Source organism: Methylobacterium sp. BTF04, assembly GCF_010692745.1.
GTDB lineage: Bacteria > Pseudomonadota > Alphaproteobacteria > Rhizobiales > Beijerinckiaceae > Methylobacterium.
The window spans coordinates 111,706-167,340 of the sequence record NZ_JAAHTB010000005.1 but is presented as its reverse complement, the minus strand read 5'-3'; the positions used below and the strand labels follow the sequence as shown (position 1 = coordinate 167,340).

The 55,635-nt window shown below is 65.2% G+C and carries 58 protein-coding genes; 15 read left to right on the top strand and 43 right to left on the bottom strand.

All coding sequences use genetic code 11. The features are described 5' to 3' along the window. Window positions 1–35 precede the first annotated feature (35 nt). Window positions 36–893, top strand: coding sequence for an HNH endonuclease (locus tag G3T14_RS05385; RefSeq protein WP_163640791.1), 858 nt, complete (start codon window positions 36–38; stop codon window positions 891–893). A gap of 134 nt (window positions 894–1,027) precedes the next feature. Here the strand turns inward: G3T14_RS05385 and G3T14_RS05380 are convergent, their stop codons facing one another. The 3 genes from G3T14_RS05380 to G3T14_RS05370 all read right to left on the bottom strand — a co-directional run bounded on the left by G3T14_RS05380 (window position 1,028) and on the right by G3T14_RS05370 (window position 4,659). Then, complete coding sequence (locus tag G3T14_RS05380) at window positions 1,028–1,402, bottom strand: hypothetical protein (RefSeq protein WP_163640789.1); 375 nt, start codon at window positions 1,400–1,402, stop codon at window positions 1,028–1,030. A 345-nt stretch (window positions 1,403–1,747) separates the two neighbouring features. Beyond that, window positions 1,748–4,150 carry a DEAD/DEAH box helicase family protein gene (locus tag G3T14_RS05375; protein WP_163640787.1) on the bottom strand — a complete coding sequence of 801 codons (2,403 nt, stop codon included), beginning with the start codon at window positions 4,148–4,150 and terminating at the stop codon, window positions 1,748–1,750. 119 nt (window positions 4,151–4,269) lie between these two features. Further along, window positions 4,270–4,659, bottom strand: a complete 390-nt coding sequence (locus tag G3T14_RS05370; protein ID WP_163640785.1) for a hypothetical protein — start codon at window positions 4,657–4,659, stop codon at window positions 4,270–4,272. A gap of 1,417 nt (window positions 4,660–6,076) precedes the next feature. Here G3T14_RS05370 and G3T14_RS05365 point away from each other — a divergent pair. Further along, a complete protein-coding gene (locus tag G3T14_RS05365) occupies window positions 6,077–6,466 on the top strand; it encodes a hypothetical protein (RefSeq protein ID WP_246732931.1) in 390 nt (129 codons plus the stop codon). Between the two features lie 222 nt (window positions 6,467–6,688). Here the strand turns inward: G3T14_RS05365 and G3T14_RS05360 are convergent, their stop codons facing one another. From G3T14_RS05360 to G3T14_RS05345, 4 genes are all read right to left on the bottom strand, one after another. Further along, a complete protein-coding gene (locus G3T14_RS05360) occupies window positions 6,689–6,910 on the bottom strand; it encodes a hypothetical protein (RefSeq protein WP_246732929.1) in 222 nt (73 codons plus the stop codon). A 10-nt stretch (window positions 6,911–6,920) separates the two neighbouring features. Beyond that, window positions 6,921–7,544: an acyl-homoserine-lactone synthase gene (locus G3T14_RS05355; RefSeq protein WP_163640783.1), complete on the bottom strand. Its 624-nt coding sequence runs from the start codon at window positions 7,542–7,544 to the stop codon at window positions 6,921–6,923. 98 nt (window positions 7,545–7,642) lie between these two features. After that, window positions 7,643–8,377 carry a LuxR family transcriptional regulator gene (locus G3T14_RS05350; RefSeq protein WP_163640782.1) on the bottom strand — a complete coding sequence of 245 codons (735 nt, stop codon included), beginning with the start codon at window positions 8,375–8,377 and terminating at the stop codon, window positions 7,643–7,645. Between the two features lie 205 nt (window positions 8,378–8,582). After that, on the bottom strand, window positions 8,583–9,026 hold the full coding sequence (locus G3T14_RS05345) for a DUF488 domain-containing protein (protein ID WP_163640780.1): 444 nt from the start codon (window positions 9,024–9,026) through the stop codon (window positions 8,583–8,585). Window positions 9,027–9,231: 205 nt separating this feature from the next. On the opposite strand from G3T14_RS05345, the gene G3T14_RS05340 reads away from it, so the two are divergent. Next, window positions 9,232–10,101, top strand: a complete 870-nt coding sequence (locus G3T14_RS05340; protein ID WP_163640778.1) for a GH25 family lysozyme — start codon at window positions 9,232–9,234, stop codon at window positions 10,099–10,101. A gap of 25 nt (window positions 10,102–10,126) precedes the next feature. Here the strand turns inward: G3T14_RS05340 and G3T14_RS05335 are convergent, their stop codons facing one another. The 5 genes from G3T14_RS05335 to G3T14_RS05315 form a co-directional block, all read right to left on the bottom strand. Continuing rightward, complete coding sequence (locus G3T14_RS05335) at window positions 10,127–10,807, bottom strand: hemolysin III family protein (RefSeq protein WP_163640776.1); 681 nt, start codon at window positions 10,805–10,807, stop codon at window positions 10,127–10,129. Between the two features lie 577 nt (window positions 10,808–11,384). Next, window positions 11,385–12,506: a COX15/CtaA family protein gene (locus G3T14_RS05330; protein ID WP_246732928.1), complete on the bottom strand. Its 1,122-nt coding sequence runs from the start codon at window positions 12,504–12,506 to the stop codon at window positions 11,385–11,387. Window positions 12,507–12,915: 409 nt separating this feature from the next. Next, a complete protein-coding gene (locus tag G3T14_RS05325) occupies window positions 12,916–13,185 on the bottom strand; it encodes a hypothetical protein (protein ID WP_163640772.1) in 270 nt (89 codons plus the stop codon). Between the two features lie 5 nt (window positions 13,186–13,190). After that, window positions 13,191–13,376 (bottom strand): hypothetical protein, encoded by a 186-nt coding sequence (locus G3T14_RS05320; protein ID WP_163640770.1) that lies wholly within the window; start codon window positions 13,374–13,376, stop codon window positions 13,191–13,193. 291 nt (window positions 13,377–13,667) lie between these two features. Further along, the gene (locus G3T14_RS05315; RefSeq protein ID WP_163640841.1) at window positions 13,668–15,476 is read right to left on the bottom strand and encodes an adenine deaminase C-terminal domain-containing protein; all 1,809 of its coding nucleotides are present in this window, start codon (window positions 15,474–15,476) and stop codon (window positions 13,668–13,670) included. Window positions 15,477–15,773: 297 nt separating this feature from the next. On the opposite strand from G3T14_RS05315, the gene G3T14_RS05310 reads away from it, so the two are divergent. Further along, window positions 15,774–16,031 (top strand): hypothetical protein, encoded by a 258-nt coding sequence (locus tag G3T14_RS05310; RefSeq protein ID WP_163640768.1) that lies wholly within the window; start codon window positions 15,774–15,776, stop codon window positions 16,029–16,031. On the opposite strand, the gene G3T14_RS05305 is transcribed toward G3T14_RS05310, so the two are convergent. From G3T14_RS05305 to G3T14_RS05265, 9 genes are all read right to left on the bottom strand, one after another. Then, a complete protein-coding gene (locus G3T14_RS05305; protein WP_163640766.1) occupies window positions 16,028–16,243 on the bottom strand; it encodes an alkylphosphonate utilization protein in 216 nt (71 codons plus the stop codon). The genes G3T14_RS05310 and G3T14_RS05305 overlap by 4 nt on opposite strands. Window positions 16,244–16,252: 9 nt before the next feature. Further along, on the bottom strand, window positions 16,253–16,456 hold the full coding sequence (locus tag G3T14_RS05300) for a hypothetical protein (RefSeq protein WP_163640764.1): 204 nt from the start codon (window positions 16,454–16,456) through the stop codon (window positions 16,253–16,255). A gap of 171 nt (window positions 16,457–16,627) precedes the next feature. Then, window positions 16,628–17,392, bottom strand: a complete 765-nt coding sequence (locus G3T14_RS05295; protein ID WP_163640762.1) for an SOS response-associated peptidase — start codon at window positions 17,390–17,392, stop codon at window positions 16,628–16,630. A 57-nt stretch (window positions 17,393–17,449) separates the two neighbouring features. After that, entirely contained in the window at window positions 17,450–19,138 is a 1,689-nt protein-coding gene (locus tag G3T14_RS05290) for an MCP four helix bundle domain-containing protein (RefSeq protein ID WP_163640839.1), read from the bottom strand. A 182-nt stretch (window positions 19,139–19,320) separates the two neighbouring features. After that, window positions 19,321–20,325 (bottom strand): magnesium transporter CorA family protein, encoded by a 1,005-nt coding sequence (locus tag G3T14_RS05285; protein WP_163640760.1) that lies wholly within the window; start codon window positions 20,323–20,325, stop codon window positions 19,321–19,323. Between the two features lie 10 nt (window positions 20,326–20,335). Further along, window positions 20,336–21,196 (bottom strand): NAD(P)-dependent oxidoreductase, encoded by an 861-nt coding sequence (locus G3T14_RS05280; protein ID WP_163640758.1) that lies wholly within the window; start codon window positions 21,194–21,196, stop codon window positions 20,336–20,338. 71 nt (window positions 21,197–21,267) lie between these two features. Next, a complete protein-coding gene (locus G3T14_RS05275) occupies window positions 21,268–22,116 on the bottom strand; it encodes an SDR family NAD(P)-dependent oxidoreductase (RefSeq protein WP_348645212.1) in 849 nt (282 codons plus the stop codon). Then, entirely contained in the window at window positions 22,113–22,871 is a 759-nt protein-coding gene (locus G3T14_RS05270) for an enoyl-CoA hydratase-related protein (protein WP_163640757.1), read from the bottom strand. The genes G3T14_RS05275 and G3T14_RS05270 overlap by 4 nt, the downstream gene beginning before the upstream one ends. A gap of 158 nt (window positions 22,872–23,029) precedes the next feature. Beyond that, on the bottom strand, window positions 23,030–24,793 hold the full coding sequence (locus tag G3T14_RS05265) for an acyl-CoA dehydrogenase (protein WP_163640755.1): 1,764 nt from the start codon (window positions 24,791–24,793) through the stop codon (window positions 23,030–23,032). A 160-nt stretch (window positions 24,794–24,953) separates the two neighbouring features. On the opposite strand from G3T14_RS05265, the gene G3T14_RS05260 reads away from it, so the two are divergent. Further along, window positions 24,954–25,976, top strand: a complete 1,023-nt coding sequence (locus G3T14_RS05260) for an L-threonylcarbamoyladenylate synthase (protein ID WP_163640753.1) — start codon at window positions 24,954–24,956, stop codon at window positions 25,974–25,976. Between the two features lie 151 nt (window positions 25,977–26,127). Here the strand turns inward: G3T14_RS05260 and wrbA are convergent, their stop codons facing one another. Continuing rightward, on the bottom strand, window positions 26,128–26,727 hold the full coding sequence (gene wrbA / locus G3T14_RS05255) for an NAD(P)H:quinone oxidoreductase (protein ID WP_163640751.1): 600 nt from the start codon (window positions 26,725–26,727) through the stop codon (window positions 26,128–26,130). Window positions 26,728–26,861: 134 nt separating this feature from the next. Here wrbA and G3T14_RS05250 point away from each other — a divergent pair, with 134 nt between their 5' ends. Further along, window positions 26,862–27,743, top strand: coding sequence for a LysR family transcriptional regulator (locus G3T14_RS05250; protein WP_204262644.1), 882 nt, complete (start codon window positions 26,862–26,864; stop codon window positions 27,741–27,743). Here G3T14_RS05250 and greA read toward each other — a convergent pair. From greA to G3T14_RS05210, 8 genes are all read right to left on the bottom strand, one after another. Then, window positions 27,736–28,197, bottom strand: a complete 462-nt coding sequence (gene greA, locus G3T14_RS05245; RefSeq protein WP_163640749.1) for a transcription elongation factor GreA — start codon at window positions 28,195–28,197, stop codon at window positions 27,736–27,738. The two genes, G3T14_RS05250 and greA, sit on opposite strands and share 8 nt — an antisense overlap. A gap of 39 nt (window positions 28,198–28,236) precedes the next feature. Further along, window positions 28,237–29,223 (bottom strand): MDR family oxidoreductase, encoded by a 987-nt coding sequence (locus G3T14_RS05240; protein ID WP_163640747.1) that lies wholly within the window; start codon window positions 29,221–29,223, stop codon window positions 28,237–28,239. Between the two features lie 107 nt (window positions 29,224–29,330). Continuing rightward, window positions 29,331–29,912 (bottom strand): hypothetical protein, encoded by a 582-nt coding sequence (locus tag G3T14_RS05235; protein ID WP_163640745.1) that lies wholly within the window; start codon window positions 29,910–29,912, stop codon window positions 29,331–29,333. 523 nt (window positions 29,913–30,435) lie between these two features. After that, window positions 30,436–31,590, bottom strand: a complete 1,155-nt coding sequence (locus tag G3T14_RS05230; RefSeq protein ID WP_348645211.1) for a cell wall hydrolase — start codon at window positions 31,588–31,590, stop codon at window positions 30,436–30,438. Window positions 31,591–31,718: 128 nt separating this feature from the next. After that, window positions 31,719–31,976: a hypothetical protein gene (locus G3T14_RS05225; RefSeq protein WP_163640744.1), complete on the bottom strand. Its 258-nt coding sequence runs from the start codon at window positions 31,974–31,976 to the stop codon at window positions 31,719–31,721. A 208-nt stretch (window positions 31,977–32,184) separates the two neighbouring features. Further along, a complete protein-coding gene (gene ppdK / locus G3T14_RS05220) occupies window positions 32,185–34,860 on the bottom strand; it encodes a pyruvate, phosphate dikinase (RefSeq protein WP_163640742.1) in 2,676 nt (891 codons plus the stop codon). Between the two features lie 146 nt (window positions 34,861–35,006). Further along, on the bottom strand, window positions 35,007–35,159 hold the full coding sequence (locus tag G3T14_RS05215; RefSeq protein WP_163640740.1) for a DUF3096 domain-containing protein: 153 nt from the start codon (window positions 35,157–35,159) through the stop codon (window positions 35,007–35,009). 24 nt (window positions 35,160–35,183) lie between these two features. Beyond that, entirely contained in the window at window positions 35,184–35,825 is a 642-nt protein-coding gene (locus G3T14_RS05210) for a L,D-transpeptidase (protein WP_163640739.1), read from the bottom strand. A gap of 314 nt (window positions 35,826–36,139) precedes the next feature. On the opposite strand from G3T14_RS05210, the gene G3T14_RS05205 reads away from it, so the two are divergent. Continuing rightward, on the top strand, window positions 36,140–36,592 hold the full coding sequence (locus G3T14_RS05205) for a VOC family protein (RefSeq protein ID WP_163640738.1): 453 nt from the start codon (window positions 36,140–36,142) through the stop codon (window positions 36,590–36,592). A 112-nt stretch (window positions 36,593–36,704) separates the two neighbouring features. On the opposite strand, the gene G3T14_RS05200 is transcribed toward G3T14_RS05205, so the two are convergent. Further along, window positions 36,705–37,148: a cyclic nucleotide-binding domain-containing protein gene (locus G3T14_RS05200; protein WP_163640737.1), complete on the bottom strand. Its 444-nt coding sequence runs from the start codon at window positions 37,146–37,148 to the stop codon at window positions 36,705–36,707. A 344-nt stretch (window positions 37,149–37,492) separates the two neighbouring features. On the opposite strand from G3T14_RS05200, the gene G3T14_RS05195 reads away from it, so the two are divergent. Then, on the top strand, window positions 37,493–37,687 hold the full coding sequence (locus G3T14_RS05195) for a general stress protein (RefSeq protein WP_163640736.1): 195 nt from the start codon (window positions 37,493–37,495) through the stop codon (window positions 37,685–37,687). Window positions 37,688–37,821: 134 nt separating this feature from the next. On the opposite strand, the gene G3T14_RS05190 is transcribed toward G3T14_RS05195, so the two are convergent. Then, window positions 37,822–38,193, bottom strand: coding sequence for a hypothetical protein (locus G3T14_RS05190; protein WP_163640735.1), 372 nt, complete (start codon window positions 38,191–38,193; stop codon window positions 37,822–37,824). A 442-nt stretch (window positions 38,194–38,635) separates the two neighbouring features. After that, window positions 38,636–39,439: a response regulator gene (locus tag G3T14_RS05185; RefSeq protein ID WP_163640734.1), complete on the bottom strand. Its 804-nt coding sequence runs from the start codon at window positions 39,437–39,439 to the stop codon at window positions 38,636–38,638. A gap of 111 nt (window positions 39,440–39,550) precedes the next feature. On the opposite strand from G3T14_RS05185, the gene G3T14_RS05180 reads away from it, so the two are divergent. Beyond that, the gene (locus tag G3T14_RS05180; RefSeq protein WP_246732927.1) at window positions 39,551–39,853 is read left to right on the top strand and encodes a NepR family anti-sigma factor; all 303 of its coding nucleotides are present in this window, start codon (window positions 39,551–39,553) and stop codon (window positions 39,851–39,853) included. 99 nt (window positions 39,854–39,952) lie between these two features. Here the strand turns inward: G3T14_RS05180 and G3T14_RS05175 are convergent, their stop codons facing one another. The 3 genes from G3T14_RS05175 to G3T14_RS05165 form a co-directional block, all read right to left on the bottom strand. Then, complete coding sequence (locus tag G3T14_RS05175; protein WP_003599466.1) at window positions 39,953–40,129, bottom strand: DUF1328 domain-containing protein; 177 nt, start codon at window positions 40,127–40,129, stop codon at window positions 39,953–39,955. A gap of 610 nt (window positions 40,130–40,739) precedes the next feature. After that, entirely contained in the window at window positions 40,740–42,080 is a 1,341-nt protein-coding gene (locus G3T14_RS05170; RefSeq protein ID WP_163640733.1) for an Nramp family divalent metal transporter, read from the bottom strand. Between the two features lie 247 nt (window positions 42,081–42,327). After that, window positions 42,328–43,869 (bottom strand): sensor domain-containing diguanylate cyclase, encoded by a 1,542-nt coding sequence (locus G3T14_RS05165; RefSeq protein WP_163640731.1) that lies wholly within the window; start codon window positions 43,867–43,869, stop codon window positions 42,328–42,330. 296 nt (window positions 43,870–44,165) lie between these two features. On the opposite strand from G3T14_RS05165, the gene G3T14_RS05160 reads away from it, so the two are divergent. Both G3T14_RS05160 and G3T14_RS05155 read left to right on the top strand, forming a co-directional pair. Beyond that, window positions 44,166–45,176 carry a DUF2865 domain-containing protein gene (locus tag G3T14_RS05160; RefSeq protein WP_163640730.1) on the top strand — a complete coding sequence of 337 codons (1,011 nt, stop codon included), beginning with the start codon at window positions 44,166–44,168 and terminating at the stop codon, window positions 45,174–45,176. 106 nt (window positions 45,177–45,282) lie between these two features. Further along, the gene (locus tag G3T14_RS05155; RefSeq protein ID WP_163640728.1) at window positions 45,283–46,215 is read left to right on the top strand and encodes an MBL fold metallo-hydrolase; all 933 of its coding nucleotides are present in this window, start codon (window positions 45,283–45,285) and stop codon (window positions 46,213–46,215) included. Between the two features lie 4 nt (window positions 46,216–46,219). On the opposite strand, the gene G3T14_RS05150 is transcribed toward G3T14_RS05155, so the two are convergent. Further along, window positions 46,220–46,999: a DUF1499 domain-containing protein gene (locus G3T14_RS05150; RefSeq protein ID WP_163640726.1), complete on the bottom strand. Its 780-nt coding sequence runs from the start codon at window positions 46,997–46,999 to the stop codon at window positions 46,220–46,222. Window positions 47,000–47,133: 134 nt separating this feature from the next. On the opposite strand from G3T14_RS05150, the gene G3T14_RS05145 reads away from it, so the two are divergent. Continuing rightward, window positions 47,134–47,619, top strand: a complete 486-nt coding sequence (locus G3T14_RS05145; protein WP_163640724.1) for a MarR family transcriptional regulator — start codon at window positions 47,134–47,136, stop codon at window positions 47,617–47,619. Window positions 47,620–47,747: 128 nt separating this feature from the next. Here G3T14_RS05145 and G3T14_RS05140 read toward each other — a convergent pair whose 3' ends face one another. Beyond that, the gene (locus tag G3T14_RS05140; protein WP_163640722.1) at window positions 47,748–48,470 is read right to left on the bottom strand and encodes an HAD-IA family hydrolase; all 723 of its coding nucleotides are present in this window, start codon (window positions 48,468–48,470) and stop codon (window positions 47,748–47,750) included. Continuing rightward, window positions 48,460–48,999, bottom strand: a complete 540-nt coding sequence (locus G3T14_RS05135) for a hypothetical protein (RefSeq protein WP_163640720.1) — start codon at window positions 48,997–48,999, stop codon at window positions 48,460–48,462. The genes G3T14_RS05140 and G3T14_RS05135 overlap by 11 nt, the downstream gene beginning before the upstream one ends. 105 nt (window positions 49,000–49,104) lie before the next feature. Here G3T14_RS05135 and G3T14_RS05130 point away from each other — a divergent pair, with 105 nt between their 5' ends. From G3T14_RS05130 to G3T14_RS05120, 3 genes are all read left to right on the top strand, one after another. Further along, the gene (locus G3T14_RS05130; protein WP_163640718.1) at window positions 49,105–50,496 is read left to right on the top strand and encodes an aminotransferase; all 1,392 of its coding nucleotides are present in this window, start codon (window positions 49,105–49,107) and stop codon (window positions 50,494–50,496) included. Window positions 50,497–50,783: 287 nt separating this feature from the next. Next, entirely contained in the window at window positions 50,784–51,032 is a 249-nt protein-coding gene (locus G3T14_RS05125) for a hypothetical protein (RefSeq protein ID WP_163640716.1), read from the top strand. A 128-nt stretch (window positions 51,033–51,160) separates the two neighbouring features. Beyond that, window positions 51,161–52,111, top strand: a complete 951-nt coding sequence (locus tag G3T14_RS05120; protein ID WP_163640715.1) for a metallophosphoesterase — start codon at window positions 51,161–51,163, stop codon at window positions 52,109–52,111. Window positions 52,112–52,186: 75 nt separating this feature from the next. On the opposite strand, the gene G3T14_RS25365 is transcribed toward G3T14_RS05120, so the two are convergent. The 4 genes from G3T14_RS25365 to G3T14_RS05105 all read right to left on the bottom strand — a co-directional run bounded on the left by G3T14_RS25365 (window position 52,187) and on the right by G3T14_RS05105 (window position 55,616). After that, window positions 52,187–52,315 carry a hypothetical protein gene (locus G3T14_RS25365; RefSeq protein WP_281409788.1) on the bottom strand — a complete coding sequence of 43 codons (129 nt, stop codon included), beginning with the start codon at window positions 52,313–52,315 and terminating at the stop codon, window positions 52,187–52,189. A gap of 112 nt (window positions 52,316–52,427) precedes the next feature. Continuing rightward, the gene (locus G3T14_RS05115) at window positions 52,428–53,960 is read right to left on the bottom strand and encodes an acyl-CoA carboxylase subunit beta (RefSeq protein WP_163640713.1); all 1,533 of its coding nucleotides are present in this window, start codon (window positions 53,958–53,960) and stop codon (window positions 52,428–52,430) included. 107 nt (window positions 53,961–54,067) lie between these two features. Further along, window positions 54,068–54,883: an ATP12 family protein gene (locus G3T14_RS05110; RefSeq protein WP_163640833.1), complete on the bottom strand. Its 816-nt coding sequence runs from the start codon at window positions 54,881–54,883 to the stop codon at window positions 54,068–54,070. A gap of 49 nt (window positions 54,884–54,932) precedes the next feature. After that, window positions 54,933–55,616, bottom strand: coding sequence for an HAD-IA family hydrolase (locus G3T14_RS05105; protein WP_163640711.1), 684 nt, complete (start codon window positions 55,614–55,616; stop codon window positions 54,933–54,935). Window positions 55,617–55,635 lie beyond the last annotated feature (19 nt).

Sequence of the window (55,635 nt, the reverse complement as noted above, 5' to 3'; positions counted from 1 at the left end):
CTATATGAGCTAGCATCCTAAAAAAGCGGAAAAAAATGACAATATTAGATGATATAAAGCCTCAGACGAAGCGATTGGTGATTGATCTTCTAACAGAAGCCGGCATCGACACGAGCCATTGGAGCGATTACAAAGGAAAGAACGCTTCACAGCATCCAAATTATTATAACTGGTCTTTCGAGAAGCCTGATGAACTCGTTATTGTCTCGATTTGGCATAGCGATCTAGAGTTAGAGGGAGATAAAGTTGTCCACCGCAAGAACATTCGTATTCGCGACGGCCGGAATGGAGGAAAGGGTAAGGTCCAATGGAAAGTCAGGGCAGAAGCCTTCGACGGGCACATCCAAAAGGCCTTCACGTCCGGGCTTCCCGTCCGCGCGATCCTTTGTGAGGGGAACCGGCGCGAGATTGAGGAGCTAGAACCAATCTCATCAAAAGTATCATTCCGCGAACTCGATCCCGAGCCTTGGGCGGTTTCGTATTATAATTTTGAGACTGGCGACTGTGTAATTACCCGTGGCGAGCTGCCAACCGCAGAGATCGATCATGATCAGCCAGAATTTTCAGGCTTTGAAGGGGAACTGCGGCGACGCTTTGTCCTTCATCGTCGGCGGGAAGCGCAATTACGAAGAAAGAAACTATTAGCGGCGACGTACGAGAATAACGGCCATCTAATATGCGAGGTGCCACGATGTGGTTTTGACTTTAAGGCTCGATATGGCGCTATTGGTGAGGGGTTCGCACATGTCCATCATCTGGTGCCACTCGCGAAATCTGATCCAAAGGGTAGAAATACTTCACTGAAAGACCTTGCCATAGTTTGCGCGAACTGCCACGCCATGATTCATGCTGGCGGACAGTGTAGATCGCTCGAATATTTGATTGAACAATAGATTGTAATGAGTAGCGAAAGTCGACATTGAGCCATATTGAGTCGTCCAGCGGCTATCAGCTACCATCCATTTCGCAACAGAATGAACCTGCTATCTTAAATAATTAGACATGGTCGCTATCCCCCAGATTATGATCACTGCCAATGTTGAAGCGATAGATATTCATCCAAGTGGTCATCACCGTATGAAGCGCTCCGAAATGAATCGTCAAGATGCGCGGCGTTAGCACTGTAAACATCGTAAGCAACCTTAAGACCATTTTTGATAAATCGTGCACCTCGTAACGAGACAAACAATTCTGGCTGAACCAACATTTCTTCCGCATCTCCAAAGAGCGAGATTCTTTTCTGTTGCAGCTCGCGATTTAATGAACATTCAGCTGTGATAAGTTGGCGATGACATAACTCAGCTGCTATTGATAGAAGCTGAAGCTTGACAGCCCTTAAATCGCTGTTTGTCTTAGGCTGATTTGGAGCAGAATTCTCAGTGTGGGTTTGTGCTGGTTCCATTGATCTCTGTATCTCATGTTGAATGGTTGATTAATTCCCCAATCTAGGATTACGAACTGCTTCTCACGCATAGGAAATTCCTACCCGTGAGAAGCACGTTGTCATGTTCGATGGGATTTTTGGAGGACGCCTGACTGAACGTTTGCTGGACCTATCGCACGGGTCAACAAAGTCATCGAGCGTTGTGAAGACCGCGTAGTATGCTGGACTTCGATCTTGGTGTTATACTAGCAGATAACGTCGATACAGTCAATACTTAAAGTCAGTGCTGGGTTGATTATTGGCTTCCTCGCGTATCCTCTCTGAAGGTATTGAATGGGGCCGCCAGAGCAATGTTCTTCATGCTTAGTCAAACACCTTAGACCTTCTCAGGAGACGTCTCGCTTGTGCTATCCGATCCGACGAAGATAGAGACTTCCGAGCGGCTGAGAGCAACTCGTCTTCAAGGACGAGGTATGGTAACGCAGCGCGCCGTAGTGCGAGCCATAGATCAAATAGGGCGCGATTACCATTACCACGTTGCGATGTTTGAACAGACCACTCGCTTAAAGCTGCTTGAACTGCTTCTTGCTGATCAGTAGACAGATCATCATTTTCCTTGGTAGGCGAGGGAAACGTCAAGTGCTCTGTAGAACCATCAATGTAAGATGATTGCTTCAACCAAAGCTTGACATTGAGTGGCACTCGATTGTTGTCATAATCCTTATAAAACGAATGCTGTGGTTTTTGAGCCTGACAGGGCAAACCGGAGAGATACGACGGATTAGGCCTGTAATCGAGACCGCTGTATTTCGCCGCCTTGTCTGAGCCGTTAGAATCCGTTTCTCGAGATCTTTTCTGGTAACCGTTTGAATGAATCACATACATGATCTCATGATAGATCGACTGATATTCGTGTTTCAGCATTGGGCGATCTGTCAGAATCCGCATCCTGAATCTCGGCTTCCTGCGCGTGTGGCGATAAGAGTTGTATGCCGTCATCTCCACCGTAGGAAAAATTGACGTCAATTGATCCCATGTCAAATCACCGTCTTCGAAATCAAGCCAGACATCGCGAACGAATTCAACGTTGTCGGTATGCCTTGTCGATCCATCGTTTCTATCTGCATTAAACATCGCACCACTGATCATATTGATTTCGTCTTTTGCTTGGAACGAGTTGCTATGCATATCTCTGAGTTGCCTTTTCCATTCGATCTCTTTCATGCATATCACTTGTGGTTCTGTGTCTTTCCAGTTGTTGAAGTATGAACCACGGAAGTTTCGGACGAGTTGATCTATTGATGTATAGGAAGATTCGTCCGAGTTATCCCATATCAAAGACTTACTAATGAAATCGTGAGACAAGTTATCCGCAAAGCGGGTGCGAAGCACCGTATCATTCGCCTTCTTGCTATCACTTGCTCGTTTCCTATCATTGTCTGTCGCGTGTTTCCTTTTCGGGCCGGGGCGTAACTGTGCAGATTGAGGTATATCTAACGACACGATCGCTGAACCGGGTAATCGTTGTTGAAGCGACTCAGCATCGAAACGAGACGCCACAACAATCTTCTTCGGGTCTTTAATATTGTCATTCCGAATCGAAGTTCTCATCACCGCTTGGTAGATCTGCAGATTCATCGACTCACGCTGCCTATCACGGTCGAAGCCATAAACCTTAGACAGGAAGGCAGAGTTTTCCTTCCTGTGGTTGTATGCTCCCAGAACGACAGCGTGATGGATATGCTGATAATCATTCAATCCATGGGACACTCCGGGTAGCATCTTTCCGTTGTTGCAGTTCTTCAGGATCGTGCGGTCTTTGTAATCTTGATTCTCCGACCACAAGAAGGGATCGTCTCCCATGACTTCGATGACTTTCAGGCGAAGGTGGTCATCGTTCTGCGCAATTAGTTTGTCTCTAAGTGTCTTTGAGTTAGGCTGATCATATCCATAGTAGATCGTAACCGTATCATTGGTAGGATGATTTGGTCTTAGTAACTTCCCTTCAAGCTCTTTGTCTACCGACCACTTGACGCCAAGCTCATTCCAAACATGATACAGAAGCGTCGACTCAAAACCGGCAGCAACGATTGTCACCTTTTCGAAGCCCTCAAAGATCGAAGGCTTAACGATGGTATGCACGATAAGACTTGTTCGGTCCTTTTCGTTCTTGATGAGCTTGTCGAACTCAGTGGTCTTGACCCAATTCACATTGTTGTTGTTGAGAAGGTTCTTGGCGGTGCCCTGAAGCGTTGCGAAAAACTCGTCCCCTTTCTTGTTGTCAGCGATGCTCTTGATGGCAGTCTTGTTTGCGACCTTCAAGACACCGTAGACAGACGATGATGCCTCGATAGCCAGATGATCTGTCAGCGTGTCATGACTATCCGGAAGATTAATCGTGAAAGAGTTATAGATCGAAGGTGCCTCATCCATTATGATCTGCCACCGTCCCTTGATTGGAAAGTATGGAAGACTAAACAAACATGCGTGGGTAATGAGCACAACTTCACTGCCGAAATTCGATTGGCTTAAGTGTTGGACCACTCTCGCCACAACGGACTTTGAGTCATCTTCAGTGCCATAGAACACGTTCAGTTTCACACTTGGAAATCGATCTTGAAAACTTTTCGCGAGTTGATCGATAAGCTTCCTGGTTGGTGCTGCGATAAGTGTCTTTTCGAATTCGTTATAACGGTTCGCAGTTATCGTGATGAGGGCGTGACTCTTCCCTCCACCAGCGCGAACGCCGACAAAGTTGTATTTCACATTCTTACTTTCTGTAAATTAGAGTATTATAGATTTATTTGACGGATATTTTGTTGTATCAGAAGTATCGACGGTGTTATTTCGTAGTTCATCACACCGTCGATCAATTCGTGTTATAGCTACATCACGCTAATAATCTGCGTAAGACGAGCATAAACTGCGTCTATGTCTTCCAAGTAATCATTCAGCTCCTGACGAGCATAGCACAAAGCGAGTCTATGCTCTGCACCGACAGAAAAGCATCCATCGTTGGTGTCTTGAGATTTCAGCATGACATCGAGAACTCGGCCAAACCAATCCTTCTTTCTCATAAGTAAATTCTCGTCGGCATCCCTGACATTGTAGGAGAGGCCAAACTCTACGACTCTGATAGCTTCTGATAAGATCATTAGACTATCAGTGACTGATAAGTTATTTATGGTCACGTTTGGAAACAGAGAGTCGATTTCTGGATTTCCGTTCTTGATTTCATGCGTCGAAACAATATTGTGACATTTATCTATAATCATTTACTCTTTCTCATATGTTGATGACTTAGGCTTTTATTATACACGAACTTACATCGTCGCTAGGTTCTTAGAACTGGATTCTTCCGAGCACAGAGTTTCAGACAGTGAATCAGTTGATTATGAACAATCCATAGGCTCTCCATCTGGACGACCTAAGGCCGCCAAGTGAGAAATTTTGGTATTTCAATATACTGTTACTGTCTTGGACGCTGCGGAACTAAGCCAAGCTATGATCTAAGGCTTGCTGCCTTTGATCTTCATTTTTTATACACAGGCTACACGTGCCTGTCAACAGTCATTAGGCAAAATTTATAATATCTGTTTTTTGTTTTCCAGTCAATCGGAAAGTGGTTTCTGACTTACAGCGAAATCGGACAGATAAAATAATGCTTGGCGGCCTGCTCCACCCCCATCAAGACCGAATTAGGAAGGCATCCATCTCAGCTTGCCGACAAAAAAGCTCACAACCGCTGGTCCGATTGATCATCTATTTGGTCGCGGGAAATAAGTTCTTCAGATAGCAGCTAGGTTGGACGATTAACGCGCCCAGATCGAGGTTGATGTCGGTAAAGGGACCATGGACCGGAGTGACCACGACAACGCTCTCACAAAAGCCTTTCACAGCCTTCGTGGGAGCGGCATCATCATAGAAGTGTTGTGAGGTCCGTGGGTCCGAGAGGCGTGCCGTTGCGGTCTCGTTGGGAAACCATTGTTTGATCGCAACAGGCGTTTAATGCGACAATGGTTATGCGGCTTCCTCGGCTATCCTTGCGAGCTTCTTGCTAATGTCCTCAGGCCGTGCTTCGTCCCTTGTAACGAATCGGTAGAGTAAGGAAACTTCAAAACAAGTTCCTGTATTCATTTTATAAAAATTGTTTAAGCAATAGAAACTTGTAATTAAATAAACTTAGACACTAACTTGATGATCCCACACCATTAAGTCGGGTAATTTACAAGCATTAGCATCACTTATGCCTCGTCGATCATCATACCAAGCTGTTTCGGTGTGATGCGGGAAGGTTGACTTGACGGATGCACAGAACTCTCACACAAGACGGTCAAGCGATCATCCATCATCGACGTAAGAGCTTGATGTTGTATAGTGCTTGGAGGTTCGAGTCCTCTTGGCCGCACCAACTCTTTCGTTTCGATCCGAGCGAAGAGTTGGTGCCTGTAACGGATGACGGGCTGCTCGAGGAGCGGCGCCTCTCCGTGAACGACGATTTTACGATCAGCGCGATACGGGGGCGACCGGCGGTGCGGGCCCGGGGTTTTACCGTGTCTCGGCTCCGGTCCGGGTTCCGACCCCCAAGCTGAACCGTTGCTGTCGATGGCCTTCAGCCGCGATGCAGCGCCCGGCTGCCACTCTCCTGATGCGGCCGAATATCGAGGGCCGCCCTCTTGCAGGAGATCGGCCATGAAGACGTTTGCTGTGCTGTCGGCTGCTGCGCTCATCGGCATGGGCGCCCTGACCACCTCGCCCGCCGAAGCGCGGGGCGGTGGCGCCCTCGCGGCCGGTCTCATCGGTGGCCTCGCTGCCGGGGCCCTGCTCGGTGCCGTCGTGTCGGAAGCCCATGCGGGCCCCGCCTACGGCTATGCACAGCCGGATTACGGCTACGCCCCCGCGCCGCACCGGTACGTGTACGAGGCCCCCGCCTACGAGACACGGCGGATCTCCTACGAGCGCGAACCGGTGGGCTATGGCTACGCCCCCGCGCCTCGGCGTTGGCACCGGGATTGCGATCGTCCCGACCGCGACGACCGGGGCTACCGGGAGGATCGCCACTTCGGCTACGGCGGCTGGTAATCGGGCAGGCGCCATACGGCTCCGCCGCGACAACCGCCTCACACCGTCTTCGCTTGATCGCCTCGGTCTCTCGCGAGCGCGGGTGCCTTCTCCCGCAAGGAGAACGACAGGGTGACGTGGGCGACCATTTCGGATTGCCCACTTCCCTCACCCCGACCCTCACCCGAACGGGAGGGGACCTGATCCGCCTGTGTCCGCCGGGATCATCACCCGGAGCCCGTCTCACGATGCCAAGCGCGAAAAACCGGGGTGATGCTCCGGCTGGTCGCGCTCGGCTATGGCGACGCCGATCTCGAACAGCAGCAGATCGACCAGACGCCGCATGACCGTCGTTCCGGCTTCGTCGACAAGGTCGCGCGCGACGATGCAGTGTTTGGCCAGAGCGTCCAGCGGGTCGTCGTCGGGCAGGCAGATGGCGAGCATGGTGGTGTCTTTCCGGGTCATGCGCAGGCGCTCACGCGGCAAGGTAGGAGTAGGTCGGCGCCAGGACCGATGCGCCGTCGCCCCGCACGGTGCGGAGGCGGGCCAGCGTCCGCTCGTCGAACTCGGCGGTGGCGGCGATGATGTCCTCGCCGCTGATGGTGTGCGGGAGCCCGAGCGGGCGGGCGCGGAAATGCAGCTGCACCACGTGGAGCAGGTAGAGCGTCGGCATCTGCAGCACGAGTTGGCGGACGCCGTTGCCCATGCCCCATTCGACGATGCCGCTGAGAAGCGCGAGCGAGACCGGGTTCACGGCCTTGCCACGGGCCCGGTGCGACCGCGCCACCGCCTGCCGGGTCCACTCCCAGGTGTCGTAGCCGCTCGGGCGCTCGCCTTCGCAGAGTTGGGGCATCACATCGGACAGGAGATGCGGCCGGGTGGTCGGCAGGAGCCGGCTATAGCCAACGACACGCTCCTCCTCGATTGCTAGAAAGTGGATGGCGTGCGGCGTATCGAATTGATCGATCTCGCGGCCATCCGGACGTGTCAAGTCGGTCCAGCCTTTTTCGACGACGAACACGTCATGACGCAGGCGCCAGACCTGCTCCATTTCTTCGCGATAGTTGTGTTCGTTCGCTGGAGTAACGATATGGATCATGTCGAGCTCTCCGATTGTGGAGATAGTCTTGACATGTTCGATTTTTGCGGCGTACTACGGGAATCCGTAGGGTCTCGTCCGGCCGGAAGCGCCGCGCCTCAGATGATCAGCCCGCGCCGCAACGCCACCGCCACCGCCTGGGTGCGGTTGGCGCTGCCGAGTTTCGAGCGGGCCGAGCGCAGGTGGAAATCGACGCCATGGGTCGAGATGCCCATCACCGTGCCGATCTCCCAATCGGTCTTACCCTCCGCCGCCCATTGCAGGGCTTCGCGCTCCCGCGGAGCGAGGTTGGCCGCCACGGCGCTGGCGCCCTGTCCGCGCATGAGCAGCAGGTGGCCGAAGGCGTAGGTGGCGATGAGGTGCAGCATCGCCCGGTCCGCCGGGTCGATGACCAGGCGCTCGCCCGAAACGCTGAAGCCGGCGATCTGGCCATCGAGCGTCATCAGCGGAATGGTGATGCCGTCGCGCAACTGGAAATCGGCGGCCTCGTCCATGACGCGGCGCGCCACGGGATCGTCGGGATAGGAATCGCGCACTTCGCTCCAGGCGAACGGCGTGGTGTTGGTGCACAGGCGCCGGACCGTCGGGTCCTTGAAGGCGTAGCCCCGTGCCAGATAGCGGCGCCCCCAGTCGCTGGGAAAGGTGTTGAGGAGGACGTGGCCGTTCTGCTGGCGTGACGGGGTGCCGCGTGTCGGGACGGTGCCCGCCATCACGTGCGCCACGCCGAGATCGGACAGTTCCGAGACGAGGAGCCGGGCAACGTCGTCGGCACTGGCCGTGCGGTCGAGAGAACGCAGGAAGCCGAGCGTCTGGTCGAGGGATTTGCGTGTCATCCCGAGGTCTCGATGAGAAAATTCACGTCGGGCAAGTGAACTCGGACTAACTCTAGATTGTCAATATGAGGAACGATACCAACCTCGCGGCGATTTCGTCCGTCCTGGCTCACGCCCGATGGCTTCGATCCGACCGCGCTTGTTCGCCCGCACGTTCGTGAGGCATCGGAAAGCTGAACCCACCTCGCTCCGGTCGTCGTCGCGATCAGCCGAAGAGGTCGACGGTGACGAAGCCGCGGGCTTCCAGGCGTTCGGCCAGGACCCTGCGGTGGCAGCGCGCCGGCTCGCGTTCGAAGCACAACAGGCAGGTCGGCGCCTGGGTGGCGAGCGCGCACAGGGCGTCGAGGGCAAGACCGCCATCGGCGGTGTCGAGCACCTCCTCGCAATAGATCCGGCGCATCAGCGCGGCATCATCGGCCCGCGCCGCTTCGCGCCCGGATTTCGGGGTGCCGAGAGTGCGGGCGTGTTCATAGACGATGCCGGCTTCTTCCAGCCCGGCCTTGAGCGCGCCCTTGGAAAAGCCGCGCTTGCGCGAATTCGCCACCGCCCGCACATCCGCGAGGGTCGCGACGCCGGCACCCGCGATCGCGGCCAGGAACCGCTCCGAATCGAGGCCTTCGTAGCCGATGGTGAACAAGGTCTTCGACATCGGACCTCAGGGAGAAAACGCTGAATGGCAGACGGTACTTATCGTCGCCGTCGCGGCGCTGCCAATGGGGATAGCCGGATCTATGTGTCTTGCCCGCAACGACTTCCGGAATTCCGCCGCATTGCCGTCAAAGGTCTGTTAACCGCGCACGGGCATCCCTTTAGCCATGAGCGTACGGCGTAACGTGATGATGGGTCGGGCATCGATGTCACTGAGGAATGGGACCGCCCCGACGCGTCTCCGCACGGCCACGGTCTCCCGGGCCGCCCTGCGCTGGACCCGGCGCGCCGTCGCTGCCGGATTGCTCGCGAGCCTGGCCGCCTGCGCCGGCGACCCGACCTTCTACCCGACTAACGGCGACGCCAAGCCCCATCCCGGCGTCGCGCGGGCCAAGCAGCACCCGATCCAGGGCATCGATATCTCGAAATGGCAGGGCCCGGTCGATTGGGCCTCGGTCCGCGGCGCCGGCACCCAGTTCGTGTTCATCAAGGCCACCGAGGGTGGCGACCACGTCGACGAGCGCTTCCGCGCCAATTGGGATGGCGCCGCTCAGGCCGGTGTGCCGCGCGGGGCCTACCACTTCGTGTTCTGGTGCCGCTCCGCCAAGGACCAGATGGACTGGTTCAAGAAGAACGTGCCCAACGATCCCACCGCCCTGCCCCCGGTGCTCGACGTGGAGTGGAACGGCCATTCCCAGCTTTGCCCGAAGAAGCTTCCCAAGGCGCAGGCGCTGAGCATGATCCAGTACATGCTCGACGAGATGGAGCGCTATACCGGCAAGCGGCCGATCATCTACACCGACATCACGTTCCATAAGGACGTGCTCGAGGACGAACTGCCGGATTACCCGCATTGGGTTCGCTCGACGGCGGCGGAGCCGGAGCAGCGCTATGCCAAGCGCAAGTGGATGCTGTGGCAGTTCACCTCGACCGGTCGGGTGCCGGGCGTGCGCGGCGATGTCGACCGCAACGCGTTCTACGGCACCACCGCCGAATGGGCGTCGTTCCTCTCCACCGATTGCGATCCGCGCTACCACCGCGATCTGTCCGACCGCGGTCTCTGTACCGAGAAGTAACGGGCCCCGGGTGGATCGGGGCTCTCTACGCCCCTGCGCCGAGGACGCAGATCAGCACCGTCCCGTAATGGCAGGCGGTGGCGGCGAGCACGAAGGCGTGCCAGATCGCGTTCTGGTACGGCAACGACCGCCAGACGTGGAAGACCACCCCGAAGGAATACAGCAGGCCGCCGATCGCCAGCAGCCACAACGCGTTCGACGGCAGCCGGGCGATCACCGACCCGTAGGCGATGACGCCGCTCCAGCCGAGAAGTAGGTAGAGGCCGATGGCGGCCCGATCGAACCGGCCCGGCAGGAGGAGCTTCAGCGCGATGCCGATCCCGGCCATCAGCCAGACCGCTGCGAGAAGGGCCCAGGCGGTCGTACCGTTGCCGACCAGGGCGACGAGGGGCGTGTAGGTTCCGGCGATCATCAGATAGATCAGCGCGTGGTCGGCGCGGCGGAGCAACCACTTGCGCCGTCCCACCGGCCACATGTTGTAGGTGGCGGACACGCCCAGCATCGAAACCAGGGCGGCGGCATACACCACCACCGAAGCCCGCTCGGCCAGTGCGAGGGGGGACATCGCGGCCTGCATCACGATGGCGATGGCGCCCGCCAACCCGAAGGCGACGCCGAGGAAGTGCACAACGCCATCCGCAACCATTTCGCGACGCGTGTAGTGCCAGGTCAAGCCCGCGGGGCGCCCGTCCTCTGCCAACAACATCGCTGACTCCAGCTCGTCACTCCAAGTCGTCCTGCGAAAGCTACGCTTGGACATCGCAAAGCGTTCCCGGCGAAAACTACCGAGTTACGATCGTCCACAGGAAGCTGTCAGGGGCCTCCACACAACCGTGCGCGAGACCGACTGCCGAACACACGGCGCCGGTCCCCGGAAGCACGTTTCGAACCAGCGACGCTCAACCCGGAAGAATGCCCGGGAATCGGCTTGCGATGACGAGTGCCCACACCGCCCCGAGGAGTCCGGTCAGGCCAAACACGATACGCCGGGTCCGGCGGTCGCGTCCGCGGCGCACGGGAGCCTGCTCCGCGCTGCTCGGAATTGTCTCGTCCTTGGGTTTCGCGTGCTGCATTCAGCCTTGTCCTGGTTGGAGCCCCATAACGGGCCGATCATCGTCCCATCGATGCGCGGACCATTCGTGCCGTGCGAAGACGTGAAACGCCGCTGACGGCGATCGGTTCGTTGCAGTGCAAGATAACAGCGCGCACGATCGTTGATCGGGCCGAATCGCGGCGCACCACCTGCGAGGTGCGCTGCCTCACGACACGGTGGAAGGGGCGGATTAGGCCGCGCTGCGACCCGCCAGGGCCTCGAAACCGAAGGCCGCACCGGTTGCCGGTCGCATCGGGACGGCCTTCACGCTCCGGCTCAGCCGGGCATGGACGGTGGCCATCATCAGCACCGCCATGGCGAAGACCTGATGCGCGAGGCCGGCCCAGAGCGGGACCGCCAGCAGCAGAGTCGTCACCCCGAGGGCGGCTTGCGCGAGACTCAATCCGGCGATGCCGGTGGCCCGGCGTGCGACGGCACTACCCGCCGCGACCCGGCGGGCATCGAACGCATGGATCAGCGCCACGCCGAGGAGAAGATAGGCTGTCAGACGATGGTTGAACTGCACCAAGGCATGGTTGTCGATGAAGTTCTCGATCCAGGGATTCACGAAGAACAGCTCGGACAACGGCGGAACGACATGTCCGTTCATAGTCGGCCATGTGTTGTAGACGAGACCCGCCTTGGACCCGGCCACCAGGCCACCGAGGAAGATCTGCGCCACGACGAGGCCCATCAGAACCTGGGCGGTTCGGCGCAGACGCATCGGCACGAGCGGGGGCGCTGACGGGCGCAATCCCGCCGCGAGCCAGACGAGGCCGGCGAGGATCAGGCTCGCGGTGGTCAGGTGCAGCGCCAGCTTCAGAGGCGCCACCGCCGTCATGCCCGGCTGCAGGCCCGAGGCCACCATGACCCAGCCGATGGCGCCCTGGAGGCCGCCGAGCACGCCGAGGCCGAGGAGACCGAGGCCGAGACGGCGGCTCAGCATCCCGCGCCACCAGAACCACAGCAGGGGCAGGAAGAACACGAGGCCGACGATCCGCCCGAGCAGGCGATGGCCCCATTCCCAGGCATAGATCACCTGGAAGTCGGCCAGGCCCATTCCCTGGTTGAGGATTCGATATTGCGGCGTGTCGCGATACTTCTCGAATTCGGCCGCCCAATCGGCGCCCGAGAGCGGCGGGATCGCACCGGTGACCGGTCGCCATTCGGTAATCGACAAACCCGAGCCCGTGAGCCGCGTGGCCCCCCCCACCGCCACCATCGCCACCACCAGAACGGCGAGCAGGTAGAGCCAGGCGCGCACGGCGCGACGCCCATCCTGCGGTGAGGCGATGACGGGGTCTGAACTCATGACCTTTGAACTCATGGCGTGAAAAATCGCATCCGCTCGAAGGCTCTCGGCCGGGGCGCGCCCTCGCCCGGAGAGCCGCGCTGATAGCCGAATTAGACACCCCATGGCGTCGGGGCAACGCCTGCCAGCGCCGCACCAACGAGCCCGCAATTCTCGTTGACCGTCTTTGGCGAGGCGCTCCGGGCGCTCGCGTCAGCCTGCGCTCAGGGAGCGTCCGACAACTCCCGCATCCGGTTGAGCGCCAGCAGGTCGAGCACCGCGACCACGAGCCAGGGTCCGGCTATCCCGATGAAGAAGGTCATCTATTCCGCCTCTCGCCGCGCGATGGTGCCCGAAGGTCCGAGCGGTGATGATAGGCGACCTGTCCCGGTCCGCAAGCAGGTCTGTGCGTCGGGTCGGGCGGGCCCGGTCACCAGCTCCAGACCAGCCACGCGATCACCGCCGCGCCGAGGCAGCGGCGCCAGGGGTTCACGCCGCGGGCGATTTCGTCGAGGGCCCAGACCGCGAGGGCGATCGTGCCGAGACCGCTGAGAATCTGGCCCGTCCGGCCCGTCGGCGCGAACAGCCATTCGGCTGCGGCACAGGCGCTGAACAGGATGAGCAGCGCGTTCGGCCACTGGCCGATCGTGATCGCGCCCGTGTTCCGGTTGCGGAAGAACCAGTCGACGACACCGGCCAAGGCGGTCAGATCGGCCGGGTGACTTCGGCCTGACGCATCGGTGCGCAGATCTGCGGCGAGACCTTGTCGAGATGCTCGCAGGCATTGCGGAGATACCAGCCGCGCAATTCCGGCTGGGACGGCGCGACATACATGCCCACCAGCACGAACCCGACGGCGCCGACGATGAGGAGAGTGAGAAGGTTACGCATCTGGCAACTCCGGTAGCCGGCCGTGATCCGTCGGCCATCACTGGCGACGCGGTGATGCCTGTCAACACGACTATGCATCAAAAAGAAACAGCCCGCGTGCCGTTTTCCGGCAGGCTGGCTGTAAGGGGTCGGGGGGATCGAAGAAAGCTGGAGATGGTCGGAAGGACGAGAAACTTGAAACCTTGGGACTGTCGAAGGCTGTTGAGACCTGTCTGAACAACGACGCGATACGGCCTAGGTTCCGGCCCCAGCTGTTATTTTTCCAAGGCTCGGACTGGCTCGAACGAAGGCTCAGGCTGCCTCGAACAACGGAACGATCCGCATTCCCGGCACCAGCACCAAACCCTTGTCGGTGATTCGGATTTCCGGGATGACCGAGAGCGGAATCAGGTTGAAGCCCATATAGGGGATCGTGCAGCCAGCCCGCTCCCAGGCCTGTTTCAGGATGCGGACTTCCTCGGCCACCACCGTGACGCGCTTGTCCGATAGGAGCCCCGCCACCGGCAGCGGCACCATGGCGACGACCGCGCCGTCTTCCACCACGCAGACCCCGCCATGCACGGCGCTCACCGCGTCGAGGGCGATGCGCATGTCGGCCTCGTTCAGGCCGGCGACGATGATGTTGTGGGAATCGTGGCCGACGCTGCTCGCCACCGCCCCGCGCTTCAAGCCGAAGGCGCGCAGCAGGCCGTGGGCCGCGGTCCCGGCCCGGCCATGGCGCTCGATCACCGTGACGAAGCAGAGGTCGTTCTGAGCGAGCGTCGTCGGCCAATCCGGTTGCGGGGTGAGCGCGAAACGCTCGTGGACCAGTTCGATGCCCGGCAGCGTCGTGCGGATCGCGTTGACCGTGCAGGGCGCCGCCGGCAGGTCGGGGATCAGCGCCGGCAACGGCTCGGGCAGATGCACCGTGGCGTAGGCGGCGTCCGGGTAGCGGTAGGGCCGGGACAGGGCCGCATCGAGGAGCGGCGTGATCCGGCGATCCTCGACCACGAGCTTCCCGCCATACCAGGTCGCCTGCGGCACGAGATCGTCGTTGAGCAGGACGAGGTCGGCCCGGCGCCCGCCGCCGAACCCCCCGATCTCGCCGTCGAGGCCGTAGCGCGTCGCCGGATGGAGCGAACCCATCGCCCAGGCCTGGACCGGAGGAATTCCCATGCGCACGGCCTCGCGCACCACCCAGTCGAGGCCGAAGGCGAGGAGATCCTGCGCATCGCGATCATCGGTGCAGACGCAGACCCGCTTGGCCGACGCGCCGTAGTTGAGCACGGTGCCGATGGCCTTGGGCAGGCTGTGCCAGGGCGTGGTCGGCGGGCCGCCGCGCAGGTAGATCCACACGCCCGCCTCGAGGAGGTCGTCGGCGATGTCCTGGTCGATGGCCTCATGGGTGTCGGTGACGCCGCTGGCCGCATAGGGCGCGACGAAGCCGCGCCCGTAGATGTGGCCGGAGACCGGGCGTCCGCGCTCCAGCGAGGCGGCGATGATCGCATGCGCCCGTGGATCGCCCTCGCAGACCGCGACGAAATCCATCTTCTCGCCGAGCCCGATCGCCTCGGGCCAGGCATCGAACAGGGCCGCGATCTTGGCCGCCGTGAGATCGCCGCCGGCTGTCTCTAAAGCCGGTGAGGTCGCCGGCACGGTGCTCGGCACCGTGAGGTAGATGTTGAGCGGCGCCTCGCGGGCGTCCTCGAGCATCCACGCGATGCCCTCGGCGTCGAGGACGTTGCCGATCTCATGGCTGTCGCAGACGATGGTGGTGGTGCCGTTGAGGAGCGCGGCCTCCGCATAGGCGCAGGCCGTCACCATGCTGCTCTCGATGTGCAGGTGCGGATCGACGAGCCCCGGCGCCAGCAGGCCCCCCTTCGCGTCGTAGCGCTGCGCCGCGCCCGTATAGGTGCCGGCGGAGAACACGGCGGCGATGCGGCCGCCCGCGATCCAGACCTCGCGATCGGGCAGGATGCGTTCGGAATAGGTCGACATCAGGCGTGCGCCGGTGATCACCAGGTCGGGCTCGGCGCGTCCGGATGCCACCGCCGCCAGACGCCGTGTCATCGCGCTGAGCGGTTCGACGGAAAAGCGCGTCAGCGGCAGCGTGTCGGTCATGCGGGTTTCCGAGGGTTTGGCGATCGAGGGGTCGACGTCAGGCACGACGGCGCATGCATCGTGCCAGAATTCCGGGATGTTCGGAGCCTGCAGGCCGGGATCCCACGGCACGGGTTGCCAATCTGCCGCGCTCGCACCATTTAGACCTCAGCCGGTCGCGACTTCTGTCGCTCGACTGGAGACGGCCACGATGCCAGCCCCTGGGCGACGCCGGATGTACGCGCGCCCTCGGTCTGCGTTGCGTGGCCGTTGGCTTTTGTCATTCCCGTCCGTCCAGCGTCCGAGCATCGTTGTCCCATGGCCAAGCGTACGAAGTCCAAACCGCAGGAGCGTGGTTCCGTCCTGTTCGATGTCCTCTACGAGGACGAGTCCCGCGCCTCGAACCGGCGCGTCCCGATGGAGATCCTCGGCGGTCTCGACGGTGACGAGCCGGCCCGGCAGGTGATCGAGGAGCAGGACCGCGTCATCGCCGAGAAGTCCGGCCGTCCGCTGCGGCCGATCCGCAGCCTGACGCGCTCGCCGATCCGGGTGCCCAGCGCTGTTGCGGGCGACTAGGCCTTCTTCAGGAATTCGGTCTTCAGCACCAAGCCTTTGACCTTGTCGGCGTTGCATTCGATCTCGGCAGGGTCGCCGGTGAGACGGATGTTCTTGATCAGGGTACCGCGCTTCAATGTCGTCGAGGTGCCCTTCACCTTGAGATCCTTGATCAAGGTCACCGCGTCGCCGTCGGCGAGCTTGGTGCCGTTGGTGTCCCTGGTCTCGTCCATGGCCGATCCTCAGGCCATCGGCGGGGTGTAGGGCTGACCGGCATCGGTGAGGGCCCGGTCGACGGCCTCGATGGCCAACAGAACGCGCATCAGATCCTCGGCCGCCGACGCTGCCGCCAGTTCGCTCGCACCGATGCGCTTCGACAGAGCATTGCGCTGCCGCGCCAGGCTGGCGCGCGCCCGGTTCAGGTCCGTAATTTCCTCGGGCGTCATCGTTTCATCGTCTCCCTGTCCTCGCTCGATGCGGTCCGGTCATTGCGGCCGCCACGCGAGGCGCATGAGCGATGCCGCCTTTGGCGCGCATGCGCAATGCCGGAATGACAGGACGCGGTGGTCTGCCACCGCCGCGCGAACCGGCGCCACCCGAGGCCGCACCCCAAAAAATCAGAACAGCGCGCCCTGGGCGTCCTCGTCGCTCGACCGGGGACGATCGGCGGGAGGCTGAAGGCTGTCGGTGCGGGTCCGCTGGGGCGTTTCCAGCGGCACGACGAGGTCGGGCGCGTCATTGCGCGCATCGTTCACCCGGGGGCCGACAGGATCGAGGGTGAGCCAGTCTTCGGGACAGGGCCGGCACAGGGCAGCGGCGGGGCCGGGCTCGACGCCGCGCGTATCGAGCCAGGGCTCGACCTGTTCAGCCGACAGGATCGCCGGCATGCGGTCGTGGATCGCGGCGAGCACGCCGTTGGCACCGGTGGTGACGATGGCCGCGGTATCGATCTCGGAGCCATCGGCGCCGAGCCAGTTCTCCCACAATCCGGCCAGAGCCATGGGGGCGCCATCGGCGCGGCGGATCATGAAAGGGGTCTTCGTCGCCGACTTGCCGCTGCCCTCGCGGCGCCACTCGTAGAACCCGTCGGCGAGGAACACGCAGCGGCGATGCCGCAGCGCCCCGCGAAAGCTCGGCTTCTCCTGGATCGTCTCGACGCGGGCGTTGATGACGAGGGGAAAGCCCTTCGGATCCTTCAGCCAACTCGGCCACAGGCCCCAGCGCACCAGCCGGAAATGGCGCGCGCCCCCCTCCGCGATCACCAGCGCCACCGGCTGGGTCGGGGCGATGTTGTAGCGGGGCGGAAAGTTCGGCCGCTCGGGATAGCCGTAGAGCTGTCGGAAGATTTCAGGCGCCTGGAGCGCGAAGTAGCGACCGCACATGGATGGATCATCAGCAATCCGCCGCGGCAGGGCAAGCCCCGTCGCGGCGGGGCAGACTCAGGCGGCGCGGACCGTCGCCAGGAAGCGGTTCACTTCTGCGCTGAGGTGTTCCGATTGGCGCGACAACTCGGAGGCCGAGGCGAGGACCTGGGTCGCGGCGGTACCGGTCTCCTCGGCGGCGCTGGCCACCCCTGCGATGTTCGCCGTCACTTCACCGGTTCCCATGGCGGCCTGGGCGACGTTGCGGACGATCTCCTGCGTCGCCGCGCCCTGCTCCTCCACCGCGGCGGCGATCGAGCCGGACACGGTGTTGATCTCGCCGATGCGGGCGGTGATCGCGGCGATGGCCTTGACGCTCTGCCCGGTCGCGCCCTGGATCCGGCCGATCTGGGCGCCGATCTCCTCGGTGGCCCGTGCAGTCTGGCTCGCGAGTTCCTTCACCTCGGATGCGACGACGGCAAAGCCCCGTCCCGCCTCGCCGGCCCGCGCCGCCTCGATCGTCGCGTTCAGCGCGAGCAGGTTCGTCTGGCTGGCGATGTCGGAGATCAGCTTCACGACGTCGCCGATCCGGGTGGTGGCCGCGCTCAGTTCCTGGACGAGGGCTGCGGTCTCCTCGGATTCGCGCACCGCGATTTCGGCGAGGTTCGCCGACCCCTGAACCTGACGCCCGATCTCCTGGACCGACGAGCCGAGTTCCTCGGCTGCCGCGGCGACGGTGCCGACATTCGACGCCGCCTCTTCGGCCGCTGCGGCGACGGTGGTGGACTGGCTCGCGGTCTCGGTCGCCGTCGCCGTCAAGGTCCGCGCCGTGGCCTGTAATTCGGTGGCCGACGACCCGACCATGCCGATGATGTCACCCACCGCCGCCTGGAAGCTGTCGGCCATGTCGCGCATGGCCTGCTTGCGCTGGGCCTCGGCTCCGGCGCGGGCCTGCGCGGTCTCCTCCTCAAGGTGCTTCATGCGGATAAGGCCGGTCTTGAACACCTGGACTGCGTCCGCGATGCCGCCGATCTCCGTCTTCCGGCCCTGATGCGGGATCGTCACCCCGAGGTCGCCCGCCGCGAGGGCGGTCATCGGCGTCACCACCGAGACGATGTCGCCCGAGACGCCCCGGATGATGATTGTGGCGAGGATCGCGGCCGCCAGTGTGCCACCGAGCGCCGATGCCCACGCGATGGTCCGGGTTTGATCATAGGCCGACGTGGCGGAGGCGACCGCCACGTCCGCACCCCGTCCGTCCAGGGCGACCAGATCTTCGAGCGTCTTCACCAGGGCGAGCCGGGTCGGAAGCGCCGTCTTCTCCATGAGAGCCCGCGCGGCCTCGCCCTCGTTGCGCCGTGACAGCACGAGCACCGGCTCGACTTCCTGGAGATAAGACTGCCACTGCGTCACGAAGCGGTCGAACAAGTGGCCTTCCTCGGGGGAGCTAATCAGCCCGCGATAGGTGCCGATCAACTCCTTGATCTTGGTCGTACGCTGGCCGATGTCCTGATCGATCAGGGCCATCTCGGCCTCGTCTTGCGAAGCGATATGACGGTAGATGTTGAGGCCGTGACGCGACGTCCAGGTGTTCAACCCTTCGGCCGTCCGGACGCTCGGCAGCCAGTTCTGGCCGAGGTCGACGACGCTACGGTTGACCGTCGCCAGACCCATCACGGAAACGCCACCGAGGGCGGTGATGATGAGGGCGAGAAGCGTGAAAGCCCCGATGAGCTTGGTGCGGATGGAGAGATTTCGCATGCGAATTCCAGGCCTCCTGAAAGGCCGGATCAGATTGTCTACTCCATCCGGCGTCGGGATAAGCTCGTATCCCAACTCAGTTAGTTTTCTCTAAATTAGAATTTTTTGGTGATTGATAAAACGGCCTCGGCCATCGCTAGTTGTATTGAGTAATACGGTTCTATGCTGATGACTGAGTCGGTCGGCAGTTAGAGCCACTTTTTCCATCTGAAGAATACGTAAGGCAGCACCGCTGCAACCACCATCATCACGACTGCCATCGGATAGCCGAAACTCCAATCGAGTTCGGGCATCGCCTTGAAGTTCATGCCGTAGATCGAGGCGATTAGCGTCGGTGGCATGAAGACGACTGCCATGACCGAAAACAGCTTGATGATGTTGTTCTGCTCGAGGTTGACCAGCCCGAGCGTCGCGTCGAGCAGGAACTGAATTTTCGAGGACAGGAAGGTGGCGTGCTCTTCCAGCGATTGCAGATCGCGCAGGGTCGAGCGCACGTCCTCGCGCAACTCGCGCGGCGCCTTGGCGGTGCGGTAGGTCGCCGACAGCGCGAGCAGGATGCGCTCCATCGAGACGAGGCTCTCGCGCTGCTTCGAGATCAGGTCGCCGTGGCGGCCGAGTGCCCGGAGGGTATCCTGCAACGCGGTGTTGCGGGCCGACGGATCGGCCTTCTCCTCGAAGATCTTGCCCGACAGCCGGTCGATGCGCTCGCCCTGGAGCTGGAGCACGTCGGCCGCCCGGTCGATCACCGTCTCGATCAGGCCGGCGAGGATCGTCTCGCCCGACGGCACCGCCGAGGGACCGTTGCCGGTGGAGCGGCCGGCGCGTTGGGTATACATCCGGAACGCCTGCGGCTCCTCGTACCGCACCGTGACCAGGCGGTTGCCGCGCAGGATGAAGGTGATGCCGGCGAGACCCGGCTCGTCGCCGTCGCTGACCTTGCTCAGCACCCGGCCGGTCATGTAGCGCGCCCCGTCCTCGACATAGAGGAGTTCGGAGGGCTCGATGTCCTTCATCTCCTCGCGGGTCGGCACCGAAATGCCCATGAAGGCCTCGACCTTGAGGTCCTCCTCCCGGCTCGGGCGGATCATGTCGAGCCACACGGTGTCGTCGGGGATCGGGTCCTGCAATTCGAGGGAACGGCGCTCGAGCAGGGTTTGCCCGGCGCCGGCGACCGGCTGGTGAATGAAGATCACGGGTTACGTCTCAGGCGAAGGCCCCGGGAGGCGGTGTGCTCGCATCCGGCACGAAGAAGTCCGGCGCAAGGGGAACGTCGGGTGTGACGCGGTATTTTGAAAAGTCCGTGACACCCTGCTCCGCCAGGAATGTGTCGTCGATCAGAAAGCGACCGGTGATGTCCCGAGACGGCATCAGGAACAGGGCGTGGGCGGCGTCGGCGATGATGTCGGGGGTGCGGCTGGCCTGCATCAGCGCGTCGCCGCCGAGCAGATTGCGCACCGCCGCCGTCGCGATGGTGGTGCGCGGCCACAGGGCGTTGACCGCGATGCCCTGACGCCGCAGCTCGCCCGCGAGCCCGAGCACGCAGAGCGACATGCCGAACTTCGCCATGGTGTAGGCCAGATGCGGCGCGAACCATTTCTCCGCCATGTCGAGGGGCGGCGACAGCATCAGCATATGGGGGTTGTCCGCCTTGGCCAGATGCGGGATCGCGTACTTGCTGACCATGTAGGTGCCCCGGGTGTTGATCTGATGCATCAGGTCGAAGCGCTTCATCTCGGTCTGCGGCGTCCGGGTGAGCGAGATCGCGCTGGCGTTGTTCACGACGATGTCGATGCCGCCGAAGGTCTGGGCCGTGGTCGCGATGGCGGCGGCGACGCTGTCTTCGTCGCGCACATCCACCAGCAGCGGCAGGGCCCGGCCGCCGGCGCGCTCGATCGCCTCTGCCGCCGTGTGGATCGTGCCCTCCAGCTTCGGGTGCGGCGTGTCGGTCTTGGCCGCGATGGCGACATTGGCCCCGTCGCGGGCGGCCCGCAGGCCGATGGCGAGGCCGATGCCGCGGGAGGCTCCGGTGATGAACAGGGTCTTGCCAGCGAGCGATCCGGTCATTGCGTCGTCCTCATGGGCGCTCTCCAACCACCGGCAATCCGGTTCGTCGGGACAGCGCGACAAAACACGGCTCAGGAGCCGATGTGAAAGCGTGCGGGCTGCGTCCCGTCCGCGTCGGTGAAGCCGTATTCGCCGGCGAGATCGCCCACGTGCAGGATGCGGCCGGCCCGCTCGGCGATGGCCGGATCGGCGGCGAGCGCCGCCAGCGCCCTGCCGGCATAGAGCGGGCTCTCGGTGGCCAGCGCCGCATGGCCGATATCGACCACCCGCTCGGTCAGCACGAAGCCGGGCGAGAGGCCGAGCGCCGTGACGCCATGGGGCGCCAGCTCCTGCGCGCAGGCGAAGGCGAGGCGGTTGGTGGTCGCCTTGGCGAGATCGTAGAACACGTCGCCGAGATAGCCGGTTTCGGTGGAGAACGAGACGAAGACCACGAGGCCGGACCGCGACGCGATCATCGCGGGCGCCACCGCCCGTGCCAGCAGCAGGGCGGGATAGGGTCCGCTCGCGAAAAACTCCGACAGCGGTTCCGCCGACCGGCGCCAGAACGGCGTGCCCCAGGCGGCGCCGTCGTGATAGCGCTCGCCGTCATAGCCCTCGTTGCCGCCCCAGACGCTGGAGATCGCGACGTCGATCCGGCCGAAGCGGCGCAGGGCCCAGTGGACCAGGGTGTCGACGGCGCGTTCGCTCGTGTGGTCGCAGACGTAGTGGTGGCCCTCGCCGCCGGCGGCGTCGACGACCCGCGCCGTATCCTCGATGGTCTCGGGCCGCCCTTCCGTGCGCGGTCCTGTCTCGCTCGACCGGGCGGTGACGATCACCGTGGCGCCCGCCTCCCCCAATCCCCGCGCGATGCCGCGCCCGACGCCGCGCGAGGCTCCGGCGACGAGGCAGATCTTGCCACGCAGATCGGGGCGGGTGGTCACGACGGCCGGCCCCGGTTGAGGAAGGCCGCGAAGGCCGCCTGGGCTTCCGGCGCCCGCAACCGTGCCTCGAAGGCGACGGCCTCGGCCTCCAGGGCGGCCTCCATCGCTGCCTGATCGCCGCGGATCAGCGCACGGGTGGCCGCCACCGCCCCGCGCGGCAGGGCGGCGAGGCGACCGGCCTGCGCCATCGCGTGTTCCAGCAGAAGCCCCGCCGGCATCACCGCATTGGCGAGGCCCAGGGCGACAGCCTCGTCCGCGTCGAAGGGTTGGGAGAGCAGCAGCATCTCGGTGGCCTTCAGCAGGCCGACCCGGCGCGGCAGCAGGTAGCTGGAGGCCGCCTCGGGCACGAGCCCGAGCTCGACGAAGGGCATGCGGAACCGCGCCGCGGGGCTGGCATAGACGAGGTCGCAATGCAGCGTCAGCGTCGTGCCGATGCCCACGGCGATTCCGTCCACCGCCGCCACCATCGGGGTTCGGGTCCGGGCGAGCTGGCGAATGAAATGCAGGGCCGGAGCCTCGCTGAACGGCTTGCGGGCGCCCGCGACGAAGTCGGCGAGATCGTTTCCGGCGCTGAAGGCCCCCGGCGCTCCGGCGAACACCACGGCACCGATGGTCTCGGAGGCGTCGGCCCCGACGAGGGCATCCCGCATGGCCTTGTACATCGCCCCAGTGAGCGCGTTCTTCTTCTCCGGCCGGTCGATGCGGATGAGGCGCACGCCATCCGCGGTGTCCTCGATCGCGATGTGATCGGTCATGATGTCGGTCCCGTTGCGGCCGGCCGTACTTCGAAGATTCCACTTCGCTCTGCGGGAGTGGGTCGGGAGAGGGGAGCGCTTCGTCAGGAGAGGTCGTCCCCTCTCCCGGTCGCTTCGCGACGACCCTCCCCCCTCAGAGGGGGGGAGGGTTTTGCGTGCTACCCCGCCAGGGCGAGCGCTGCGTCGTCCGCGAAGGCTCCCCCGTCGATCACGCTCTCCTCCAACCCAGCCGCTGCCGTCAGCAGGTTGTCGGCGAAGAATCGGGCGAGGATGATCCGCGCCGCATGCGCCGGATCGGTCTCGCCGGCCTTCAGCGCCGTATTCGATGCCAGCGCCGCCTGGGCGAGGCAGGCGCCGCCCTGGACCAGGCCGAACAGCCGCAGGTACGGCGTCGCCCCGGCGAGGGCGTCTTGCGGCCGGTTCGAGGCGAGGGCCTTCAGCAAGAAGCTCGTCGCACGGTCGAGGCTCTCGATCCCGGCGCGCAGGCGCGCGCCCATATGGCCGTAGGCGGGGTTGGCGTCCTTCAACAAGCCCTCGGAGATCCGGCGCAGGGAGGCGATCTGGGCGCGGACCGTGGCGCCGCCGGCGAGGGGCAGCTTGCGGGTGACGAGGTCGATGGCCTGGATGCCGTTGGTGCCCTCGTAGATGCCGAGGATCCTGGCGTCGCGCATGTGCTGGGCGGCTCCCGTCTCCTCGACGAAGCCCATGCCGCCATGGACCTGGACGCCGAGGGAGGTGACCTCGTTGGCGATGTCGGTGGCGAACGCTTTCGCCACCGCGGTGAGGAGGGAGGCGCGGTCGTGGGCGCCCTGCCCTTCCGGCCCCTGGGCGGCGTCGAGCGCCGCCGCCGTGAGATAGCAGATGCCGCGCGAGGCCGCGGTGTAGGCCTTCATCGTTAGCAGCATGCGCTGCACGTCCGGATGGTCGATGATCGGGCTGGTGCTCTCCGCCCCCGCTGCCTTGCCCTGGTGCCGATCGCGGGCATAGGCGAGTGCCTGTTGGGTGGCGCGCTCGGCGAGGCCGACGCCCTGCAGCCCGACATTGAGCCGGGCCGAATTCATCATCGTGAACATGCAGGCGAGCCCGCGGTTCTCCTCGCCGATGATCCAGCCGACGGCGCCGCCCGCGTCGCCGAAGGCCATCGAGCAGGTCGGCGAGCCGTGGATGCCGAGCTTGTGCTCGATGCCGGAGCAGCGCAGGTCGTTGCGGCTGCCATCGGGCAGGATCTTCGGCACCAGGAACAGCGAGATGCCGCGCGTGCCGGCCGGTGCATCCTTGAGGCGCGCCAGGACCAGGTGCACGATGTTGTCGGTGAGGTCGTGCTCGCCGTAGGTGATGTAGATCTTCGCGCCGACGATCCGGTAGGTGCCGTCCTCCGCGCGCTCGGCCCGGCTTCGCAACAGGGCGAGATCCGACCCGGCCTGCGGCTCGGTCAGGTTCATGGTCGCGGTCCATTCACCCGAGACCAGCTTGTCGAGATAGCGGGCCTTGAGGTCGTCGGAGCCGTGTCGGGTCAGAGCCTCGATACCGCCCGCCGTCAGCAGCGGGCACAGGCCGAAGGCGATGCTGGCGGCGTTCCACATCTCGTTGCAGGCGGCGCTGAGGAGCAGCGGCAGGCCCTGGCCGCCGTATTCGGGCTCCGCGCTGAGGCCGTTCCAGCCTCCGGCGATCCAGGTCGCGTAGGCCTCGCGCCAGCCCGGCGGGGTGGTGATCGCGCCGTCGGCGAGGGGCGTGCCATGGCGGTCACCCACTGTGTTCAGGGGGGCGATGACGTGGTTCGCCACCTTGGCCGCCTCGGACAGGATCGTGCCGGCATCCTCGATGGTGAGGTCGCCAGGAGGCCCTGCCGCCAGCGCGGCGTCGAAGCCGGCGACATGGCGCAGGGCGAACAGGATCTCGGAGACCGGAGCGCGATAGGTCATGGTGCCTCCCTCGCATCGTCTTTACGCGACGCCTTGATGTTCGGCCGAAACGCGGGGCCGACCCGCATCCCGTGTTTGACGCCTCGCCCGGCCCGGCGCTAGGCCCTTTCGCGACCTCTTGGATCGATCGCGGCCCCACTCGGTCGGAGATAGTTTAGATATGAACGATCTTGGGTCAATCCCCCGGTCGCATCACAGTTCAGACGGGACGCCGCAGCCCACCTTTCGTCTTGTGGCGGATGCGGCTGGAATCTCCGAGGCCGCGCGTCTCCTGTCGGCCGGCGCCGTGGTCGCGTTTCCGACCGAGACGGTCTACGGCCTCGGCGCCGATGCGTCCGATCCGGCGGCGGTGGCGCGCATCTTCACCGCCAAGGCGCGGCCGCGCTTCAATCCGCTCATCGCCCACCTTCCCGATCCCGAGGCGGCCCTGCGCGAGGGCGTGTTCGACACCGCCGCACGCCAGCTTGCCGCCGCGTTCTGGCCGGGGCCGCTCACCCTCGTGGTGCCCGTGCGCCGTACCGGGACGGTGTGCGATCTCGCCCGCGCCGGGCTGGACAGCGTCGCCCTGCGGGTGCCGGGCAACGCCCTGGCGCGCGAGCTTCTCGCCCGCGTCGGCCGCCCGGTGGCGGCGCCCTCGGCCAATCGGTCGGGGCGGGTCAGCCCGACCAGCGCCGCCCACGTGCTCGCCGATCTCGATGGGCGGATCGCCGCCGTCCTCGATGGCGGTTCGGCGCCGGTGGGGGTGGAATCGACGGTGGTGGCTTGCCTCGGCGGCGTCCCACGCCTGCTGCGCCCCGGCGGCACCACCCGGGCCGATCTCGTGCGCGTCCTCGGAATCGATCTGCCCGGTCCGGCGGACGACGCAGCGCACGCACCGGTGGGTCCCGGCCTCCTGGCTTCGCATTACGCGCCGCGGGCGCAGGTCCGGCTCGGGGCGACAGAGGTGCGCGAGGGTGAGGCGGTGCTGTTGTTCGGCGGTGCTCTGACCGGCGACGATGCGGCCTTAGCCAGCCTCGATCTGAGCCAAGCGGGCGATCTCGGCGAGGCGGCGGCCAATCTCTTCGCATTCCTACGCCACCTCGACGCCACCGGTGCGGCGATCATCGCCGTCGCACCGATCCCCGAATCCGGCCTCGGCGAAGCGATCAACGACCGCCTCCGCCGCGCCGCAGCCCCCCGCTGAAGTTTTTTCGCAAAGGGTGGGAACTTCTCCGCCGCATGATCCGTTCTGCATGCACAAAGGTCAGTTCAGCCCCCAAATGACCTTTCCCCTTCCAAGGCTCGGAGTAATCCGAGCCTTTTTTCTTGGGGCGAGCCTTTTTTCTTGAAGCGTGTCAGCCGGCGAGTTTGGCGGCGATTTCGGCCACGTGCCGGCCCTGGAAGCGAGCGCCTTCGAGTTCCACCGCGCTCGGCTGACGCGAGCCGTCGCTATCGCTGATCGTCGTGGCGCCGTAGGGCGAACCGCCCTTGACCGCTTCGACACCGCCCTGGCCCTGGAAGCTGTAGGGCAGACCGACGATCACCAGGCCGTGGTGCAGGAGCACCGTGTGGATGCTGGTGAGCGTCGTCTCCTGGCCGCCATGCTGCGAGGCCGTGGACGTGAAGGCCGAGCCGACCTTGCCCACGAGGGCGCCCTTGGCCCACAGGCCGCCGGTCTGGTCGATGAACTGCTTCATCTGCGCGGCCATGTTGCCGAAGCGGGTCGGTGACCCGACGATGATCGCATCGTAATCCGCGAGTTCGTCCACGGTGGCGAACGGGGCCGCCTGCTCGGTCTTGTAGTGGAATTGCTGGGCGACCGCGTCCGGCACCAGCTCCGGCACCCGCTTCACCGCGACCTCGGCCCCGGTCTCGCGTGCGCCTTCGGCGACGGCATGGGCCATCTGCTCGACATGGCCCCAGGACGAATAATAGAGCACCAGAACCTTCGCCATCGTGTCGGTCTCCCGTTGTCACGCCGCGTCACCCAGGTCGGGCCGGTACGCTCTCCCGGCATATCGGATATCGGCCCGCTTGCGAAAACGCCCTGACCTGCAAAAGATGTTTTGCGTCGATGCAAGGTTGAGCGATGTCAGTGGAGTGGGACGACTTTCGCCTCGTGCAGGCCATCGCCGAACGAGGCGGCCTGGCGCGGGCGGCCGCGCATCTCGGCATCAATCATTCCACGGCGTTTCGACGCCTGGCCGGGATCGAGGCTGCGGTGGAGGCGCCGTTGTTCGAGCGGCATCGCGCGGGCTATGCCCCGACGGCGGCCGGAGCGGCGATGATCGATGCCGCATCTCGCATGGAAGCGAACGTCGCCGGCTTTACCCGCGAGCTTGCCGGGCAGAGCCGGGAACCCGCTGGCGAAATACGGATTACCGCGCCGGCGGGCCTCGTCGCCCATATGCTGATGCCGATCCTCGGCCGTTTCACGGCACGCTATCCGCGCATCCGGCTCGACATCATCGTCGCGGAGGAAGCGCTGAACCTCTCTCGCCGGGATGCCGACGTCGCCATGCGGGCCAGCGACAGGCCGCCACCGACCCTGATCGGGCGCCGCCTCGCCACCATCAACTGGGCGATCTACGGGCGCCGCGTGTTCGCCGGTCGGCCCCTGGCCGAATGCCCGTGGGTGATTCCCGGTGATGTGGTCGCGGGTGCTCGCTTCGCGCGATTCGCCGACGCCCGCGGTGGGGCGGGACGTGTCGTCCTGTCGCTCAATACGGTCTTGGGCTTACGGGAGGCCGTCGAGGTCGGCATCGGCGTCGGACCCCTGCCCTGCTGGGACGGTGACGCGCTGCCCGGTCTCGTCCGGCTTTCGGGGATCGAACCCGACCTCGCCGCTGGGCTGTGGTTGCTGACCCACCCGGACCTGCGACATGCGGCCAGAATCCGGGCATTCATGGACTTCATGGCCGAGGAGATCACCACCCTGCGCTCGGCCATCGAAGGAACGGCTCTCAGCTGATCTCGACGATCTCGGTCTCGTGTCCGTTCACCGCGACGACGTCGCCGACCACCTTGCCGGTGAGCGCACGGGACATCGGCGACACGTAGGAGATCGAGCCCGCGGCCGGATCGGCCTCGTCTTCTCCGACGATCCGGAATGTCTGGCGACTCTCGCCCTCGCGCAGGATGGTCACGGTCGAGCCGAAGCGGACGTCATCGCCCGGCACCGCCTCGACGAGTTGAGCCGTACCCATCCGCGCGGTCCAGTAATGGAGGTCGCGGGTGACGCGGGACTCGTCGGCCTTGGCGTCGGGCGTCAGCGCCGAGAACTCGGCCTGGAGGCGCGCGACCTCGGCCTTGATCTGCTCGAGGCCGTCCGGCGTCACGAAGTTGGTGTGAGGGGAAATCGGGCGATCGGGAAGATCCTCGAACGCCTCGCCGCCCTCACGCTCTTTTACGAATGCACTGCTCATGGACACTGGAATGCGCGGCACGGGCTGGGAGTTCCCTGCTCACCCCACCGTCACCACCGTGCGCCCGCGAACCTGTCCGTCCAGGATCGCCGCGGCCAGTCGGTCGACCTGATCGAGGGGCACCGTGGTCGTCATGGCGGCGAGCTTGGCGAGGTCGAGATCGCGGGCGAGCCGCGCCCAGGCCGCGCGGCGCTTCGCCTGCGGGGTCGTCACGCTGTTGATGCCGAGCAGCGACACGCCGCGCAGGATAAACGGCGCCACCGAGGTCGGCAGGTCCATGCCCTGCGCCAGCCCGCAGGCGGCTACGGCCCCGTCGGCTTTGGTCGATGCGAGCACGTTGGCCAGGGTCACCGAGCCGACCGCGTCGATCGCCGCTGCCCAGCGTTCCTTGGCCAACGGCTTGCCGGGTTTGCTGAGGTCGGCCCGATCGATAATCTCGGCGGCGCCGAGGCTGCGCAGGTAATCGGCCTCCGCCGCGCGGCCGGTCGAGGCGACCACGTGCCAGCCCGCCTGCGCCAACAGGGCGACGGCCACCGAGCCGACGCCACCCGAGGCGCCGGTAACGAGGGCCGGCCCCTGGGCCGGCGTCACGCCGTGATGATCGAGCGCCATCAGACACAGCATGGCGGTGTAGCCGGCGGTGCCGATCGCCATGGCCTGCGCCGCGTCGAGACCCTCCGGCAGGGGGACGAGCCAGTCGCCCTTCACCCGGGCGCGCTCGGCATAGGCGCCGAGATGACTTTCGCCGACGCCCCAGCCGGTGAGTACGACGGCATCGCCGGGCGTGTAGTCGGGATGCTCGGAGGTCTCGACAATGCCGGAGAAATCGATGCCGGGAATCATCGGAAAGCGGCGCACCACGGGCGAGCGCCCGGTCATGGCGAGCCCGTCCTTGTAGTTCACCGTCGAGTGGGTGACGCGGACCGTGACGTCGCCGTCCATCAGGCCGGCTTCGTCAAAATCCCCGTAGCGCAGGGATTGCCCGGCCTCGGTCTTGTCGACCACCCATGCCTTGAACGTGCCCATGCCTGCCTCCGCTTTCCGACAGGAGGTGTGGTGGGGGCTCGACGAATCAAGACGCCCCCGCGGATGCGGGAGCGCCTCGACAGTGGGTTGTCGTGAGCCGGGTCGGCTCAGTAGCCGTCGTAGATGCTGCCCGAGGAGAAGCCGAGACCGACGCCGATATCGGCCGAGCTCGCACCGGCCACGCCGAAGGCGTCCGGGATCGAGCCGATGGTGGGGATGATCGAACCGCCATAGCCGCCGCGGCCGGAATCGGCCGGGACCCAGCCGCGGCGGGCGGGCTCGACGAGGACCCGCCGGCGCACGCTGGCATACTCGGCGGGGATCGTCTCGGGGATCGACTGGGCCTGCTGAACCAGCACCCGGCGGTGGCGCACGGAATATTGCGGCGGCACCTCGACCCAGCAGCCGACCAGCGCGCCATAGGCGTCGCGCCGGGTCTGCCATACCCGGCCGCCGGGGGCGACGAGGACCTGCTCGGACACCGTCTCGTAGACCGGCGGGATGGTGCGGTAGACCGTCTCGGCGGGACGCACGAGGACGCGTTCGGACACGGCGCCGTAGACCGGAGGGGTGGCGACGTAACGGTAGCACTCGGCGCCGCCGCAGCCGGCCTGGGCGACGGACGCGGAGAGAACGGCGCCGGCGAGGGCGGTGGCGAAGAGGGTGAATCGGGCGACCGGCGCGGTCATGACGGCTTCCTTGAGGCTGGACGCGGATACTGATCGGACGGCGCTGACATCGCTGCGCACATCTCGACGTATCAGAGGCAGTCAAGTTGCCGTCCGAGCAAGCTCTATCCAGACTCAAGGTAAAATTAACCCAAGCTTAGGACTACTTAGTGCTTTCGCTACTTACGTAAAAAGCTTGGGAACGATTCAGATTGGAGTCGAACCCGGCGTGAGCGCGCGATCGCATCAGGCGGCTGCCATCGGGTACGCGCTTGTCGCGGGCGATCGGGACACGGCGCCGGCTGCATCGGCAAGGCCATCCGCGAGAAACGCTGGCCGCCCTCGTCCGATCTGACGAGCGGGGTAAGTCAAGACCACAGCGCCTCGGCTATCGACCAGAGCGGCAGATGCGGAAGGCTTGAGCGGTGTCGCCGAGATCACGGTCCCGATACGGATAGCGACGCAACCGACGGCGTCGCTAGCGCTCTGTGCTGCGGCCGGCGCGTCGAGCGTCGGATCGGCGTGCAGCGCAGCGTTTCCGACGTCAGGTCTGCCCGCGCTTGAGCTGGTAGAAGATATGCCGGCCGATGACGTCCATCTTCTGGAGCCGGCGCGACCAGCCGGGCCGGACGTAATCGGCGTGGTAATGCGTCGCCCCGCCGACTTCGCTGAGATAGGTGCGTCCCTCGATCACCGCGCTCGCGATGCGGGTGGCGGATTGCCAGGACGGGCCGTCGGTGATGTGCAGGGATTTGCCCTCGCAGGCGAAGGAGAACTGACAGCCCATGTAGCGATGGCGGTTCTGGTAGACGACGCCGCAGACGTTGCCCGGATACAGGCCGCTCTTCACCCGGTTGAGGACCACCTGCGCCACGGCGGCCTGGCCATCCTCGGGCTCGCTGCGGGCCTCGAAATACACCGCCTCGGCGAGGCAGCGCTGCTCGCGATCCATGGCATCGGGGACGATGAGGTCGGCGTAGCGGTGACGGGCATTCTCCGGCGTCGCTTCGGGCGCCAGGGTGGCAGCGCCCTCGGCCGGGTCGCGCCGTGTCGAGAAGCCGGGGATCATCAGGTTGGCAGCGGCGACTTCGATCGGGATGGCGTCGGCCGGAGCCGGTGTGGTCGAGGACAGGGCGATGGCGCGCGGGATCGCCGGCGTCGATCCGTCGCCGCGATCGATCGCTGACGCCTCGGTGCCGAGAGACGCGACCCCGAGACCGAGATCGGGGGTCGGTACGAAGCCGGCCTCCGGCTCCAGATCGGGGTTCCAGGTGGCGATGCCCGGCGTCAGCAGGCCCGTGCCCGATCCGGTGAGACTCGCGGTCATCAGCAGGTTGCCGGCATCCCTCAGGGCAAGGGCGGTGTGGGCAAAGCTGGGGCCGGGCGGCAACGTGGCGTCACCTTTCCCGTCGCGCTGGACCAACGGATAGAGATGGGCGCTGAGCTTGAGCTCGCCGCGCAACGGCGCGTCGGCGCGCGCGTAGCCGTCGCGGAGCGGGCTGCCGATCAGGATCGTACCGACGGGCAACGGTGGCGTGACGCGCGCGTCACGGGCCGGGATCAGCGTTGCGCCGAGGGACATTTCGGTGCCGGCGGTGGCGGTGAACGACACCAGAAGGCCGATGCCGGTGGCCCACGGCGTGAGGGCGGCGCTGAGCCAGCGCAGGCCCGAATCGCGTCGTATCCGTCTCGTACCCACCGCAACCGACCCGCACTCGATGCCAAGCCCGGCGCGCCGTCCTCACGATCTCATGAGGTCGGGCCGGGACCTGAACAATCGCCGGGTATGGTTGCGGGCTGGTTAAATGGGCCGGTGCGCCGGTTGGCTCATAATGCGCCAGGTCGCCCGTGCGTCGCCGCCATGGCGCTGGTCAGGGCAGAGAGTGTCGTGTCGGCGCGGACGCCGACGATCCGCTCGGCATCGGTGCCGCTTTGCGTGGCCACGGCGAAAACGAAGACCGCGATCGCCGCAACGGCTCCCAAGCCTGCCACGCCCCAGAAGTAGGCCTGCTGGACCGCCCTCGGAATCGGGACGGCGACGGGATTTTCGTTGAGGAAAAGAGGGGTTGGACCTGAATCGTTCATCGCCGGAAATCCCGCGCGTTGGCAGCCACCCCGATGAGCTGGAAAAACCCGCACGCAACGGTTTGGCACTAGCACTGAACGTGCCGGCGCGAAATCGGTTCGCCCTGTTTTCGACAATTTGTTGAACGGAATTTTACCGGCCGAAGGCGGACGGCTTCTGGCCGCCCGCCTTCGGTTATTGCCGCGCTCGCGCGCCCTACTTGGCGACCTACTTGGCGCTCTGCTTGGCCGCCAATGCGGCCTGGGCCGCGGCTAGCCGCGCGATCGGCACCCGGTACGGCGAGCACGACACGTAGTCGAGACCGACCTCCTGGCAGAAGGCGATGGAGGCCGGATCGCCGCCATGCTCACCGCAGATGCCGAGCTTGATGTCGGGACGGACCGCCCTGCCCCGCTCGACGCCGATGCGGACCAACTCGCCCACCCCCTCCTGATCGATGGAGATGAACGGGTCCGCCGACAGGATGCCGCGCTGCGTGTAGGCCCCGAGGAAGGTCGAGGCGTCGTCGCGCGAGATGCCGAGCGCCGTCTGCGTCAGGTCGTTGGTGCCAAAGGAGAAGAACTCCGCCGTCTCGGCGATGTCGCCGGCACGCAGGGCCGCGCGCGGCAATTCGATCATCGTGCCCACCTGATAGGCAATCGTGCTGCCCGATTCAGCAGAGACCGCCTTCGCCATGGCGTCGATGCTGGCCTTCACCAGATCGAATTCCATCTTGGTGAAAACCAGCGGAACCATGATCTCGGGCGTCACCGGCGCGCTGGTCTCCTTGGCGGCCTGAACCGCGGCCTCGAAGATCGCGCGGGCCTGCATCTCGGCGATTTCCGGGAAGGCGATGGCGAGACGGCACCCGCGGAAGCCGAGCATCGGGTTGAACTCGTGCAACTCGGTCATCCGCCGACGCAGTTTGTCCTCCGACACGCCGGTGCTTTTCGCGACGTCCTGCACCTCTTCGTCGGTGTGCGGCAGGAATTCGTGCAGCGGCGGATCGAGCAGGCGGATGGTCACCGGCAGGCCGGACATGATCGTGAACAGCTCGACGAAGTCCTGGCGCTGGTAGGGCAGGATCTTGGCGAGCGCCGCGCGGCGGCCTTCGACGTCGTCGGCCAGGATCATCTCGCGGACCGCGACGATGCGGTCGCCCTCGAAGAACATGTGCTCGGTCCGGCACAGGCCGATACCCTCGGCGCCGAAATTCCGGGCGGCGCGGGCGTCGTTGGGGGTGTCGGCGTTGGTGCGGACCTTCATGGTGCGGACCTTGTCGGCCCAACCCATCAGGGTGGCGAACTCGCCCGACAGCGACGGCTCGAGCATCGCCACCTCGCCGAGGAGCACCTGCCCGGTGGAACCGTCGATGGTGATCTTGTCACCCGCCTTGAGCGTGGTGCCGGCCACCGACAGCGTGCCGGCCTTGTAGTCGACCCGGACGGTGCCGCAGCCCGATACGCAGGGCTTGCCCATGCCGCGCGCGACCACCGCCGCATGGCTGGTCATGCCGCCGCGGGTGGTGAGGATGCCTTCCGAGGCATGCATACCGTGGATGTCTTCCGGCGACGTCTCGATGCGCACCAGGATGCACTTGCGCTCGGCCTTGCGGGCGGCCTCGGCATCCTCGGAGTTGAAGACGATCTCGCCGGTGGCCGCACCCGGCGAGGCCGGCAGGCCCGAGGCGATGACCTTGCGCTCGGCCTTCGGATCGATGGTCGGGTGCAACAACTGGTCGAGGGCGGCCGGCTCGATCCGGCCGATGGCCTCTTCCTGCGTGATCAGGCCCTCGGCCGCGAGATCGACGGCGATCCGCAGGGCCGCCTTGGCGGTGCGCTTGCCGTTGCGGGTCTGGAGCATCCAGAGCTTTCCGCTCTCGATGGTGAACTCCATGTCCTGCATGTCGCGGTAATGGGTCTCGAGCAGATTGTAGATCCGCACCAGCTCGGCATAGGACTCGGGCATCGCCCGCTCCATCGACGGCTTTTCGGATTTGGCCTCGATCCTGGCCTTCTCGGTGATGTCCTGCGGCGTGCGGATACCCGCCACCACGTCTTCGCCCTGGGCGTTGATCAGGAACTCGCCGTAGAGCGCGCGCTCGCCGGTGGAGGGGTTGCGGGTGAAGGCGACGCCGGTGGCCGAGGTCTCGCCCATGTTGCCGAACACCATGGCCTGGACGTTGACGGCGGTGCCCCAGCTCTCGGGAATACCGTTCAACTCGCGGTACTTCTTGGCGCGCGGGATCATCCACGAATCGAACACCGCCCCGATCGCGCCCCAAAGCTGGTCTTCGGCCCCTTGCGGGAAGTCCGACCCGTGCTCGGCCTTCACGATGGCCTTGTATTTGCCGACGAGGGTCTTCCAGTCATCGGCGCCGAGTTCGGTGTCGAGGCTGACGCCCTTCTCGTCCTTGTAATGCTCGAGCGCCTCCTCGAAGGCGTGGTGCTCCACGCCGAGAACGACGTTCGAGTACATGGTGATGAAGCGGCGGTAGGAATCGTAGGCGAAGCGCGGGTCGCCGGCGCCTTCGGCCAGGGCTTCCACGGTGAGGTCGTTGAGGCCGAGGTTGAGCACCGTGTCCATCATGCCCGGCATCGAGGCGCGGGCGCCTGACCGGACCGAGACCAGGAGCGGGTTCTCCGGATCGCCGAAGCCGCGGCCGGTGAGCTTGCCCACGGCGGCGAGGGCTGCGTCGACCTCTGCCTTCAGCTCGGCCGGATAGGCTTGCGCGTTGTCGTAATAGGCGGTGCAGACTTCCGTCGTGATGGTGAAGCCGGGGGGAACCGGCAGGCCGAGATTCGACATCTCGGCGAGGTTCGCGCCCTTGCCGCCCAGCAGGTTGCGCATGGACGACTGGCCCTCGGCCTTGCCGTCACCGAAGGAATAGACCCACTTGCCCATCGTCATCCATCCGCTTGCAGGAGTGAAAAGTGCCCCATGCGTATCACGGCGGGTTGGACCATCTCATGCTGCAACGCAAGATGAACGGGCCTTTGCACGGGAGGGCGTGTGACGGAATCGCCCCCGTGTAACCGCCCGATTTGGATTTACGACAATGCGCGGAAGACTCCGAGGCCGATCAGTCCGACGAGGATGAGATAGATCGCCACGATGAAGTTGAGAAGACGCGGGACGATCAGTATCAGGACGCCGGCAGCCAGCGCGATGATCGGTTGCAGACTGGAAATCGTGATGGTCATTGCGTTTCTCCGTCCGGGCCGCGCTCAGACCCGATACTTGCCGTTGCGCTTGACCAGCACCTGCGTTCCCACGGGAACACGCTCGTAGAGATCGACAATGTCCTCGTTGAGCATGCGCACGCAGCCGGAGGAGAGCTGTTCGCCGATGCTCCACGGCTCGTTGGTGCCGTGGATGCGGAACAGGGTGTCGCGGTTGCCCTGGTAGAGATAGAGCGCGCGGGCGCCGAGCGGATTGTCGAGGCCGCCCTTGCGGGTGCGCGGCAGATCCGGGTTGAGCGAGACCATGGTGGTGGTCGGGCTCCAATCCGGCCACACGCCCTTGCGGGCGATGGTCGCCTGACCCTTCCACGAGAAACCGGCCTTGCCGACGCCGACGCCGTACTGAACCGCCGTGCCGTCCTCCTGCACCAGGGCGATCTGGCGGTTGTCGATATCGACCACGATGGTGCCCGGACGCTCGGGCCCGGTGTAGCGCACGATCTGCCGACGATACTTCGGATCGAGGCGCGACTTGTCGACCAAGGGCACGTCGAACGGCTTGTCCGGCATGGAGCCGGTGTACCAGGCGGCATCGTCGTCGGCGGCCACGTTCACCGGCCCGCGCGTGTTGCAGGCCGCGAGCGGTGCGATCAGGAGAAGGCCGAGGAGGTGGCGGCGGGATGGCATGGCGGGCTCCGGATGTCGGCGCGTCGTGTGCGGATCGTTACCCCCTGCCTACCCTTCCCCGGCTCCCGACGATGTGTCTTTCGCGCCTCAGGCGCCGGGCAACCGTGATCGATCGGCGCGGCCACACCTCATTCGAGAGCCTGCTCGTAGACCCAACCGGTGGCTGTCGGACCACCACCCGGCGTTGATGGCGCCGACGCGGGTTCGTTGATCGCGTGTCTCGCGAGGCGCATCCGTTTCGTCCGACGCATTGCGTCCGGTCCGACGCCGCCACATGATCCTCCTCGCCGCCGTGGCAGCATGACGAGACCCGCATGGCCGACACTCAGACCTTCACCGTCATGGATTCGGACGCCGCGCTCGCCGAACTCGGTCCGGCGATCCACCTCGACCATTGCGTGATCCACGTCTCGGACTGGGCGCGCGCAACCGCGTTCTACCGCGACGTGATGGGGGCCGAGGTCGTCCCACGCGGCCACGGAGTCGCCTATCGCTTTGGCGGTGTACAACTCAACGCTCACGGGCCGGGCCTTTCGCCGACGCCGCTGGCGGACAAGCCGGTGATGCCCGGCAACAGCGATCTGTGCTTCCGCTGGTCGGGTCCGATCGAGGGGGCCATGGCGCATCTCGCGGCCCATGGGGTGCCGGTGGAACTCGGGCCGGTAGAGCGCCACGGAGCTGCTGGCGCCGGGATCAGCGTCTACTTCCGTGATCCCGATGGGTCGCTGATGGAGTTCATCACCTATCCCGACCCGCGGGACCCCTGACGCCTCACTGACTTGGCCGCGTCGCTCATAACCCTTTAGACCCGGCGGATGACTGGCCCGCGACAATCGCGGTGGCAAAAGCGCGACGTGTCGCCCGCGATGAGGCCCGGTCTCAGTTGCTGCGCTGGGCGAGCTGCTGGTTGGTCTGTTCGAGACGAAGCGCCAGTTCGCGCATCACCGCGATTCCGATCTGTGGGAACTGGGCGAGGAGTTCGAGGAAGACGGTGCGGTCGATGCGCAAGGCCGTCGTCGGGTCCACCGCCGTCACCGTGGCCGACCGCGGTTGTTCGGCGAGGATGCCCATTTCACCGACGAGCGCATTGGCCCCGAGCAGTGCCAGACGGAACGGGCCCTGCGGCCCGTCGATGGTGACCGCGGCCGACCCGTCCAAAAGCAGGTAGGCGGCATCCGCCGCATCGCCGCGGGCGAAGAGCTGCTGGCCGGCCTCGAAATGCACGCGCTCGCTGGTGAAGGCCAGAAGCTTGAGGCGCGACGGCTCCACGCCGCGAAACAGCGGCACCTGGCGTAGCGAAGAGACCTCGGTATCGAGGGTCATGGGGTTTTGGCTCCGATGGCGCGTCCGTCCCCCGTCATCTTCGGTCCGGCACGATCAAGACCGTATCCATGCGGGTTGCCGAAGCGTTGTCCAGCCCCGGACGCTCTGCCTGGGCAAGCCGACGCGGGAGAAAGCGGCGCTTTCCGCATCGCTCTTATATCGAGCGATTCGAAGCTTGACCGTATTGGGATGGATTAATCTCGCGAAATTTCAAGGTGACGGCGGTTTCTTCTTCAGGTCGCGGACTGTTGCGATGATCGGTTTGTCAGGATCGTCCGACGTGAGGAACCATCGATATTGGCAAAGGTTGTCAGGTCAGTGAGAGCAATTCGGAGGAGGCGCTGATGGCATCAGGAAATTCCACCTCGAAGCGAGGCTTTGCCTCGATGGATCTGGAGCGGCAGCGGGAGATCGCGAGCAAGGGCGGGCGCAGCGTGCCGGCCGAGAAGCGCTCGTTTTCCCAGGACCGCGAACTCGCATCCACGGCGGGCCGTAAGGGTGGCCAGTCCACCGGTACCGGTCGGCCCGGCGACGATTGAACGGCACGCGCGCAGCCCGACGGGGTTGCGCGCATTTTTTTTGCGGATTTCGACGACAAAAAGACCCCTCGCCGTTTGGCTGGGGTCTTTTCTATTTTCTGACGCAATCGGGAGTTGGGCAGACTCGCGGCGCCTCAGGTCATGCAACGACCGGCGACCATGCGACGAGCCTCCGGGCCTGCCAGCGAACTGATCGCCCGCTCACAACCCTCTTGGATCGGACGCCGGACCTTGATCGGATCCTTGTCGCTCGCAGTCCGGCTCGCCAGTGGCAGGGTGGGAGCAGCGCGCGGTCCCGTGCTCGGGATCGCAGCCATCCGCGTCGGGCTGGTGATCGGCGCCATCGCCTGAACGCCTGAGGCCGAAACGGCTGAAACCGAACCGGGTGCCGAGATCGTCGCCGACGGGGTCCATTGATCGGCAGCCTTCTGGATCGTCGGCTGGATCAGCAGGGTCAGAAGCGCTGCCGGTCCACTCACGCTGAGGAATAAGCCAGACCGCAACATCGTCGTAATCTCCAAAAGGAGCTTGACAGGTTGTCGTCCTAACGTCCGTGCGGGAACTCGGTTCCTTAACCACTAAAATTCGGCTTACATTCAGTAAGCGCGATCGATCGCCTTTGAATGGACTGGCTGTCGGGTTTCGCCGCAGCGAGCCAAAGTGTCGCTTTTCTGCATCGGCCTCTGAAAAACGATGGATTTTCGCCGGTTTCGGAACCCGGAGGGTGGTGGACCGTTAGTGGGTCACCCGGCCGCCTGGTCCTCCCCCCGCATTCCCCTTGTGCATTGGCCGGAACCTTTTAACGGGTCGGATTTTTATCCGGCCCGTTTTTTCTTGCCGTTTTTCCGCGTGCACCGACGAAAAAAGCCCCGGCAATCGTGCCGAGGCTTTTTTCACGTCATCCCTTCCGAGTGCGACCTCAGGCCGGGCGTTTCAGGTCGCCGACCGTCAAGCCGTCTTGGCTTCGCGCCGCCGCGCGCTCTGCTGGAAGAACAGGGCCTGGCTGATCACCGCCGAGACGTTGGCTGGCTGGAATGGCTTGGCGATCAGGAAGGCGGGCTCCGGCCGCTCGCCAGTGAGGAAGCGCTCGGGATAGGCGGTGATGAAGATCACCGGCACTTCGAAGGTCTTCAGCAGATCGTTCACGGCATCGAGGCCGGAACTGCCGTCGGCGAGCTGGATATCGGCCAGGATCAGGCCCGGACGCGTGCCCTCCGAGGCGATCTTGATCGCCTCGGTGCGGGTGCGGGCCACGCCGATGACGTTGTGGCCGAGACCTTCCACGAGCGCTTCGAGATCCATCGCGATCAACGGCTCGTCCTCGATGATGAGGATCTCGGTCGCCATGTCCGCGGCGAGCTCGCGTCCGGCCTCGTCGACGAGATCGCGCACCTGGGTGACGTCGACGTCGAGGATGATGGCGGCGTCCTCCTCGGAGAACCCCTCCAGGCAGGACAGCAGGAACGCCTGGCGCGGCAGCGGCGTGATCTGCCCGAGGCGAACCTCCGCCGGCAGGTCGTGCTGGACATGCTCGCTCTGGCCGTTCACGGACAGGGAATTCCAGATGCGAGTGAAGACACGAAAGAGGTCGGCCTTGACGTTGGCGCTACGACCGAGCGTCTCGGGCTCGTTGACCAGCGTCTCCAGGGTGGCGGCCACGTATGCGTCGCCGGCCACCTGGCTACCCGTAAGCGCCCGCGCATAGCGGCGTAGGTACGGCAGGTGTTGCACGACGAGTTGAGCTGTCGACATTATATCCCCTTGGCTTTGCCGTTCTCGGGCGCCTCCGCCACAACGCGGAATGCAGGGCTCCGTTCCGCCGATCTGGAACCGATTGTTCGTTACGGCGTTGCAGCTGCAGCCATGACCTATGTCAAGCCGCAAAACAATCGCGGCGATGCCGCCAATCGGCATCAAGGGGATTCACGAATGGATGACGCTGGACAGGGCAAGAGCCCCTCCAAAAGGCTTGGTGCGGCCCAGGCCGGCCAAGACGGCAATGCGCATCACGACCACGGCGCTCAGGCGCAGGGTCTGAGTGATCACACCCAGAAGCGGATCGGCCTGCATCTGCGGGCGATGTACGACACGATCGTCCAGCAGCCTGTCCCCGATCGGTTTCGGGATCTGATCGCGCAACTGGATTCGTCGTCCGATCCGGTCTGATACCCGCAGTTTTCACTCCGGCGATCCCGGACATGGAAAAGGCCGCCCAAGTGATGGGCGGCCTTCTTCATTTGGAAGTTCGGGCGCTCGGCCCGTGGTTCAAAGTGTCGGCGAACGGCCGCGCATCAGGCCGATGACGGCCGAGATGGCGAATAGAACGATCGCGACGAAGAAGACGAGCTTGGCGGCTTCCATTGCAGTGCCGGCGATGCCGCCGAACCCGAGCAGAGCAGCCACGAGAGCGACGACGAGAAATGTTACAGCCCACCCGAGCATGTGACTCAACCCTTCAAGAAGACTGGTGCAGCATCGGCTGCGACCTCATGACAGCATAACGCCAAGTTCTGATGGCAGTTCCGGCCCACGTCACACGATCGCCACGTTTGTGGCAGGCCCGGAATGGGTCGATCCTCCGGTGGTACAGTCCCTGCGAGACGCATTTCGGCAGGGTCCGTGACCTTACCCGAATCGTCGCATTCGTCTCCGAGGGCCTTGCGGCGGGCACACCCTGCCTGTCTCATGCGGCGGATTGCCCACAGCCGATGCGTTCGCGGCCGCGGGTCGCCATTTAGCTGTTACGCGACCCCCCGGAACCGGGCATGCTGGGGGGCGTTCGTCAGGAGCCCACGGTCAGGAGCCCGTCATGAGAGAATCGACTGTCGCCTCCATCGCTAACCGCATTATCAAGGCGGTGACGCGTGCGGCCAATGCCGTTGTGCGGGGGGCAGACGCCGTGTTCGAGGGTGTTCTTCCCGTGCCCCAGCCGGTGCCGGTCAGAGTGCGCGCCCGCCGGAATTGAACGAAGGCGCGCCTCGCGGTCATTGTCGGACGACGCGGGGCGTGGGGTTCGACCGGCCCAATTCGGGAGTGTTGGTGCCCTGACGGATCAGGGTCCCAGAACGGTGTCGAAGAGCAGCTTCCCGTTCAAGGCCACGATGAGGGTGGCGATGCCCCAGGACACGGCCTTGAGCCATCGCGGGATGACTAGATTTCCCATCTTGCCCCGGTCTGAGACGAAGCTGACCAGCGGGATCACGGCGAAGGGAAGCTGCATCGACAGCACCACCTGGCTGAGAACCAGCAGCTTTGCGGTTCCCTGCTCTCCGTAGAGCGCGGTCACACCGACGACCGGCATGATTGCGAGGGCGCGTGTGAGAAGCCGGCGCGCCCAGTCCGGGATGCGCAGACGCAGGAAACCCTCCATCACGATCTGACCGGCCAGCGTCGCCGTCACCGTGGAATTCAGGCCCGAGGCCAGCAGCGCCACCGCGAACAGGGTCGAGGCGATGCCGGCGCCCAGCAGGGGGCTGAGCAATTCATAGGCTGTCTCGATCTCCGCCACGTCGCTGCGGCCGTTGGCGTGAAACACCGACGCCGCCATGATCAGAATCGCGGCATTCACGAACAACGCCAGCATCAGCGCGATGGTGGAATCCGCGACCGCGAAATGAATGGCCGACCGGCGGCCTTCCTCGGTACGCGGATAGGCGCGCGTCTGGACGATCGAGGAGTGGAGATAGAGATTGTGGGGCATCACCGTCGCCCCGATGATGCCGATGGCGATATAGAGCGCTGCCGGATTCGTCACGATCTCGGTCGTCGGGATGAAGCCGCCGAGCACTGCTTGTATCGGAGGGGCGGCCAGCGCGATCTGAATCACGAAGCTGATGAAGATGATTGCCAGCAGCGCGATCACGAACGCTTCTAGCGCCCGGAAGCCGCGCCGCATCAGCAGCAGGATCAGGAAGACGTCGAGCGCCGTGAGCGTCGCGCCCACCACCAGGGGTATGCCGAACAGCAGTTTGAGGGCGATGGCGGTGCCGATGACTTCGGCGAGATCGCAGGCGATGATCGCCGCCTCGCAGGCCAGCCACAGCACAATTCCGACGGGCCGGGAATAGTGATCGCGGCAGGCCTGGGCGAGATCGCGACCGGTGGCGATCCCGAGCCGGGCCGCCAGCGCCTGCAGCACGATCGCCATCAGGTTCGACAACAGGATGACCGAGAGCAGGGTGTAGCCGAACTGCGAACCACCGGCGATGTCTGTGGCCCAGTTGCCCGGGTCCATGTAGCCCACCGAGACCATGTAACCCGGTCCGATGAAGCCCATCAGCCGGCGGAGCCAGCTCCCCGTATCGCGCACCGGAACGCTGCCGTTCAGCGGTCCGAGGCTCGCCTCCTCATGCGTGCCGCGGCTAAAACGCCACGGCCGACCCTCGTAACCCATGCCGCTTCGCGCCCCTCGAGGACAATCTGAGGGGCGCTTGCCCGCATCGAAGTCGCATATAGCATCGGCTATAATGAAAATAAACGGCTAAGATAACGACAGGGGCGACCAAATCGAGCGTTGGTGTGCCCAATCCTGCGCAATGCCGCGCATCAGGTCCGAACGTGCGCGATCGCCGTGATCGCCGTCCAGGAGGCGGGCACCGAAGCCTCCGCGCCGATCCGCTTTCGAACCGGGTATCTGGCGGTCACTGAACCACGAGGCGCAAGCTCCGCTTCGCCGCACCGGAGACCCGCACGGTGTTCCGGCCCATACTTTTGGCTTCGTACAGTTCCGCGTCTGCCGCTGCGACGAGACCGGCCGCGTCTGCCTTTGCCGTGGTCGGGATACCGGCCACACCGATGCTCACGGTCAGGATCCGATGCGGGTTGGCCTCGTGCGGTAGGCCCCAGGCCGCCACTGCCTCGCAGATCCGCGTCGCGACGATCTCGGCGCCGATCAAGTCGGTATCGGGAAGGACGATGGCGAATTCCTCGCCACCGATGCGGCAGATCGTGTCGCCGCGCTCGCCGATCACGGCTTCCATCGATCGGGCGATCAGTTTCAGGGCCTCGTCCCCGCGCTGGTGGCCGTAGCGGTCGTTGAAGCCCTTGAAGCAATCGGCGTCCAGCATGAGGAGGGACAGGGGCAGGCCCTGGCGTACGGCCCGGCGCAGATCACGCGCCAAAACCTCGTCGAAACGGCGCCGATTCCGCAGGCCGGTCAGCGGATCGGTGATGGCGATTTTCTGCAGTTCGATGTTGATCTGTTCCATCGCCTCCTGCGCAGCCATGCGCTGCAGCAACTCGCGCCGGTGCAGCCACGTCAGCCCGAGGATGCCGCCGCAGAGGGTCAGGACGACGATTCCGAGCGCGATCGCCTTGTGTTGCCAGTCCGCATAGATCGTCGCCAGCGAGACCGAGATGCTTAGTTTCAGCGGAAGGTCACCGATCTGCGCGAAGGTGAAGCTGCGCGTTTCGTTGCCGATCATCGCGGGGCCCCGGAAACTGCCGTCCCGGGCGCCGGTCATCCGGGCGTAGCTCTCGCTCGTCGCAACGCTTCGTCCGATGAAATCGGCGTCGAACGGCCATCGCATGAGAATCGTGCCGTTATTGCCGAAAAGCGTAATCGTATCGCTCGGCTGTCGACCGGCGGCGTCGAACAAATTTCGAAAGTAGTCGAGATAGATCACCCCGACGACGATACCTGCGAACGATCCGTCGGTGCTCGAAAGGCGCCGGCTGAAGGGTATTGCCCACATACCACTGACGCGCGACTTGACCGGAGCGCCGATGAAGAGCTCCGAGTTTTCGCGCGTCTCGTGATAGCGGAAGTATTCACGGTCTCGCGCATTGAAGGCTAGGCCCGGTTTCGAACTGAGCAGAACGTCGCCGTTGCGGTCGAGGACCACCGTGGCGCCGAAATTCGTCGCCGTGGCGGCGCGGTCGAACAGGGCCATCTGGCGCGCCACCGGATCGGCGTCCCGCACCGCAGGAATCTGCATGCCATCGACGATGGCACGCAGGGACAGGTCGTAGAGTTCGATATTGCGCCCGATGTCGCGTCCGAGCACCGCCACGACGCTGCGTGCGGTCAGGTCGGCGCGTTCGCCGGTCTCACGCCGCATCTCGAGGAGCATATAGGCCGAGACGGCGGCCAGGCCGACCACGAGGACGATATTGAAGACCGTCAGCCAGCGCACGATGGGAATCCGGCGGCTGAGGGTTGGGCGTTTGGCGTGGCGCTGCATGGCGATGCGGTCTCAGGGTTGTCCCCACCTTTGGGCAGCAAAGATTGACGAAACGGTCGCTCCCCCGCCCCGTCTTTTGGATATTGTCCGCCTCGTGCCTCCAACGACCAACTTGTGATCCGAACCCGATCGTCTCGGTGGTTTGCCACCGTTGCATCGGCCTCCTAACGCTGTGTACCTAGAGGTGTAGCCGCGTTACGCGTGATGCCGATGCGCAGTACTGTCGTTGACGAAATCCTTACCTCGCTGATCGCCCTGCCCTGGCGCGGGCTCTAACTTCCTGAAGGATGAGTGGCTTGGGATTGGACTGGCAGCGCTTTGCCCCGGCAGGCACCCGCAAGCAGATGATCGCCACCGCGCTGGCGGGCCTCGTGCTCGGGCTCGGCGGCGTCACGGCGGGAACGAGTCTCGTCCACGCCTCCGAGCGCGGCGGCTTGTTCGACTTCTTCGACGAACTTTTCCATGGCCCGTCCCGCAAGGTCGAGGCGCCGGTCGTGCGGCTCCACGCGCCGAACCGCGCGCGGGTACGCTATTCCTCCCTGCCCGATGCTCGGAGGGTCACCGCGACGCGGTTCGCGCGGCAGACTCCCCGGCCGGTGGCCGCCCTGCCGGCTCCCCGTCGCCGTGCGAGCCGGGCCTCGCGCTCGGCCGTCGCCGCGGCAGCGCTGACCGCTTCGGCGCTCGGCGCCCGGACAGTCTGCGTGCGCGCCTGCGACGGCTATCTGTTTCCCCTCGGCCGCCTCGGCTCGCGAGCCGACCTGCCGGTGCACGAGGCCGCCTGTGCGGCCGCCTGCCCGAATGCGCCGACTCGTCTGTTTACCCTCGGCGCGTCCGAGACCGATCTCGACCGGGCCGTCGGCCTCGACGGTCAGCCCTATCGCAACCTGGGCGTGGCGAACCTCTACCGCACCAAACGCGTGGACCAGTGCTCGTGCCAGCCGGAAGGCACAGTCGCGGCGCCGCTGCCCCTCGAACGCGACCTGACCCTGCGCGCCGGCGACGTGGTCGCCACCGCCACGAGTGCCCGTGTCGTCACGCCGACGCGAACCGGCGGCTTCACGGTGGTCGATTTTCGCCAAGCCAGGGGGCTGACCCGCCGGGCCCGTCGGGAGATCGACGCCAAGATCGATGTGGTGCGACGCGAGGCCGATGCACGGGCCTTCCGCAAGGCCATGCGCGCCGCCGATCGCGGTCCGCGCATCCGGGTCGCCGGTGCCGGCGGTTTCGAAGCCCTGGCCGCGCCCATCGAGGTCGAGCCGTCCTTCGCCACCGTGCGCGTCGTGGTCGCTTCACCGTTCGTCTACTGACGCTCCGTCTCGTGAGCCTCGCGTTGTCGCGGACGCCGCGATGGCGTAGGGCCGGCGCTTACCCTCCAGAGCGCCCGGAGTCGGCAGTGAGCACGCAGGTGCACGAGTGAGCGAGACGCGGACCGATCCCGCCGCCCCAGAGCCGGCGTTGGACGGAGCGACCCCGCCGAGCGGCGTCACCGTGAAGGTCTCGAACCTGATCCGCCGGCGGATTTGTCCCAACGGCAGTCCGTTCACCGCCAGCGGTACCTGCAGCTACATCGTTGGTACCGGTGCGGTCGCGGTCATCGATCCGGGGCCCGGCGACGCGTCCCATATCGCCGGCCTGCTGGAGGCGACGATGGGTGAGCGCATCAACGCCATCGTGGTCACGCACACCCACCGCGATCATTCACCGGGCGCCCGGTTGCTCCAGGCGCGGACCGGCGCGCCCATCGTCGGCTGCGGCCCGCACCGGGCCGCGCGCGATCTCGCCGAGGGCGAGTATCCGCATCTCGATGCCAGCGCCGATCGTGAGCATCGCCCCGATCGCCAGATGGCGGAGGGCGACACCGTGTCCGGCCCCGGCTGGACCCTCGTGGCGGTGGAGACGCCCGGCCACACCATGAACCACCTCGCCTTCGCGCTGCCCGAGGAGAACGCCCTGTTCTCCGGCGACCACGTCATGGCGTGGTCCACCACCATCGTCGCGCCGCCCGACGGCTCGATGCGCGCCTACCTCGCCTCCCTCGACAAGCTGCGGGATCGGCCCGAGGCGGTCTATTGGCCGGGCCATGGCGGCCCGGTGCGCGATCCGCGCCGGTTCGTGCGGGGTCTCGCCGCCCATCGCCGCCAACGCGAGACCGCGATCCGTGCCCGTCTCGCCGCGGGCGATAGCGACATCCGTTCCATCGTCGCGGTGATCTACCAGGGACTCGCTCCGGCCCTGCGCGGGGCCGCCGCGCTCTCGGTCTTCGCCCATCTGGAGGATCTGGTGGAGCGCGACCTCGTGGCGACCGATGGACCGCCCCGGCTGGAGGGGATCTACACCCTCGCGTGAGCGATCACTTCACCGCGATGGCGAGGTTGGCGACTTCGTCGAGAAAGGCCCGGATGCGGTCGGCATTGGCGCCGAAGTCGCGGCCTCCGAGACGCGAGGCCGACCGCACGTCGATGCGGGCCCCGTCGGCGCGCGGGCGCACCCGGACGGTGACGTCGTCGGCGAGGTTGAGGACGAGGCCCCGGGCCACCGCTTCGATCCGCCCATTGCCGATGCGGCCGCCGGGGCGGATCGCCTCGACGATCTGCCAGCGCCGGTTCACCGCCGCCTTGCGGGCGAGTTCGAACGCCTCGTCGGCGTCGAGGTCGAGGGTGAGCGGCGCGATCTGCGGATAGGCCGCGCGCTGCTCGGCCCGGGCTGCGGCCCCCGGATCGACTGGGTAGCGTCCGTCGCGGGCGGCGAATGCCGCCTTCGAGCGCGAGAAGGCGGGCGGATTGTCGATATCGGTGGTGACGTCCGACAGCGCCGGAAGGCGCAAGCCGCGCAGGGCCGCGTAGGCCGGGTATCCGAGAACGAGGCTCGCCACGAAGAGCCCGGCCAGGGCGGCCCCGAGGCCGCGGGCGCCTTCGCGCCAGACCCGCACGAAGGCGATGAGCGCCAGCCCGACGGCGACGAGCGCCAGCGCGAGACCACCGCCGAGGGCCGTCAGTGCCGCTCCGGAATCCGCCCGCGGATCGCGGACCAGAATCAGGGCGAACAAAGTTGCGAGGAGCGACAGCATCGCCATCATTCGCGCGTAGGGGCCGGCGCGGGTGATCGGTTCCTCGAAGGGCAGACGACGCATCAGGGGGGCGGGATCGCTGTCCGGGAGGCGCGCGGGATCGCGCGGAGACCGAAGCTGTACCGGTCCTCGGGTCGGCACGCCACCCGCCGGCACAGCTTCCGGCGGGCCGCGGTTCTGTTATAGCGGCAGGCACGATGTCCGCGTCCGTACCCCCTCAGCCCGAACCGCACGATCCCGACCCGCGCGATCCCGACCCTCTTCGGGTCTGGTTTCGCTTCGTCCGGCTCAACCGCCGCGTCACGGCCGCCATGGGTATGGCGTTACGCGAACTCGGTCTCTCGATCCCGCAATTCGATGCGCTCTCGACCCTCACCGAATGCGAGGGGCTGACCCAGCAGGATCTGGCTGCCCGGCTCTACGTCACCAAGGGCAATGTTTCAGGATTGATCGACCGGCTTGTGGAGGCCGGTCTCGTCGAGCGCCGCGCCATTCCCGGCGACCGGCGCTCGCACGCCCTGCACCTCACCCCAGCCGGCGCCGACCTCGCCACCCGCGGCATCGCGGCGCAGAAATCCTACGTGGCCCGGACGTTGGGCCGGCTCGCGCGGGATGACATCGCCGCCTTCGATCGGCTGGTGCAGCAATGGCGCGAGGTCGCCCGCGAGGATGCGGGCTCGTAGCTCCGCTGCCAATCGCGACGGACGCGGTTTCGTGGTGGCTGAACTCCGGAACGCTCCACGCACCGCGCCTGCGGTTCGGGACCGTTGAGACGATCTTCGACGTTCGGCGTCGATGGCCGCGTGAACGATCAGGACATCCCGGCCAGCAGCGCCGGCAGGTCCATGATCGATCCGATGACGTGGTCGGCGAGCGGTGCCAGCTCGGTTCGGGCGCCCTCCCCCGCCGGACCGCTGAGCACCGCGATCGCCATGGCGCCGGCCGCACGGGCGGCGACGAGGTCGTAGGTCGAGTCCCCCACCAGCGCGACCGCGGTCGGCGCCACGCCGAGATGCGCCGCGAAGGCCAGAACCATGCCCGGCTCGGGCTTGCCGCCGTGACCTGAGTCATAGCCCGCGACGAAAGCCAGATAGGGGTCGAGGCCGAGCGCGGTTCCTTGTGCCCGCGCAGAGGCCTCGGCATCGTTGGTGGCGATGCCGACGGCATGGCCCCGTTCCGTCAACGTCGCGGCGATCTGCGCCGGTTGGCCGATGGGGGTCAGCGCGCGCAGGCCCTCCTCGCGGAACAGCCGGTCCATCTCGCCATAGAGCGCCGGCCCCGCCGCGCATCCGAGCGCGCGCGCCCAGAGCGGGCCATAGACCGCCGACGAGCCGGCGATGAGCGGCGAGGTCGCGAGGAAGCGCCGCTCGTCCTCGACGTAATGGCTGACCCGCATCAGGGCCTCGATCCGCCCCCGATCGCCGTCCGCCACGCGTGTCATCACCGCGTAGGCGGCAGGCCCCCAGGTCCGGTCGAAGTCGATCAGCGTGCCGTCCTTGTCTAACAGGATGCCGCGAAGACGCTCAGGCGGCATCACGGACCTTCTCGACATCGATCACGATGCCGTTGGGCGTCATCCGTTCGCGCGCCACCATTCGGTCGCCGGGTTCGAACACGCCGAGCGCCACGTCGCGGTCGGGCAGCACCACCGTCGTCGCCTTGTTGAGGTGGACGAGGACGTGGCGCTTCTGCGCCAGCGAGGCCTGGGCCCAGCGCTTCAGCTGGCCATAATACGGGTCTCGTCGCCACGCGTTGGGCTGGCCCGGATCGACCTGCACGTTCATGTGGCGCGACACCGGATCGAGGCTGAGCACCATCTTGGCGCGGTCCGGCTTCCATTCCGGGCCGAGCCACGCCTCCGTCATCCACAGGCAGTGGAAGGCGCGGCAATGGTCGGGGCGGGTGGGGTGGATGGCGCAGCCGCGGCCCTGTTTGGTGTGGCGACACCATTCGCCCGCCACGCTCTCCACCGCGGGGACATCGTAGACTTTGCAGCACAGGGTGCACGGGCCGCAGGCGCGGCCGGGAGCCGGATGGGCGACGATGGTTGCGGGATCGAGCATGGGTCCGGTCCGGTTGCGACGTCGCGCGGGTTTATGCGGTCGGCCAGGGTCGTTACAGTCGCGCATCGCCGCATGTCGGCCCTCGGCCACCCATCAGGCAAAAGAATGCTCTCGAACCTCGCGACCCGCGACGTTGAAACCCTCATCCACCCCTATACCAACCTCGCGACGTTTCGCGAGACCGGGCCTCTGATTCTGGAGCGCGGGCACGGGGTCTGGGTCTACGATACCGATGGCCGGCCCTATCTCGAGGGCATGGCCGGCCTGTGGTGCACAGCGCTCGGGTATTCGAACGAGGAATTGGTGGAGGCGGCCAGCGAGCAGATGGCCCGGCTGCCGTTCACCCACCTGTTCTCGGGGCGCAGTCACGATCCGGCGATCGAGCTCGCCGAGACGCTCAAGGAGCTGATGCCGATCCCGACCTCGAAGGTGTTCTTCACCTCTTCGGGTTCGGAATCCAACGACACCCAGGTCAAGCTCACCTGGTACATGAACAACGCACTGGGCCGGCCGAAGAAGAAAAAGATCATCTCCCATATCAAGGGCTATCACGGGGTGACCGTGGCCAGCGCCTCGATGACCGGGCTGCCGGCCAACCATGCCGACTGGGACCTGCCCCTGCCGGGCTTTCTCCACACCGGCTGCCCGCACCATTACCGCTACGCCGAAACCGGCGAGACCGAGGACGCGTTCACCACGCGGCTCGCCGCCGAACTCGATGCTCTGATCCAGCGCGAAGGACCGGAAACCGTGGCGGCCTTCGTCGCCGAGCCGGTACTGGGCGCCGGCGGGGCCATCGTGCCGCCCACGGGCTACTACGAAAAAATCCAGGCGGTGCTCGCAATCCACGACGTCCGCTTCATCGCCGACGAGGTGATCTGCGGGTTCGGGCGGCTCGGGACCTGGTTCGGTTCGGAGGCGATGGGCATGCGCCCCGACAGCCTGTCCTTCGCCAAGGCGGTCACCTCGGGCTACCTCCCGCTCGGCGGCGTCACCGTGGATGAACCGCTCTACCGCCTGATGGTGCAGCAAAGCGCCAAGCTCGGCACCTTCGGCCATGGCACGACCTATTCCGGTCACCCGGTCGCCTGCGCCGTCGCGATCAAGACCATCGCAATCTACAAGCGCGACCGCATCATCGAAGGTGTCGCCGAGAAGGCACCGCATTTCCAGGCGCGGCTGTCGGCCTTGGCCGATCACCCGCTCGTGGGCGAAGCGCGCGGACTCGGGCTCATCGGCGGTATCGAGATCGTCGCCGACAAGGCGTCGAAGCGCCAATACGAGCCTAAGGCCGGAATCGCCGCGCGTTGCGTCGCCTTCGCGCAGGCCGAGGGGCTGATCGTGCGCTTCCTCTCCGGGGACCGCGTCGCCGTGTGTCCACCGCTGGTCATCAGCCGCGACGAGATCGACACCCTGTTCGACCGCCTGACGCGGGCGCTCGACCGGACCGAGGCCTGGATCGCCACCGAGGGTCTGCAGGCCGCCGCCCGGGTATGAGGCCGCCCCCCGGGTATGAGGCCGCCGGTAGCGGCACTGCAGCAAGAACAGATGTGCAGTGCCGCACCCCGTTTTGCAGTGCGGGCGGATTTATCCTTGAATGTTGCTAAATTTCCTCGCCGCTATGACTGGTCGCAGGGGGAGTTCTGCGGAAGGTCCGAGCCTTAAGGTTCCATTCATCTTGGGGGAAGCCTTATGGGTCGGTAGCCGCTCAACGTTCGTCCGGGGTCGAGCCGTCAGGTGCCCGGGAGACGCGCGTGGTCACGGCCCGGACGTCAGGATCCGGGGTGATTTCCAGAGCGCAGCAGGACACCCGTTCGATGTACTCCCCCGAGCAGACCCGGAACGCCGCCACCTCCCTGTCGGATCGTCGTTCGATCGTGCCCGACCGCGATGCCGAGACCTATCGTCCGGTGGCGCTGCCGGCCCTCGCCGCCGCCGTACGCAGCGCCGCGACTGCCAAGACCGCGACGCGCGAGGCGCGCAACGCCCGAATTTCGGTGCGCTTCCCGCATGAAGATACGCCGTTGGGCTGATTGCTGCGCTGCAGTAGGCGTTTCTAAAGAGATGGCGTCTACCGCTTGAGGGCGGTGGGCGCCGTCCTCAATTCGTCACCATTGGCGTCGAGAGGGAGACTGGTTTCCAGCGATCGAGGGCGTCGCCGATGTTGATCCTGCCGAGTCGACGGCAGTTCCTGGCCGGGGCCGGCAGTCTCGCCGCCGTCGGCGCTGCGACCGGTGTGTACGGATTCGGGATCGAACCGCTCTATCGCCTCGTGGTCACGCGCTATGCGCCCGTCCTGCCGAATTGGACCCCGGGTCTGTCGTTGCGGGTGGCGGTGCTCGCCGACTTCCATGTGGGCGAGCCGTTCATGCCGCTCGATCGGATCGCTGAAATCGTCGATGCGACGAACGCGCTGAAGCCCGATCTGATCCTGATGCTGGGCGATTACCCCGGCGGTCCGCGCGTCACTTTCCGCAAGGTGCCGCTCATCGAGTTCGCCCGCGTGGTCGAGGGCCTGCGGGCGCCGCTCGGCGTTCACGCGATCCTTGGCAATCATGATTGGTGGGACGATGAGCGGGCGCAGGCCTTGCGCAAGGGCCCGGTGGAGGCGCAGCGCGCCCTCGAGGCGCGCGGGATCCCCGTAATGGAGAACAAGGCGCTGCGGCTGGTCAAGGATGGGCAGCCGTTCTGGATCGCCGGCGTCGGCGATCAGGAGCCGTTCACCATTCAGGGCATCGGGGGCGGCTTCGACGATCTTCCCGGCACTCTGGCCCAGGTCACCGACGCGGCGCCGGTTCTCCTGATGATCCATGAGCCGGACCTGTTTCTGGAGGTGCCGGATCGCGTCTCACTGACGTTGGCGGGCCATACCCATGGCGGTCAGATTCGCCTGTTCGGCTATTCCCCGGTCATCCCGTCCAAGCGCGGCAACACCTTCGCGTATGGTCATGTCCGCCTGAAGGGCCGCAACATGATCATCTCGGGTGGTTTCGGCGTCAGCCGCATTCCGGTTCGCCTCGGAGTTCCGCCCGAGATCGTGCTGCTGGAACTCGGACAGGAGGCGGATGCTGTCGGCCGGACCGTCCAGGGCGCCAACCCGCGCCACGGCTGATGTCCGGCACGAGCCGATCCTGCGGCCGACGCTGGCGTCGTACCGCTGCCGGACCGGCTCGTTGGTCGGATCGACCTATTTCTTGGCGTTCTTCACTGCTGCGCTGACCATATCCTTGTTCGAAGCCGCTGCCGCGATGGTCTTGACCACGGGCTTTTTCGGCTTCTTGGCCTCGCGACTGCCACGTTTGTTTTCGGTAGCCATGACCGTCTCCTTACTGTCCGGGACGATCATGGCATGCCTTTGAGAATCGGCCGCATGGAAAGTTCGGAAAAAGCCCGACAGCGCCGTCGGACTTTCCCGGCGGGGTCCCGCCTCAGAGCGGAATGTTGTCGTGCTTCTTCCAGGGCTGCTCCATCTCCTTGGTGCGCAGCATGCCCAGCGCCCGCGCGATGCGCTTGCGGGTGGAATGGGGCATGATCACCTCGTCGATGTAGCCACGCTCGGCCGCCACGAACGGCGACAGGAAGCGGTCCTCATACTCGGAGGTCCGCGCTGCGATCTTGTCGGTGTCGCCGATCTCGCTGCGGAAGATGATCTCCACCGCGCCCTTGGCGCCCATCACGGCGATCTGCGCGGTGGGCCAGGCGTAGTTGAGGTCCGCGCCGACATGCTTCGAGGCCATCACGTCGTAGGCGCCGCCGAAGGCCTTTCGCGTGATGATCGTCACCAGCGGCACCGTCGCTTGGCTGTAGGCGAACAGCAGTTTCGCGCCGTGCTTGATCAGGCCGCCGTATTCCTGCGCGGTGCCGGGCAGGAAGCCGGGGACGTCGACGAAGGTCACGATCGGAATCGAGAAGGCGTCGCAGAAGCGGACGAAGCGGGCGGCCTTGCGCGATGCATCGGAGTCGAGAACGCCGGCCAGCACCATCGGCTGATTGGCGACGAACCCGACGGTGCGGCCCTCGATCCGGCCGAAGCCGGTCATGATGTTGCGGGCGTAGGTCGCCTGGATCTCGAAGAAATCGCCCTCGTCGGCCACCCGGCGGATCAACTCGCCCATGTCGTAGGGCTTGTTCGGGTTGTCCGGGATCAGCGTGTCGAGGCTCATGTCGAGGCGCAGCGGATCGTCGAAGCTCTCGATCTCCGGAACGCCGTCGATGTTGTTGGCCGGCAGGAAGTCGATCAGGCGACGGATCTGCAGGAGCGCCTCAACGTCATTCTCGAACGCGCCATCGGCGATGGACGACTTGGTGGTGTGGACCTTGGCGCCACCGAGTTCTTCCGCGGTCACGACCTCGTTGGTGACGGTCTTCACCACGTCGGGACCGGTGACGAACATGTAGCTCGTGTCGCGCACCATGAAGATGAAGTCGGTCATGGCCGGCGAGTAGACGTCGCCACCCGCGCACGGACCCATGATGACGGAAATCTGAGGGATGACGCCCGAGGCGGCGACGTTGCGCTTGAACACCTCGCCGTAGCCGCCGAGGGCGGCGACGCCTTCCTGAATACGGGCACCGCCGGCGTCGAAGATGCCGATGATCGGGGCGCGCATCTTGAGCGCCATGTCCTGCACCTTGATGATCTTGGCGGCGTGCGCCTCGGAGAGCGACCCGCCGAAGACCGTGAAGTCCTTCGAGAACAGGAAGACCGTGCGGCCGTTGACCGTACCCCAGCCGGTGACCACGCCGTCGCCGGGGATCTTCTGCTTCTCCATCCCGAAATCGGTGGAGCGGTGCTGCACGAACATGTCGAACTCTTCGAACGACCCGTGGTCGAGGAGGAGGTCGATGCGCTCGCGTGCGGTCAGCTTGCCGCGCTTGTGCTGGGCCACGACGCGGTTCTCACCGCCGCCGAGACGGGCCTGCGCGCGCCGCTCCTCAAGCCGTTCGAGAATGTCCTTCATGCGGGAATGGCCTTCGGCTGGAGAGACGACGATGCCCGTGCCGGTGGAACCTTGACGGTCACGGTTTGAACGGCCTTTAGCACGAGCAAGTTTCTGCGAAAATGGATTTAACCGGCGAGCGCGGCCAGCCGCGCCGCGGCCGCGAATTCGCCCTTGCGCAGGGCGTGGCGAATCTCCGCTTCGGCATCCGTGCCCCAGACACTCGCCTGATAGGCCTCGTCGACATGCGCGGCCTCCCAGGCCTGCTCCGGTGTGAGGTGGTCGTGCAGCACGGCCAACGCTAGCAGCAGCGAGCCGGTGAGCGTCGTCATGGTGTGGAGGGCGGCCAGTCGGAACGGTCCGTCCGTCTGTGCGAGGGCGCGACGCAGGGCGGCCACCGTCGCTTCGGGCTGGGTGACGTGCATCACGCCTTCGCCGAGGATGAAGCGGGCGTCGAGGGCGTCTCGCGCCCAATCGAGCACCGGGTCCCAGGCGGCGGCCTGGCTCGCGATCAGGCGTTCCGGATCTCCGGCGCGATAGGCGAGGAGATCGGTGCCGGCATAGGCCGACAGATCGTCGATCACGGCGTCGCGCCGCGGCGCCACACCGTCGATGGCCGTGTTGGCGAGGCGCGTCAGCGGCATCGTATGCGGATCGATGACGGCGACCTGCGCCTCCCATTCCGCCGCCACCGCCTGCGCCAGAGCTTCGGTGGGAAGAACCAGCGGATTGCGGGCGGGCGTGTTGGCTACGCGACCGTCGAGGGTCAAACGGAACTGTCCATCCGTCTCCGCGGACCCGGCCGCGGCATAGAAGCGTTTCGGCAGTGCCGGCCGGCCGGGACCACGCGCCGATTTCGTCGGGTCCGGCGGTGCGGGGTTCGGAGAGGCGGCGGGTTCGACGGACGGGCCGCCGAGCCAGTCGGGATTGGAGGTGTCGCTCATGGCCGTCAGATAGCGCATCGGCGTGCCGCCTGCGAGACGGCGTGCGGTATCAGACCGGTGCGATCCCGTCGGCTCCGGTCCGCAGGGCGCCGGTGAACAGGTCGGCCAGCGCCTTGGCGTCGTCGACCACCGTCACCGCCCCGGCCCCGAACAGGGCGCCCGCCGGATGGTAGCCCCAGCCGACGCCCACCGCCGCCGCTCCGGCACTCACCGCCATGGCCATGTCGTAGGTGGTGTCCCCGATCATCACCGTGGCGTCGGGTCTCGCATCGGCTTCGGCCATCGCCTGCAGCAGCATGGCCGGGTCCGGCTTCGAGGGCGCGTCATCGGCCGTCTGGGTGGTGGCGAACCAGCCCTGCCAGCCGTGGGTCTCGATCAGGCGATCGACACCGCGCCGGGCCTTGCCGGTGGCGATGCCGAGCCGGACGTCGTCGCGGAGGTGGAGCCGCGCAAGCAGGTCGCCCATGCCGGGAAACAGCGGCTCTTCGTAGCTCGGATCGAGGCGCAGGACGTTGAACGCGCGCTTGTAGCTCTCCGACAGGCCCTCCACCGGGCCATCCTCGCCGACGAGCCGCTTGAACGCCTGCGGCAGCGACAGGCCGACCACGGACAGCGATTCCGTTCGGCTGGGCGCGGCAATCCCATGCTCGGCGAAGGCCACGCCCTGCGCCGCCACGATGAGGTGCTGGCTGTCGACGAGGGTACCGTCGACGTCGAAGACGAAGAGCTTCACGGGCGGCGGCACCGAACCG

Coding starts and splice junctions, on each gene's coding strand:
- G3T14_RS05200 (WP_163640737.1), bottom strand. CDS start 37,148: ATGACCCTCGATACCGAGGTCTCTTCGCTACGCCAGGTGCCGCTGTTT.
- wrbA (WP_163640751.1), bottom strand. CDS start 26,727: ATGGCGAAGGTTCTGGTGCTCTATTATTCGTCCTGGGGCCATGTCGAG.
- G3T14_RS05185 (WP_163640734.1), bottom strand. CDS start 39,439: ATGTCGACAGCTCAACTCGTCGTGCAACACCTGCCGTACCTACGCCGC.
- G3T14_RS05300 (WP_163640764.1), bottom strand. CDS start 16,456: ATGACGCCCGAGGAAATTACGGACCTGAACCGGGCGCGCGCCAGCCTG.
- G3T14_RS05150 (WP_163640726.1), bottom strand. CDS start 46,999: ATGCGTCGTCTGCCCTTCGAGGAACCGATCACCCGCGCCGGCCCCTAC.
- G3T14_RS05320 (WP_163640770.1), bottom strand. CDS start 13,376: ATGCGTAACCTTCTCACTCTCCTCATCGTCGGCGCCGTCGGGTTCGTG.
- G3T14_RS05135 (WP_163640720.1), bottom strand. CDS start 48,999: ATGCTCGATCCCGCAACCATCGTCGCCCATCCGGCTCCCGGCCGCGCC.
- G3T14_RS05195 (WP_163640736.1), top strand. CDS start 37,493: ATGGCATCAGGAAATTCCACCTCGAAGCGAGGCTTTGCCTCGATGGAT.
- G3T14_RS05265 (WP_163640755.1), bottom strand. CDS start 24,793: ATGACCTATCGCGCTCCGGTCTCCGAGATCCTGTTCGCCCTGCGCCAT.
- G3T14_RS05350 (WP_163640782.1), bottom strand. CDS start 8,377: ATGACACGCAAATCCCTCGACCAGACGCTCGGCTTCCTGCGTTCTCTC.
- G3T14_RS05190 (WP_163640735.1), bottom strand. CDS start 38,193: ATGTTGCGGTCTGGCTTATTCCTCAGCGTGAGTGGACCGGCAGCGCTT.
- G3T14_RS05110 (WP_163640833.1), bottom strand. CDS start 54,883: ATGAGCGACACCTCCAATCCCGACTGGCTCGGCGGCCCGTCCGTCGAA.
- G3T14_RS05380 (WP_163640789.1), bottom strand. CDS start 1,402: ATGGAACCAGCACAAACCCACACTGAGAATTCTGCTCCAAATCAGCCT.
- G3T14_RS05180 (WP_246732927.1), top strand. CDS start 39,551: ATGACCTATGTCAAGCCGCAAAACAATCGCGGCGATGCCGCCAATCGG.
- G3T14_RS25365 (WP_281409788.1), bottom strand. CDS start 52,315: ATGGCTACCGAAAACAAACGTGGCAGTCGCGAGGCCAAGAAGCCGAAA.
- G3T14_RS05270 (WP_163640757.1), bottom strand. CDS start 22,871: ATGACCGATCACATCGCGATCGAGGACACCGCGGATGGCGTGCGCCTC.
- G3T14_RS05240 (WP_163640747.1), bottom strand. CDS start 29,223: ATGGGCACGTTCAAGGCATGGGTGGTCGACAAGACCGAGGCCGGGCAA.
- G3T14_RS05225 (WP_163640744.1), bottom strand. CDS start 31,976: ATGAACGATTCAGGTCCAACCCCTCTTTTCCTCAACGAAAATCCCGTC.
- G3T14_RS05295 (WP_163640762.1), bottom strand. CDS start 17,392: ATGTGCGGTCGCTACTTCGCGCTCCAGGCGCCTGAAATCTTCCGACAG.
- G3T14_RS05175 (WP_003599466.1), bottom strand. CDS start 40,129: ATGCTCGGGTGGGCTGTAACATTTCTCGTCGTCGCTCTCGTGGCTGCT.
- G3T14_RS05310 (WP_163640768.1), top strand. CDS start 15,774: ATGGCCAAGCGTACGAAGTCCAAACCGCAGGAGCGTGGTTCCGTCCTG.
- G3T14_RS05205 (WP_163640738.1), top strand. CDS start 36,140: ATGGCCGACACTCAGACCTTCACCGTCATGGATTCGGACGCCGCGCTC.
- G3T14_RS05305 (WP_163640766.1), bottom strand. CDS start 16,243: ATGGACGAGACCAGGGACACCAACGGCACCAAGCTCGCCGACGGCGAC.
- greA (WP_163640749.1), bottom strand. CDS start 28,197: ATGAGCAGTGCATTCGTAAAAGAGCGTGAGGGCGGCGAGGCGTTCGAG.
- G3T14_RS05140 (WP_163640722.1), bottom strand. CDS start 48,470: ATGCCGCCTGAGCGTCTTCGCGGCATCCTGTTAGACAAGGACGGCACG.
- G3T14_RS05130 (WP_163640718.1), top strand. CDS start 49,105: ATGCTCTCGAACCTCGCGACCCGCGACGTTGAAACCCTCATCCACCCC.
- G3T14_RS05385 (WP_163640791.1), top strand. CDS start 36: ATGACAATATTAGATGATATAAAGCCTCAGACGAAGCGATTGGTGATT.
- G3T14_RS05165 (WP_163640731.1), bottom strand. CDS start 43,869: ATGCAGCGCCACGCCAAACGCCCAACCCTCAGCCGCCGGATTCCCATC.
- G3T14_RS05120 (WP_163640715.1), top strand. CDS start 51,161: ATGTTGATCCTGCCGAGTCGACGGCAGTTCCTGGCCGGGGCCGGCAGT.
- G3T14_RS05210 (WP_163640739.1), bottom strand. CDS start 35,825: ATGCCATCCCGCCGCCACCTCCTCGGCCTTCTCCTGATCGCACCGCTC.
- G3T14_RS05215 (WP_163640740.1), bottom strand. CDS start 35,159: ATGACCATCACGATTTCCAGTCTGCAACCGATCATCGCGCTGGCTGCC.
- ppdK (WP_163640742.1), bottom strand. CDS start 34,860: ATGGGCAAGTGGGTCTATTCCTTCGGTGACGGCAAGGCCGAGGGCCAG.
- G3T14_RS05360 (WP_246732929.1), bottom strand. CDS start 6,910: ATGACCCGGAAAGACACCACCATGCTCGCCATCTGCCTGCCCGACGAC.
- G3T14_RS05115 (WP_163640713.1), bottom strand. CDS start 53,960: ATGAAGGACATTCTCGAACGGCTTGAGGAGCGGCGCGCGCAGGCCCGT.
- G3T14_RS05365 (WP_246732931.1), top strand. CDS start 6,077: ATGAAGACGTTTGCTGTGCTGTCGGCTGCTGCGCTCATCGGCATGGGC.
- G3T14_RS05235 (WP_163640745.1), bottom strand. CDS start 29,912: ATGACCGCGCCGGTCGCCCGATTCACCCTCTTCGCCACCGCCCTCGCC.
- G3T14_RS05330 (WP_246732928.1), bottom strand. CDS start 12,506: ATGAGTTCAGACCCCGTCATCGCCTCACCGCAGGATGGGCGTCGCGCC.
- G3T14_RS05335 (WP_163640776.1), bottom strand. CDS start 10,807: ATGTTGTTGGCAGAGGACGGGCGCCCCGCGGGCTTGACCTGGCACTAC.
- G3T14_RS05355 (WP_163640783.1), bottom strand. CDS start 7,544: ATGATCCATATCGTTACTCCAGCGAACGAACACAACTATCGCGAAGAA.
- G3T14_RS05345 (WP_163640780.1), bottom strand. CDS start 9,026: ATGTCGAAGACCTTGTTCACCATCGGCTACGAAGGCCTCGATTCGGAG.
- G3T14_RS05170 (WP_163640733.1), bottom strand. CDS start 42,080: ATGGGTTACGAGGGTCGGCCGTGGCGTTTTAGCCGCGGCACGCATGAG.
- G3T14_RS05340 (WP_163640778.1), top strand. CDS start 9,232: ATGTCACTGAGGAATGGGACCGCCCCGACGCGTCTCCGCACGGCCACG.
- G3T14_RS05145 (WP_163640724.1), top strand. CDS start 47,134: ATGTCCGCGTCCGTACCCCCTCAGCCCGAACCGCACGATCCCGACCCG.
- G3T14_RS05315 (WP_163640841.1), bottom strand. CDS start 15,476: ATGACCGACACGCTGCCGCTGACGCGCTTTTCCGTCGAACCGCTCAGC.
- G3T14_RS05370 (WP_163640785.1), bottom strand. CDS start 4,659: ATGATTATAGATAAATGTCACAATATTGTTTCGACGCATGAAATCAAG.
- G3T14_RS05280 (WP_163640758.1), bottom strand. CDS start 21,196: ATGACCGGATCGCTCGCTGGCAAGACCCTGTTCATCACCGGAGCCTCC.
- G3T14_RS05260 (WP_163640753.1), top strand. CDS start 24,954: ATGAACGATCTTGGGTCAATCCCCCGGTCGCATCACAGTTCAGACGGG.
- G3T14_RS05250 (WP_204262644.1), top strand. CDS start 26,862: ATGTCAGTGGAGTGGGACGACTTTCGCCTCGTGCAGGCCATCGCCGAA.